The sequence below is a fragment of the Pseudomonas sp. P7779 genome (assembly GCF_013386315.1).
Classification (GTDB): domain Bacteria; phylum Pseudomonadota; class Gammaproteobacteria; order Pseudomonadales; family Pseudomonadaceae; genus Aquipseudomonas.
In genome coordinates, this window is record NZ_JACARZ010000005.1 from 1 (window position 1) to 55,519 (window position 55,519).

Genomic DNA, 55,519 nt, shown 5'->3' on the forward strand with positions numbered 1-55,519 from the left:
TGACACACCGCATTCGCGAGCAAGCCCGCTCCCACATTTGCTCAGCGCTGTTCGGGAGAACGTGCGCAGAAGTCCCCAAATGGGAACGATCAGTCCCTTTTTGGGACCGATCTCGCTTTATCACCCAAGCCGCTATTTCTGGTTAGTCACCCACTGTTCGACCTCCTTCAATAGCGCTTGAGTATGCGCAATCAGTTGCTCCAACAACCCCTCATCCTCATCCATATACCCTTCATATTCCGCCAGGTTGCGGCGCTCGTGGCATAGCGCAAACAGTCTTACCTGAACCTTGTTGGCTGCGGTGGTATGAAGCAGGCATTGGAACACCAGATAGCGCTTGTCCGAGCGATAGCCGTGCAAGCGCAAGGCTGTGAGGGCGATTGCGTGGGCCGCGTTGTAAGCCAAATCAAAACGGCTGGCGAAAGATAATTGCGGGGTTTTGGCGTCCTTCAATCGATCACGGGCAGAGCGCATCAACCCATCACATTCCGTGCGATCCGGCGGCTCAGCCTTCAAGCCACCACTACGTCGCAGGTTCTCCAGGTTTGCCTTGCTGTCCATCCTTGGACTCCACGGGGTTTTCCCCAATCAGGTTGATCTTGTCCTGCTCCGCCACCCGCTGCACAAAACTATGACCGGCATTCCATTTGCCGATCCAGTCTTCGGGGGTATAGAGCGTCGGGTTGATGGTGCGGCCCAGTTGCTCTTCCAGCGGCATGAGCTGCTCCATGACTTCACTGTAGTTGAGGCTTTCGCCGATCAGCATCAGATCTATGTCACTGGATGAGTGCGCCTCGCCCTTGGCGATGGAACCGTAGATAAATGCCCACTTCAGTTGCGTGGCAAATGGAGCCAGTGCGTTGCGCAATGGCTCATCCAGGCTCAGGGTCTTGCGCACGATGGCCAACAGCTCCGAGTAAACGGGGCACTGCGGGTTGGCCTGGTAGTGGGTTTGGTTGCCCTGGCGCGTCACCGTCAGGATGCCTGCCAACTGCAAACGCTCCAGCTCGCGGGTCAGGCTGCCCTTGCCCACCTTTGCCCAGCGGGCGATTTCATTGGTGAAGAAGCTATGGTCGGGCTTGCCAAAGAGCAAACCCAAGACTTTCTGCTGAGTCACGGTGAATAGCGCAGTGCTAAGGGGCAGGGTTTGCATGGCAGCGACCGAAGAGTCCCAAAAAGGGAACGATAGGTCCCTTTTTGGGAACGATCAAGTTTTTAGGCTGCGCAAGAAGGAGCAACCTGCTCCAGTGCCTGATCAACCAGTAACTGCCCCAGCTCACTCATCTGCTGAATGGCCAGCACCACGCCGCGCTGGGAACCTTCCAATTCAAAGGCCAGGTTGGAAGTCAGGGCGTTGAGTGAGGCAAAGGTTTCAGAAGCGTTGGCCAGCAGGGCTTCGGTGGATTGAGAGGGGGTGACGGTAAAGAGTGAAGATGAAGCCGAAGTCGGAAAGTAATGATCCATCGCACGCTCGGCGGCGGCCTGGAGTTTGCGGTGTTCGATTTCAGCGTTGTGGGGCGGATTGGGGGTAGGTTTGAACATGATGAAACTCCTAAACAGATGAGTAAGGAGCGCCACCGTTCGCTTGCACGCGAATAAGGGTGGCGACCGTGCGCAGGTGTGCAAGACCGGGCCTGTTTAGGACACCCAGCAGGTCCGAAGACCTCCTGCGCGCAGCCGCCATAAAGCAGCGAGCACAAAAAACGCCCGTTGGATGGCTGGGCGTTTGTACGCCTAAACAGTTTCGTCGGACTTGCACGTCCGTGTCACCGTTTTTTGCGATGACGCACGAAGACTAGGCGCGATCGCAGGGCACAACAAGTTCATGCACAGCGCGAGAGGTTGCAGGAAAAATCCGACCGTAAAGCGCACGCCGATTGCTCCTACAAACTTTTCGGGTTGTTGCTCGGAACCCGTCTCTCTAGCCTTTTCGGTCCGAAGCATGTCACCGATTGGGCGTTATGAATCTGATATCCAAACCTGATACAAGGCCATTGCAGAGCGTGATGTATCACATCACAATCTCGCCATGATCGTTAGCTGGAAGCATAAAGGCCTCAGGGTCTTTTTTGAGACTGGTTCTACTAAAGGTATCAACGCAGACCATGCAAAACGCTTGCGTCGTGTGTTGCTGGTTCTGAATAGAGCCACACACCGTGATGAACTGGACATGCCCGGTTGGCGGTTTCACCGATTGAAAGGCGATCTGATCGACTACTGGTCCGTCAGTATCAGCGGTAACTGGCGCATTATTTTTCGGATGTTCAACGACCAGGTAGAACTGGTCGATTATTTGGACTATCACTGAGTAAAGGCATCGATATGGACATGCATAACCCTCCCCACCCTGGCGAAATCCTGCTTGAGGACGTGATCCCGGCCTTGGGCATCACCATTACTGAAATGGCACGGCGCCTTGGCTTCGCCAGAGAAACATTCTCTAGAATCCTCCACGGACACGCGCCAATCAGCCCGGATCTTGCGGTAAGGCTAGAACGGGCAGGTATCAGCAAAGCTCGGTTGTGGCTTTCGATGCAAAGTGCCTATGACCTGTGGCAGGCAGAGCATCGAGATCAACCGAAAATCGAACGGTTTGCACGGATTGACTGACGGTTACACTCAGGCCAATCCGGCCTCCACCAGCAACGCCTCCAACCCCATCAAATCCGGCACCTTCGCCACATGCTCCCCCACCTGCACCGCCGCCAACTCCAGCGGGCACAACGGCACGTCCACATAACTCAACTGGCTATCGAGCTTGTACGAACGCGGAATCCCCTGGATCACCAACGCAATAAACTTCAACGTCGGCCGTCCTCCGAGGGTGTTCAACACCACAATCCGCGCGCGCTCTCCCACCACGCCCGACTCGCCACACGCGGCCTCAAAGCTGATCAACGGTAACTGCCGATCCCGCCAGGTAACCTGCCGCAAATACCACGGCGGCGCATCACTGGCCGGTTCGCCGCGCTGGAAGTCGATCAGCTCGGCCACGGCGACGTTGGGCAACAACAGCTGACGGTCGGCCAATGGCAGCAGCAAGCCGGTGAGTTGAGTTGCGCGGTGATCAAGCACGGGACTTGCTCCAGTAAGCGATGCTTTCCAGCAGCACCGACTCTTGATAAGGCTTGCCGAGGTAGTCGTTGACGCCAATCGCCATCGCACGATCACGGTGTTTTTGCCCGGTGCGGGAGGTGATCATGATGATGGGCATGCGCATCAGCCGCGGGTCGTCACGCACCTGGATGGCCACTTCGAAGCCGTCCATGCGCGGCATTTCGATGTCGAGCAGCATCAGGTCCGGGGTGTGCTCTTCCAGCACGGCCATGGCGTCGATGCCGTCCTTGGCGGTGAGCACGTTCATGCCGTTGCGCTCCAGCAGGCGGCTGGTGACTTTGCGCACGGTGACCGAGTCGTCCACCACCAGCACCAGCAGCGGGCGCTTTTTCAGCGGGTCGTTGAGGATCAACGGAGCGTCCGCCGCCTGGGCCGGCAACGCCGGTGGCCGGGCGCGGATATGCGCCATCAGGTCGATGATCAGCACCACGCGGCCATCGCCAAGGATGGTTGCGCCAGACACGCCCTTCACCCCGGCAAACTGCGGCCCCAGGCCCTTGACCACGATCTCCCGGGTGCCGGCCATGGCGTCCACTTGCACCGCCACGCGCCGTTCGTTGCATTGCACCAGCAGCACCGGCAGCGGCTGGTACTGGCCCAGCAGGTTCGGCCGGCCGACGGTGTGCAGCAGGTCGCCGAGGTAGAACAGTTCGTAGCGTTGGCCGGCGTATTCGTAGCGCGGCGGGTCCTGCTGATAGTGCCCTTCCAGCTCATGGGGCATGACCCGCACCAGGCCTTCGATGGTGTTCAGCGGGATCGCGTATTGATCGTCGGCACACTGCACCATCATCGCCCGGTTGACCGACACAGTGAACGGCAGGCGAATGCGAAAGTGCACGCCCTCTCCCGGCGTCGAGTCGATGACCATCGAGCCGCCCAGCTGGCGCACTTCTTCATGCACCACGTCCATGCCCACGCCACGCCCGGAAATCTGGGTGATTTTTTCGGCAGTGGAAAACCCCGGTTGCAGGATGAACTGCAACACGTCGCGGTCACTGATTTCCAGGTTGGGATCGAGCAAGCCACGCTTGATCGCCTTGCGCCGCACGGCTTCAAGCGGCACGCCGGCGCCGTCGTCGCGCATGTCGAAAACGATGTCGCCGCCTTCGTGGGTCAGGTCCAGGGTGATGCGGCCTTTCTCGGGTTTACCGGCCAGCAATCGTGCATCGCGGGATTCCAGGCCGTGGTCGACGGCGTTGCGCAACATGTGTTCCAGCGGCGCGACCATGCGCTCCAGCACGTTGCGGTCCATCTCGCCTTCGGCATTGCCGACGATAAATTCCACGTCCTTGCCCAGCTCGCCCGCCACCTGCCGCACGATGCGTTTAAGCCGTGGCAGCATGCGTTCGAAAGGCACCATGCGCGTGCGCATCAGGCCTTCCTGCAACTCGGTGTTGATGCGCGCCTGTTGCTGCAGCAGGTTGTGGGCATCCTGGTTGCGGCGGTCGAGGGTTTCCTTGAGGTCGAGCAGGTCGGAAGCCGATTCGAACAGGGCCCGGGACAGTTGTTGCAACTGGGAATGGCGGTCCATTTCCAGCGGGTCGAATTCTTCGTAGCCCAGGCGTTCGGCCTCGGCCTGCTGGCGGCTGAGGATGCGGCCCTGGGTCTCGGTGTCGAGGCGGCGTAGTTGATCGCGCATACGCTCGATGGTGGTTTCCACCTCGTTGAGGGCAACGCTCGCATCGTTGACCTGCTGCTCGATACGCCCACGGAAGATCGAAGTTTCACCCGCCAGGTTGACCAGGTCATCCAGCAAGTCGGCAGAGATCTTCACCATGTCGGCGGCCGGATCGCTGGCCGGCACCGCCTCGGTTTTGGTTGCCGTCAACGCCAGCGGTGCGTCCGTCACTTCAGCCGGACGCACCAGGCTCTTGATGCGCTCGATCAGCAGGTCCACCGAGCCCACCGGCATTCCCGCCGCCACCGCATCGATCATCTGCGCCAGGCGGTCGTGGCAGCCTTGCAGCAAGGCGAACAGCTCCGCCGAGGGCGCCAGCAAACCTGCCGACAAGCCCTCATAGAGAAACTCCAGCTCATGGGCCAGGTCGCCAATCGGGCCGATCTCGACCATGCGAGCGCCGCCCTTGAGGGTGTGCAGGTCGCGCAGCAGTGTCTCGACTTCCTGGCGATTTTTCGGCTCGGCCTGCCAGCGCAACAGCGCGGCGCCGGAGCTGTCGAGGATGTCGGCGGCCTCTTCGAGAAAGATATCCAGCAGCTCGGGATCACTGCCCGGCGTCTCGACTTCGGCGGCCGCTGCGGGCGCCGCTTGTCCGGTGCCTTGGCGCAACTCACGCAAGTGGCTGATCAGGTCGGAGGAGTCGCTCAACGGTTGCTGGTGTTGCAGTTGCTCAAGCAACAGCGCCAGCCGCTCATGACTGGCCATCAACACATTGGCCAGCTCGCTGGAATAGCTGTAGCGACGGTCCACCAAACCTTCGTAAAGGTTTTCCAGCTCAAGGGCCAGGTCGCCCACCGCGCCGATTTCAGCCATGCGCGCGCCACCCTTGAGGGTGTGCAAATCCCGCTGCAACGATGACAGCGGCGCTGCGTTATCCGGGTCCAGCAGCCAACGCTTCAAGGACTGGCCGGCGCTGTCGAGGATGTCCACCGCTTCCTCAAGGAAGATCTCGACGATCTCGTCATCCACCGCAAAACCCTGATCGAGCTTCGCCGTAGCGGCGCCCAGCTCGGAGATGCTCAGCGCGCGGCTGCCATCGGTCTTGATCAAGCCGGTGGCGGACGGGTCGAGGCCTTCATCCAGCAGCTCGCGCAGGGCGCGTACCCGGGCCGGCGCCGCGCTGATTTCCTGGCCGGCGGCCAGTTGGTCGAGCATGTTGATCAGGGCTTCGTGGGCCTGTTCGGCCTCGTGGAAGAAGCGCTCGCTGACCGCCAGGCTGCTTTCTTCCACTGCGCCGTAGAGGTCGAGCAAGGCTTCGCACAATTCGTCCATCGGGTGCAGGTCGGCGAGGTGCGCGCCTTCGCCGAGGGTGGTCAGTTCGTCCAGCAGCGCGCTCAGTTCCTGGCGTTCGCCGGGGTGCTGTTGCCAGCGGCGCAGCAGGCTTTCGGCGTCCAGCAGGATGTCCATGCCCTGGGCCAGGAAGTTGGCGATCAACTGCGGGTCGCGCTTGATCCGCAGGCCGGTGTTGGGCGCATTCAGCAAGGCTTCAAGCTGGCTGTTCAGCAGGTTTTGCGTGCGCTGGATCAGCCCTGCTGCACCATTGATGGCCGCGTGAGGGTCACTGTCCAGCTGGCGCACGCCGCGCTGGAACAACGCTTCGGCCTCCAGCAGCAATTCGATTTCATCCAGGTCCAGCGGCAGGCGGTGGGCCTTGTATTCGCGGGTCAGGTGATCCAGCGGGCGCGCCAGTTCGGCGATGGGCAACACACCGGCCATATAGGCGCTGCCTTTGAGGGTGTGCAGTGCACGTTGCAGGTCATCACTGACTTGCAGCGGCAGGTGCTCGGTGGCCTGTTGCAGGAAGCGGTTGAGGCTGTCGAGGTGGCTCTGGGCTTCGTTGCGGAAGATTTCCAGCAACTGCGGGTCCAGGGCGGCCGGGTCTGTGGCCGACGGTTCGACACGGCTGGCCAGGGCGTGCGCCCGCGCCGCCAGTTCGTCTACGTCATCGCGCTGGCGCTGGGCATCGTCGGCAAAATCGGTGATCAGTTCCGGCAGCAATTCCAACACGTCATCCAGCACTGCTTGCACATCCGGGCCCGGCGCGACGCTGCGCTCCAGCACGCGGTTGAGCAGGTTTTCCACGGCCCAGGCCAGCTCTGCCAACACCAGGGCGCGCACCATGCGGCCACTGCCTTTCAAGGTGTGGAAGGCGCGGCGCATTTCGCTCAGGGTGGCCTTGTCTTCCAGGCTGGCGGTGCCGGCGGGCACATAGCGATGCAGCACATCGAGGACTTCGGCGGTTTCTTCGAGGAAGACTTCCCGCAGTTCATCATCGATGGCTTCTTCACCGGCGGGCGGCGGCAGCAGGCTGCCGGGACGCTGGAGTGCCGGCGGGTTGAGGCGCGAGGTGGGGCTGGCCAACGCATCGGCGAGGAACGGGGTTTGCTCCGTGGGCGTGTCACCCTGCTCAAGCAGTGCCTGGCGCCAGGGTTTTTCGGCCGGCAAATAGCCCAGCGCGGCCAGGCCTTCAGCGGCGACTTCCAGCACCCGTTCGCCCGGGGCGTCGTGGTCCTGGAGCATGCGTTCCAGGTAGTACTCGAGGCTGGTGAGCACATCGGCAAAATGCTCAAGCTGCGCCTCGGAAGGCGCGGCGTCGCCGACCATCTGTTGCTCGTTGACGTAGTCATTGCAGCCACGCATCAGGCTCGCCGCACGGGGCAGCGGAATCATCGCCAGCGCGCCGCGCACCTGGGTCAGCAACTCGGGCAGCGACTCCAGGCGCTGGCGGTCCCAATGGGCCTCGATGCAGTCGATCACCAGCTCTTTGGCCTGGGTCAGGCACTGGCAGGATTCGCGGATGACGAGGTGGTGGATCTGCGTCAGGTCGGTGGTAGGCAGGCGGCTTTCTTCGCGGCGCTCCGGCTCGACAGTGCCGACCATCCCGGCCAGCGTGGCCTCGACGTAGAGCAACGCACCGGCAACGTCCATCAATACCGCATCGTTGGGTTCGCGCTGCCCCTGGGCCAGGCCGAGTACCACCGCCAGTTGGTCGATGATCACTTTGCGCGGCTGGCCGAAGCCCAATACGGCGAGGGTATCGGCGATCTGCCGCAGCGGCGCCAGCAACGCCTCAAGGTCCGAGGCGTGCTGACGGTCGCTGCGTACGAACAGGTCCAGGCGTTCCTTGACCCGCACCAGCTCCTCGCACAACGCGCCGAGCACCGAGCCCATCGCGTCGCGGTCCGGGCCGGCCAGGCGGGCGCGTTCGGCGTCCACCACGGCGCTGTCGGGCAAAGCTTCATCGAGGCCATATCGTTCTTTCAAACTTTGCATCCGTGGAGTCGGTCGGGTGACTTTGGCGACGTAGAACAACAGGCTCTTGAGCAGCTCATCCGGGGCCGGGGTGTTGATGCCGTTGATGCCCTGGATCAGCAGGCGCTTGAGTTGCTTGTCGCAGGCCTTGAGCAAACTGCGCAACGCCGGGCTGTTGGCAACCACGCCAATGAGCATGCCTTCCACCAGCGCCGAGGTGACCTGCCACAACGGTAACAGCGGCGCACCATGGCACAGGGCTTCGAGGCGGGCGAAGACCCGAGCCATGTCTTCCAGGTTGCTGGGGCCGTGGTCTTCGCGCAGCAAACCGACCAGCGCCTGTTGCAGCATCTGCCGCCACTGGCGCAGCAGCTCGGGGAAATCCTCTGGCGTGCGCTGGGCCAGGGCGTCTTCGGGCAGCGGCGGGATCACCAGCAGTTGCGGGCTGAACAGGCTGGTTTCCGAGAGCAGGCTTTCGCCGCGCACGCTGCGCAGGTCGTTGAGCAGCGGCAGCACCACCAGGGGCAGGTCGCGCCGGGCGCTGTGTACGCGGTCGAGGTACAGCGGCAGTTGGCCAAGGCCCTGTTGCAGCAGGCGAATGCCTTCGTCGCGCTGGCTGACGCGCGCGCCTTGCAGGGCGAGGGCCAGTTGTTCCATTTCTTCAGCGAACAGGGCCGCGCCGTAGAACTCGACCATCAACAGGCTGCCATGCACCTGATGGATGCATTTTAGGCACTGGCCGATGGCCTCGCTGCTGCTTTCTTCAACATAGGCGTCCAGCGCCGAGCGGGCCTGTTTCAGGGTTTCGGCAATTTCGCCCTTGACCCATTCGAGGGCCACGTAGTCGTGCCGATCAACCATAACCGCTCCCGTCTGAATTCATGAGTTGCTGGTAGTGCTGGGTCATGCGTACACCGATCTCAAAACAAAGGAGATCAACTGTGGGAGCGGGCTTGCTCGCGAATGCGGTGGGTCAGACAAAGCGTCGGCGACTGACACACCGCATTCGCGAGCAAGCCCGCTCCCACATTTGCTTTTCGGTGTTTTCGAGGGTGCATTTCACTCATCCACCCGCTTCGCCGCCGGCAAGGTGAACCCCGACACCGACCGCCGCAACTGACTGGCCATTTTTGCCAGGTTGCCGATGCTCTCGGCAGTGGCCGTAGAGCCTGACGAAGTCTGAGTGGTGATCTGCTGGATCACGTTCATCGTCAGGGAAATCTGCCCCGCCGACGACGTCTGCTGCTGCGCCGCGTTGGAGATACTCTGGATCAGCGCCGCCAGGGTTTTCGACACGCCTTCGATCTCTTCCAGCGCCACCCCGGCGTCCTGGGCCAGCCGCGCACCGCGCACCACTTCGGTGGTGGTCTGCTCCATGGAAATCACGGCTTCGTTGGTATCCGTCTGGATCGCTCGCACCAGGGTTTCGATCTGTCGGGTCGCCGCCGAAGAGCGCTCAGCCAGGCGCTGCACTTCATCGGCCACCACCGCAAAACCACGCCCGGCATCACCGGCCATGCTCGCCTGGATCGCGGCGTTGAGCGCGAGGATGTTGGTCTGCTCGGCGATGTCATCGATCAGGCTGACGATGTCGCCAATTTCCTGGGACGATTCCCCCAGGCGCTTGATGCGCTTGGCGGTGTCCTGGATCTGTTCGCGGATGTTGTCCATGCCGTGGATGGTGTTGTGCACCACCTCGTTGCCCTTGTTGGCAATCTCTACCGAACGCTCGGCCACTGCCGACGATTCAGCGGCGTTGGCCGACACCTGGTCGATGGACTGGGCCATCTGGTTGATCGCCGTGGAGGCTTCGGCAATCTGCTGTGCCTGATGCTCCGACGCTTGGGCCAGGTGCATGGCGGTGGCCTGGGTGTCCTGCACCGCACCAGCCACCTGGCCGGCAGTGAGGTTGATGGTGGCCACCAGGTCGCGCAGTTGGTCCACGGAATAGTTGATGGAGTCGGCAATGGTGCCGGTGAAGTCTTCGGTGACCGAGGCGGTGACGGTCAGGTCGCCGTCGGCCAAGTCTTCAATCTCATCCAGCAGGCGCATGATCGCGTTCTGGTTGCGCTCGTTCTTCTCGGCGGTTTCCCGCAACTGGCGGTTGGTCTCGCGGACCATCACCAGGCCGATCAGGATGATCGAGGCCAGCGCCAGCAAGCCCAGCACGTAGCCGCCGATGGTGTCGAAAGTGCGCCCGTCCGCCAGGTTTTCAAAGCCGGTGGCCAGGTGCGAGGCTTCGTCCAGCAGGGTTTGCGACAGGTTGAAGATATTGCTCGCCGAGGCGCGCACCTGGAACAGCTGCGGCGAGGTCTCGAGGATTTCGTCCACGGAACCGGAGACGAATTCGAACAGCTCGGAAATCTCCGCCAACCGGGCGCGGGCGTCGTGGTCTTCAACCTGGGTGATGCGCAGCCCGGGATTGCCGTTGAGCATGCCACTGAGCACCACGCCGAAACGGTTGGCATCGCGGCCAAAGGCATCGGCGGCCTGCACGGCAGTCTCGTCCCCCGCCAGCACGGTGTTCACCGCCCCCAGGATGCGTTCGGCCAGCAATGACTGGCGCTGGGCCAACGCTACCTGGCTGGCCGGTGCGCCGCGTTGCAGCAGAATATCGACAACCTTTTCCGACTCCATCTGCAACTGCGGAACGGTTTCCGCCAGGGTCGCGGCCACTTGATGCAGCGACAGCACCGTTTGCTCGCTGGCCAGAATCGCATCGGCGTTTTTCAGCAGCGCTTCCCAGTCGGTCTGCACGGCGCGCATTTCTGCACGCACGGCGGTGGGTGCGGCAGGCAGGCCGGTGGCCGGGTCGCCTTTTTTCAGGTAACCCCAGCGCTGGGCAAAATCGTTGCGCGCATCCCCCAGCAGCTTGAACGCCGCCGCCTTGCCGGCGGCAGCCTCGGTGGCGTTCTTGGCGATGCGCTGGGACAGCACCCGCAGCTCGCCGGCGTGGCCGATGTACTGTTTGTCGTAGGTAGACTGGGTGTTGAGGTACGCGAAGTTGGCGAACAGCAGCATGATGAACACGATCAGCGCGATAAACAGCACGATGATCTGCGAGCGGCTGCGGGAGGCTTCCTGGGGTTTGACCGGGGTGACGGTACTCATGCGGCGACATCCATGAAACCTGGGGCCTGGGCCAGGGCGAAGGGGCTGAAGACCTGCCACAGCTGGTCGCCGTCGAACTGGCCCTGGATAAACGGCGCGCCGCCTGCGGTGCTCGTCGACAACGCGTCTTGTGCGAAATGCTGCATGCCCACCACCTCGTCCACCAACAGGCCGACAAACACGTCCTGATACTCCACCACCAGCACCCGCCGTTGTTTGCGCGCCACCGACAGCTCAAGGCCAAGGAAACCGCCCAGGTCCATCACCGGCAGCAAGCGCCCGCGCAGGTTGGCCACGCCCTTGATCCACGGCTTGACCCCGGGCATCAAGGTACAGCGCGGTTCGTGCAGCACTTCCGCCACCTCGCCCATGGGCGCCACGTACCAGTGTTCGCCCAGGCGAAACCCGATCCCGCTCCAGCTGAGCAGCCGGGTTTCCTGGGACGGCAGGTCGGCAGCCAGCAAGCGGCAGCGGCGGTCGATGTCCAGCAGCAGCTCGAAGGCGGTTTGCGACTCGGTCATGGGAACGTGCCGTCAGCCGGCCAGCACCTTGTTCAGGGTGGCGATCAGGGTTTCTTCGTCTACCGGCTTGGTCAGGTAATCCTTGGCGCCCTGGCGCTCGCCCCAGATCTTGTCGGTTTCCTGATCCTTGGTGGTGATGATGATCACCGGGATGTGGCTGGTCTCGGCATCTTTGGTCAACTGACGGGTGGCCTGGAAGCCATTGAGGCCCGGCATCACGATATCCATCAGCACCGCATCCGGCTTTTCCTGACGGGCCAGCGCAACGCCATCGCCGCCGTTCTGGGCCTTGAGGACGGTGTGACCGTGCTTTTCGAGCATTTCGGTCAGTTTGTACATTTCAGTCGGCGAATCGTCGACGATCAGAACACGTGCCATGGTTTTCCCCACTTATCTAGTAGACGCAAGCCCTCGTGGGGCCCCCGTCAGTGTGCTTGTTCTACTGCGGCGAAGCCCGGTACATAGGCCTTGATCGCGCTCAGCAGTTCTTCCTTGCTGAAAGGCTTGGTCAAAAACTGATCAGAGCCGACGATGCGCCCCTTGGCCTTGTCGAACAGACCATCCTTGGAGGACAGCATGATTACCGGGATCGACTTGAACGCCGGGTTGTTCTTCACCAGCGCGCAGGTCTGATAGCCATCCAGGCGCGGCATCATGATGTCGACAAAGATAATGTGTGGATGATGGTCAACAATCTTGGCCAGGGCATCGAAACCGTCGATGGCCGTGATGACGTCGCACCCTACGTTCTTCAACAGTGTTTCGGCCGTGCGGCGAATCGTTTTCGAATCGTCGATCACCATCACTTTCAAGGCGTTGGAATGCTGTTCCATATCTGCTCTACCATCGCCACAGCGAATAGGTTTTCGGTGTGTACTGCCTGATGTTGCACAGGACGAGCGCCAAAAGCCTCGGAATTCAAGGGCTGATGTGCCATGGCAGCCTTTTTAGCACAGTCTCAGAACGCAATCTATCGGCCGACCCGCATGGTGGTTTTTCCTTGACCCACAACAGCCGCAGCGCCACTCTGACGCCACTTTTATGCGCCCTTATTTGCTAGAGGAAATCCCCCATGAGCGTTCGCGTCGGCATTGTCATGGACCCTATCGCCAGCATTTCCTATAAAAAGGACAGCTCGCTGGCCATGCTGCTGGCCGCCCAGGCCCGCGGCTGGAGCCTGTTCTATATGGAGCAGCCGGACCTTTATCAGGGCGACGGTGAAGCGCGGGCGCGGATGCGTCCCCTGCAGGTGTTTGCCAACCCCGAGAAGTGGTTCGAGCTGCAAGACGAAATCGACAGCCCCCTGAGCGACCTCGACGTGATCCTGATGCGCAAGGATCCGCCGTTCGACATGGAGTTCGTCTACTCCACCTACCTGCTGGAGCAGGCCGAGCGCGCGGGCGTGCTGATCGTCAACAAGCCCCAGAGCCTGCGCGACTGCAATGAAAAGCTGTTCGCCACGCTGTTCCCGCAGTGCACGCCGCCGACCGTGGTCAGCCGCCGCGCCGATGTGCTGCGCGAATTCGCCGCCAAGCACGGCGATGTGATCCTCAAGCCGCTGGACGGCATGGGCGGTACCTCGATCTTCCGCCACCGCGCCGGCGACCCGAACCTGTCGGTGATCCTGGAGACCCTGACTGCGCTGGGCACCCAGCAGATCATGGGCCAGGCCTACATTCCGGCGATCAAGGACGGCGACAAGCGCATCCTGATGATCGACGGCGAGCCGGTGCCTTACTGCCTGGCGCGCATTCCGGCCGCCGGCGAGACCCGCGGCAACCTGGCCGCCGGTGGCCGGGGTGAAGCCCGCCCGCTGACGGACAAGGATCGCTGGATTGCAGCCCAAGTCGGCCCGACCCTGCGCGAAAAAGGCCTGCTGTTCGTAGGCCTGGACGTAATCGGCGAGAACCTCACCGAAATCAACGTCACCAGCCCGACCTGTATTCGCGAGATCGACAACGCATTTGGCACGAACATCGGCGAAATGCTGATGGCTGCGATTGCCGCCAAGCTACAAGCCAAGTGACATAGAACAGCCGGACACAAACCAACATTGCGTTATCATGCGCCACCTGTGAAACGCGCGATGTTGGTTTTCTTGTCATGACGCTCCCGTCCGATCTGCCCCCCGAACTCTCCCACAGCGGCGTGCGCCCGGCTGATCGGCTCGGATTTACCCTGTTTCTGGCGGCGTTGATTCACCTGGCGCTGATCCTCGGCCTGGGTTTCACCTTTGCCGAACCCAAGCAGATCACCAAGACCCTGGAAATCACCCTCGCCACGTTCAAAAGCGAAAAAAAGCCCGAAAAAGCCGACTTTCTCGCCCAGGACAACCAGCAAGGCAGCGGCACCCTCGACAAGAAGGCCGTGCCCAAGACCACTGAAGTCGCGCCATTCCAGGACAACAAGGTCAATAAGGTCACGCCACCGCCGGCGCCCAAGCCGGAGGTGAAACAGGCCGCACCCAAGGCGGCGGTCACCACCGTGGCGCCCAAGCCGCAAAAAGCTCCGACCCAGCGCGAAAAGGCCAAGACCGAACCCACGCCGGCCCCGCCGGCCCCGACTTTTGACAGCTCGCAACTCTCCAGTGAGATCTCCAGCCTGGAAGCCGAACTGGCCCACGAACAACAGCTGTACGCCAAGCGCCCGCGGATCTACCGCCTCAACGCCGCCTCCACCATGCGCGACAAAGGCGCCTGGTATAAGGATGAGTGGCGCAAGAAGGTCGAGCGCATCGGCAACCTGAACTACCCGGACGAAGCCCGTCGCCAGCAGATCTACGGCAATTTGCGACTGCTGGTGTCGATCAACCGCGACGGCACCTTGTACGAGGTGCAGGTGCTGGAGTCCTCCGGCCAACCGCTGCTGGACCAGGCGGCGCAACGCATCGTGCGGCTGGCGGCGCCTTTTGCGCCGTTTACCGGAGACCTGAACGACATCGACCGCCTGGAAATCATTCGCACCTGGCGCTTTGCCAAGGGTGATCGGCTGTCGAGCAATTGATGCTGACGGTGACTTCCTGCGCATCCTCAGCTTGTCAGTTCGCCCCTCCAACGCCACACTAGCGGACATGAAAAATGTCAGCCCGACCTACCTCAAGCACCAATTCCTGATCGCCATGCCCCATATGGCCGACCCGAACTTTGCGCAGACCTTGACCTACATCGTCGAGCACACCGCCAATGGTGCGATGGGGTTGGTGGTCAACCGCCCGCAAGACCTGAACCTGGCCGATATCCTCGAGCAACTGCGCCCGGACATCGACCCACCCGCCAGCTGCCAGCACGTACCGATCTACATCGGCGGGCCGGTGCAGACGGACCGGGGTTTTGTGCTGCACCCCACCGGGCCGAAATTCCAGGCGACCGTGGACCTTGAAGGGTTGTCCCTGTCCACGTCCCAGGACGTCCTGTTCGCGATTGCCGACGGCGTAGGGCCTGATCAAAGTGTGATCACCCTCGGCTACGCCGGCTGGGAAGCCGGGCAACTGGAGGCGGAGCTGGCGAGCAATGCCTGGCTGACCTGCCCGTTCGACGCCGACATCCTGTTCAACACCCCCAGCGAACTGCGCCTGGAAGCGGCCGCCGCCAAGCTGCGGATCAACCTCAGCCTGCTGACCAGCCAGGCGGGGCACGCCTGATGGCCTTGCGTCTGATCCTCGGTTTCGACTACGGCACCAAACAGATCGGCGTCGCCGTCGGCCAGGTGATTACCGGCCAGGCCCGCGAGCTGTGCACCCTGAAGGCCCAGAACGGCGTGCCGGACTGGAACCAGGTCGAAGCCCTGATCAAGGAGTGGAAGCCCGACGCCGTGGTGGTCGGCCTGCCGCTGAACATGGACGGCACCCCGAGCGAGATGTGCCTGCGGGCCGAAAAGTTCGCCCGCCGCCTGAACGGCCGCTACAACCTGCCCTCCTATACCCACGACGAACGCCTGACCACGTTCGAAGCCAAGGGCGAGCGCCGTGACCGTGGCGGGCAGAAAGGCAGTTACCGCGACAACCCGGTGGATGCCATCGCCGCGGCCCTGCTGTTGCAGGGCTGGCTGGATGAAAACACCGCTTTATTTGAATCCTGACTGACGCGGCTTGCCGCGTCTTCTTACGTTTGAGCCCGGACCTTGCCTGCGCGAGGCCTAGAAGGAGCACCCATGAGCCTGCCCAATCCCGCCGACCTGATCAGCCAGATGGCGATCCGCCTCAAGGCGCACCTGGAACACCGTGCCATCAGCGAGCCGCGCTTTATCGGCATCCGCACCGGTGGCGTGTGGGTGGCCCAGGCGCTGCTGGAAGAACTGGGCAGCGACTCGCCCCTGGGCACCCTGGACGTGTCTTTCTATCGTGACGACTTCAGCCAGAACGGCCTGCACCCGCAAGTGCGCCCCTCGGCCCTGCCCTTCGAGATCGAAGGCCAGCACCTGGTGCTGATCGATGACGTGCTGATGAGCGGTCGCACCATACGTGCCGCGATGAACGAACTGTTCGACTACGGCCGCCCGGCCAGCGTGACCCTGGTCTGCCTGCTGGACCTGGACGCCGGCGAATTGCCGATCAGCCCGGACGTGGTCGGCGCCACCCTGTCCCTGGAAGCCCACCAGCGGGTAAAATTGTCCGGTCCCACGCCGCTCGAACTCGAACTGCAAGACCTTGCCCTTTAAACCGCCTTGTAAAGAGTCCCCGCGATGACGCCTCTAGATGCCAAGCGCCCGCTGCAGCTCAATGCTCAGGGCCAGCTGCAACACTTCCTGTCCCTCGACGGCTTGCCCCGCGAACTGCTCACCGAAATCCTCGACACGGCCGACTCGTTTCTCGAAGTCGGCGGCCGGGCGGTGAAGAAAGTCCCGTTGCTGCGCGGCAAGACCATCTGCAACGTGTTCTTCGAGAACTCGACCCGCACCCGCACCACCTTTGAACTGGCGGCCCAACGCCTGTCGGCTGACGTGATCACGCTGAACGTGTCCACCTCGTCGGCGAGCAAGGGCGAAACCCTGCTCGACACCCTGCGCAACCTGGAAGCCATGGCCGCCGACATGTTCGTGGTGCGCCACGGCGATTCCGGTGCTGCGCACTTCATCGCCGAGCACGTGTGCCCGAATGTGGCGATCATCAACGGCGGCGACGGCCGTCACGCCCACCCGACCCAGGGCATGCTCGACATGCTGACCATTCGGCGGCACAAGGGCAGCTTTGAAAACCTCTCGGTGGCCATTGTCGGCGACATCCTGCACTCGCGGGTTGCACGCTCGAACATGCTGGCCCTGAAAACCCTGGGTTGCCCGGACATCCGCGTGATCGCCCCCAAGACACTGCTGCCGATCGGTATCGAGCAGTACGGCGTGAAGGTCTACACCGACATGGCCGAAGGCCTGAAGGATGTGGACGTGGTGATCATGCTGCGCCTGCAGCGCGAGCGTATGGCGGGCGGCCTGCTGCCGAGCGAAGGCGAGTTCTATCGCCTGTTCGGCCTGACCACCGCACGCCTGGCCGGCGCCAAGCCGGACGCCATCGTGATGCACCCGGGGCCAATCAACCGTGGCGTGGAGATTGAGTCGGCGGTGGCCGATGGCGCGCAGTCGGTGATTCTCAACCAGGTCACGTACGGCATCGCCATCCGCATGGCGGTGTTGTCCATGGCCATGAGCGGGCAAACCGCGCAACGTCAATTCGAGCAGGAGAACGCCCAGTGAAGCTCAGCATTCTCGGCGCCCGAGTCATCGATCCGGCCAGCGGCCTGGATCAAGTCACCGATCTACACCTGGAAGCCGGCAAGATCATTGCCATCGGCGCCGCACCCGCAGGCTTCAGCGCCAGCGAAACTATCGACGCCAAAGGCCTGATCGCCGCGCCTGGCCTGGTTGACCTGAACGTCGCCCTGCGTGAGCCGGGCTACAGCCGCAAGGGCAACATCACCAGCGAAACCCGCGCCGCCGCTGCCGGTGGCGTGACCAGCCTGTGCTGCCCGCCCCACACCAAACCGGTGCTGGACACCTCGGCGGTGACCGAACTGATCCTCGACCGCGCCCGCGAAGCCGGCAACTGCAAAGTGTTCCCCATCGGTGCCCTGAGCAAAGGGCTGGACGGCGAACAACTGGCCGAACTGATCGCCCTGCGCGACGCCGGCTGCGTGGCCTTCGGCAACGGCCTGGAGAGCTTTCGCAGCACCCGCACCCTGTGCCGTGCGCTGGAATATGCGGCGACTTTCGACCTGACTGTGATTTTCCACTCCCAGGACCGTGACCTGGCCGAAGGCGGCCTGGCCCACGAAGGCGCCACCGCGAGCTTCCTCGGCCTGCCGGGCATCCCGGAAACCGCCGAGACCGTGGCCCTGGCCCGCGACCTGCTGCTGGTGGAACAAAGCGGCGTACGCGCGCACTTCAGCCAGCTGACCAGCGCTCGCGGCGTGGCCCTGATCGCTCAGGCCCAAGCCCGCGGATTGCCGGTGACGGCGGATGTGGCGCTGTATCAGCTGATTCTGACGGATGAGGCGCTGATCGACTTCTCCAGCCTGTATCACGTGCAGCCGCCACTGCGTACCCGCGCTGACCGTGACGGTTTGCGGGCGGCGGTGAAGTCCGGGGTGGTTTCGGTGATCTCCAGCCATCACCAGCCCCACGAGCGGGATGCCAAGCTGGCGCCGTTCGGCGCGACGGAGCCAGGCATCAGCAGCGTCGAGCTGTTGCTGCCGCTGGCAATGACGTTGGTGGAAGATGGTTTGCTGGACCTGCCGACCCTGCTGGCGCGCCTCAGTGCGGGCCCTGCCGAGGCGCTGCGCCTGCCGGCGGGCAAGCTGGCGGTGGGCTCGGCGGCGGACCTGGTGCTGTTTGATCCGGCCAGCTCCACGATTGCCGGGGAACACTGGCTGTCCAAGGGTGAAAACTGCCCATTCATCGGCCATAGCCTGCCGGCGACTGTGCGGTACACGCTGGTGGATGGGCGGATCAGCTACCAGGCTTAAATCCAATCCGGAGTGGGCACAGTAAATGTGGGAGCGGGCTTGCTCGCGAAAGCGGTGGGTCAGTCAATAGAGATGTCGACTGACACATCGCATTCGCGAGCAAGCCCGCTCCCACATTTGGATCTTCACACATCTTATCGGCCGCCGTTGCGCTCGGCATTGCGGATCGAAATCTGCGTATTCAGCGTCCAGAAGTCATACAGCACCCCGATCAGGAACAAGCCCCCGGTCAGCAGGTAAATGATCCCGCTGATCCATTTGCCCTGATACATGCGGTGCAAACCGAACACACCCAGAAACGCCAACAGAATCCAGGCCACGTTGTACTCGATCGGCCCGGCGGTAAATCGCAGGTCCGCTTCGCGGTCCATTGCCGGAATCAGGAACAAGTCGATCAACCAGCCAATCCCGAACAAACCGAAGGTGAAAAACCAGATCGTCCCGGTCACCGGCTTGCCGTAATAAAAGCGGTGAGCACCGGTAAAACCGAAAATCCAAAGCAGGTAGCCGATCACCTTGCTGTGGGTGTCTTGTTGCGAAACATCCTGTCGATAGGTGTTCATGGAGTACCTCTTTAGCCTCGATAGATAAATATTTCTGGTTTCTTTGTGACTTTTTTACGGGCGCCCGACATGCGGCAAATGGTATCTTCGCTTCCCTCAAAGCCTTATACCGCCTGACTTGTGTAGGACAATCGCGGCAATTCGTCACGGTTTTCCTGAATTTGACCCCAGGGTTCAGTCGACAAACGGCCTTAGCACGACACAAAAAGCTGTTATAAAGTTGCGCGCAAACCAAAAAGAGCCACGCCTAATGCGACCATTTTTCAAGACATGGCTAACCATTTGCCTATTAATGCCACTGGCCGCCCACGCCACCAATCGTGAGCAACGACTTCCCAACGTTAACGGTTTCACCCCTAAAGTTCACGCCACCACCAGCTCCGCCAAATCGGTAAAGCTGACCGTGAAGCGCCCGACTCAACTGAGCAAGGCCCACGGTAATGCAGCGCCAGGGCTGATGGCCGTCAACACCAAGCAAAGCAGCAACGTCCTCAGCCGTGCCGTCAACGTGCTCGGTACTCCTTATCGTTGGGGCGGCAGCAGCCCAAGTAAAGGGTTCGACTGCAGTGGTTTGGTGAAATATGCGTTTAACGACGTAAAAGCCGTGGATTTGCCGCGCACTTCCAACGCCATGGCCGCCGGCCACGGGCTGAAGGTTGAGCGCAAGGATTTGAAACCGGGTGACCTGCTGTTCTTCAAACTGAAGAGCCGCCAGGTGAACCACGTTGCCATCTACCTGGGCAACGACCGTTTCATCCACGCACCGCGTCGTGGCAAGTCCGTGAGCATCGATACGCTGAAGAAGCCGTTCTGGGACAAGAACTACGTGATTGCCAAGCGTGTCCTGCCTAAAGAACAGAACAACCTGCGGATTGTGCAGCGCTGATATCAGGCTGATGTGAGAGCAGGCTTGTGTGGGAGCGGGCTTGCTCGCGAATGCGGAGTGTCAGTCGATACATGCTTGACTGATACACCGCATTCGCGAGCAAGCCCGCTCCCACATTAGTTTTTCATCGCCCACGCGACCTTAAATATCCCCAGGCACCCTCGCCTTCTCCCGGGCATGTTCCCGGCTGATCAGCCCCTGGCTGACCAACGCCTTCAAACTCATGTCCAGCGTCGTCATCCCCAACGCCCCACCCGTCTGGATCGCCGAATACATCTGCGCCACCTTGTCCTCGCGGATCAAGTTACGAATCGCCGGCGTGCCGAGCATGATTTCGTGAGCCGCCACACGGCCGCCGCCGACTTTCTTCACCAGCACCTGGGACACCACCGCCTGCAATGACTCCGAGAGCATCGAGCGGACCATGGTCTTTTCCCCCGCCGGAAACACATCCACCACCCGGTCCACGGTTTTAGCCGCCGACGTGGTGTGCAACGTGCCAAACACCAGGTGCCCGGTTTCCGCCGCCGTCAGCGCGAGCCGAATGGTTTCCAGGTCTCGCAATTCGCCAACCAGGATCACATCCGGGTCCTCCCGCAATGCCGAACGCAGGGCCGCCGAGAAACTGTGGGTATCGCGATGCACCTGTCGCTGGTTGATCAGGGCATTTTTCGGTTGGTGGATAAACTCGATCGGGTCTTCAAGGGTGAGGATGTGCTGGCGACGATGGGTGTTGAGGTAGTCGATCATCGCTGCCAGGGTGGTGGACTTGCCGGAACCGGTCGGCCCGGTGACCAGCACCAGCCCCCGGGGCAAGTCTGCGATGCGCCGGAACACCTCGCCCAACCCCAGGTGTTCCAGGCTCTGCACGGTTGAGGGGATGGTACGAAACACCGCGCCCATGCCCCGGTGCTGCTGGAACACATTCACCCGAAACCGCGCCACCTCGGGCAACTCGAAGGCAAAATCCGTTTCAAGAGATGTTTCGAAATCCTTTTGCTGGTGATTGTTCAGCAAAGGGCTGAGCAACGCCGCCACTTGCACCGGCGCAAGTACAGGCCAATCGAGTGGCCAGACCTCGCCATCCACTCGCAGCATCGGCGCCAACCCGGCCGACAGATGCAGGTCCGAGGCCCGCAGCCGTACGCCGGCGGCCAGCAGTTCAGTGATATCCATAGGGCTTTCCATTTCCAGTAGAATGCCGCGGACTCCATATCCACGGGCGCAACTTGAATGTCGACCATAGCAGACAACATCGGCCTGGTTTCCGAGCGGATCCGGGCAGCCGCCGAGGCCGCGCAGCGCGACGCAGGCAGCGTGCACCTGCTGGCCGTGAGCAAGACCAAACCCGCACAGGCCGTGCGCGAAGCCTATGCCGCCGGGATGCGTGACTTTGGCGAGAACTATCTGCAGGAAGCCCTGGGCAAACAGGCCGAATTAACCGACCTGCCCTTGAGTTGGCACTTCATCGGCCCCATTCAATCGAACAAGACTCGTGCGATCGCCGAGAATTTCGCCTGGGTGCATTCCGTGGACCGCCTGAAAATCGCACAACGCCTGTCCGAACAACGCCCGGCTGACCTGCCGCCGCTGAATATCTGCATCCAGGTCAACGTCAGTGGCGAAGCCAGCAAGTCCGGCTGTACACCCGCCGACCTGCCCGCCCTGGCCGAAGCCATCAGCGCCCTGCCGCGCCTGAAGCTGCGCGGCCTGATGGCGATTCCCGAGCCGACCGACGACCGTGCAGAGCAAGACGCAGCCTTCGCCACCGTGCGCGACCTGCAAGCGAGCCTCGACCTGGGGCTCGACACACTTTCCATGGGCATGAGCCATGACCTTGAGTCGGCCATCGCCCAAGGGGCCACCTGGGTGCGGATCGGTACCGCCCTGTTTGGTGCCCGCGACTATGGCCAGCCTTGAAATGGCTGACTTCCATCTGAGTAAGGACCTGTCATGAGCAACACGCGTATTGCCTTTATCGGCGCCGGCAACATGGCGGCCAGCCTGATCGGCGGCCTGCGGGCCAAGGGCCTGGAAGCACAACAGATTCGCGCCAGCGACCCGGGCGCCGACACCCGCGCCCGCGTCAGCGCCGAGCACGGCATCGAAACCTTCGCCGACAACGCAGAAGCGATCGAAGGCGTTGACGTGGTGGTACTGGCGGTCAAGCCGCAGGCCATGAAAGCCGTGTGCGAAAGTTTGCGGCCTAGCCTCAAGCCCCACCAATTGGTGGTGTCCATCGCCGCCGGCATCACCTGTGCCAGCATGAACAACTGGCTCGGCGCCCAGCCGATTGTGCGCTGCATGCCCAACACCCCGGCGCTGCTGCGCAAAGGTGTGAGCGGCTTGTACGCCACGTCCGAAGTCACTGCCCAACAGCACGACCAGGCACAAGAGCTGCTGTCCGCCGTAGGTCTCGCCGTGTGGCTGGAACAAGAGCAGCAACTGGACGCCGTCACCGCCGTCTCCGGCAGTGGCCCGGCGTATTTCTTCCTGCTGATCGAGGCCATGACCGCCGCTGGCGTGAAACTCGGCCTGCCGCAGGAAGTCGCCGAGCAACTGGCCGAGCAGACCGCACTGGGCGCCGCGCAGATGGCCGTGACCAGCGATGTCGACGCGGCCGAGTTGCGCCGTCGCGTGACCTCGCCCGGCGGCACGACCCAGGCGGCAATCGAATCGTTCCAGGCCGGGGGCTTTGAAGCCCTGGTGGAAAAAGCACTGGGTGCCGCAGCACATCGTTCGGCCGAAATGGCCGAGCAGCTGGGCAAATAGTCGTCCCCCACATAGGAATCAAACATGCTCGGAATCAATGACGCTGCCATTTTCATCATCCAGACCCTGGGCAGCCTGTACCTGCTGATCGTGCTGATGCGTTTTATCCTGCAACTGGTGCGGGCGAACTTCTACAACCCGCTGTGCCAGTTCGTGGTAAAGGCCACGCAGCCGCTGCTCAAGCCTCTGCGCCGGGTGATCCCGAGCCTGTTCGGCCTGGACATGTCGTCGCTGGTATTGGCGCTGCTGCTGCAGATCCTGCTGTTCGCGGTCATCCTGCTGCTCAATGGCTATCAGGCCACCACGCTGCTGTTGCTGCCGTGGGCCTTGATCGGGATCTTCTCGCTGTTCCTGAAGATCATTTTCTGGTCGATGATCATCAGCGTGATCCTGTCCTGGGTCGCTCCGGGCAGCCGCAGCCCGGGTGCCGAGCTGGTGGCACAGATCACTGAGCCGGTGCTGGCACCGTTCCGTCGCCTGGTACCTAACCTGGGTGGGCTGGATATCTCGCCGATCTTCGCGTTTATCGCGATCCAGCTGCTGCAAAGCTGGGTGATTCCACGCTTGGCGTTCTACGCATTCATGCCCAAAGAACTGTTCGGTCTGATCTGACAACAATGTGGCGAGGGAGCTTGCTCCCGCTGGGCTGCGCAGCAGCCCCAAAACGGCCGACCGCGTTGCATCTGCGAAATCGCGGCAACCGGACCGGGACCGCTTCGCGCTCCAGCGGGAGCAAGCTTCCTCGCCACAAAAAGCCTTAAAAACACCAGCCGCAGGCCTTTGCTTGCCGCTGGGTGCAGCGGTCTTTAGACTTACGCCTCATTTAAACGAGAGCAGGGTCGATGCCAACTGCCTTCCCCCCCGATTCTGTTGGACTGGTCGTGCCCCAAGTGGCGCACTTCAGCGAACCGCTGGCCCTGGCCTGCGGCCGTTCGCTGCCCGCCTACGACCTGATCTATGAAACCTACGGCCAACTGAACGCTACGGCCAGCAACGCCGTGCTGATCTGCCACGCCCTGTCCGGCCACCACCACGCTGCGGGTTTCCACAGCATGGACGAGCGCAAGCCCGGCTGGTGGGACAGCTGCATCGGCCCCGGCAAGCCCATCGACACCAACAAGTTCTTCGTGGTCAGCCTGAACAACCTCGGCGGCTGCAACGGCTCCACCGGCCCCAGCAGCCTCAACCCGGAAACCGGCAAGCCGTTTGGCGCCGATTTCCCGGTGCTGACCGTGGAAGACTGGGTGCACAGCCAGGCGCGCCTGGCCGACGTACTGGGCATCGCCCAATGGGCCGCCGTGATCGGCGGCAGCCTGGGCGGCATGCAGGCCCTGCAATGGACCATCACCTACCCGGACCGCGTGCGCCATTGCCTGGCCATCGCCTCGGCCCCCAAGCTGTCGGCGCAGAACATCGCCTTCAACGAAGTGGCGCGCCAGGCGATCCTCACCGACCCCGAGTTCCACGGCGGTTCGTTCCAGGAAGCCGGCGTGATCCCCAAGCGCGGGCTGATGCTCGCGCGCATGGTCGGGCACATCACTTACCTGTCGGATGACTCCATGGGCGAGAAATTCGGCCGTGGCCTCAAGAGCGAAAAGCTCAACTACGACTTCCACAGCGTCGAATTCCAGGTCGAGAGCTACCTGCGTTATCAGGGCGAGGAGTTTTCCGGGCGTTTCGACGCCAACACCTACCTGCTGATGACCAAGGCCCTGGACTACTTCGACCCGGCGGCGAACTTCGACGATGACCTGGCGCGCACCTTCGAGGCGGCCACCGCCAAGTTCTGCGTGATGTCGTTCACCACCGACTGGCGCTTCTCCCCGGCCCGCTCGCGGGAATTGGTGGATGCGCTGATGGCCGCGAAGAAAGACGTCTGCTACCTGGAGATCGACGCACCGCAAGGCCACGACGCCTTCCTGATCCCGATCCCGCGTTACTTGCAGGCTTTTAGCAATTACATGAACCGAATAGCACTGTGAGAACGCTATGAGAGCCGACCTGGAAATCATCCAAGACTGGATCCCCGCCGGCAGCCGCGTGCTCGACTTGGGTTGCGGCGATGGCGAACTGCTGAGCTGGCTGCGCGACAACAAGCAAGTCACCGGCTATGGCCTGGAAAACGACCCGGACAACATCGCCCAGTGCGTGGCCAAGGGCATCAACGTGATCGAGCAGGACCTGGACAAGGGCCTCGGCAACTTTGCCAGCAACAGCTTCGACATCGTGGTCATGACCCAGGCCCTGCAAGCCGTGCACTACCCGGACCGGATCCTCGACGAAATGTTGCGCGTCGGCCGCCAGTGCATCATTACCTTCCCCAACTTCGGCCACTGGCGCTGCCGCTGGTACCTGGCCACCAAGGGCCGCATGCCGGTGTCGGATTTCCTGCCCTACACCTGGTACAACACGCCCAACATCCACTTCTGCACCTTCGAAGACTTCGAAGCGCTGTGCAGCGAGCGCGAAGCCAAAGTCATCAACCGTCTTGCCGTCGATCAACAGCACCGTCACGGCTGGGCGAGTAAGCTATGGCCCAACCTGCTGGGTGAGATCGGGATCTACCGGGTCAGCAGCCCGGGCCTGACGGACCACCAGATTGCCGTCTAACCATTTTCAAGGAGGACGAACATGAGTCGTTTGGCTACTTTTTTACTCACCGCGTGCCTGAGCGTCAGCGCTATGGCGGCGGATGTTATCGACGGTAATCGCCAGAAAGAATTCGGCGATATCACGGTGCACTACAACACCCTGACCACCAGCTTCCTGACGCCGGAAATGGCTCAGGAAGCCGGGATCGTACGCAGCAAAGAGCTGGGCATGATCAATGTGTTCGTAAACAAGGGCGTCGAATCGATAGACGCCACCGTTACCGGCACAATCAAGGATCTGGGCGGCAAGAGCGAGATGCTGACGTTCAAGAAAATCACCCAGAAAGGTTCTACGCTTTACGTCGCCCAGTACCCGGTGCCGCAGCAGGAAACCAAGATTTTCACCATCAACGTTGAAACCGGTGGCAAAGCCCACGGTTTCAGTTTCAACCAGGAACTGTTTCCGGCCGAATGATGAACCTCACACAACTCGTACTGGCCAGCCATAACGCCGGCAAGCTCAAAGAACTCCAGGCCATGCTCGGCGACTCGGTGCAACTGCGCTCGATTGGCGAGTTCAGCCAGGTAGAGCCGGAAGAGACCGGCCTGTCGTTTGTCGAGAACGCCATCCTCAAGGCCCGCAACGCCGCGCGTATTTCCGGCCTGCCGGCACTGGCTGACGATTCGGGCCTGGCCGTGGACTTCCTGGGCGGCGCGCCTGGCATCTACTCGGCACGTTACGCCGACGGTAAAGGCGACGCGGCCAACAACGCCAAGCTGCTGGACGCCCTCAAGGACGTGCCCGACGCGATGCGCGGCGCGCAGTTCGTCTGCGTGCTGGCCCTGGTGCGTCACGCCGATGATCCATTGCCGATCCTCTGCGAAGGCTTGTGGCACGGTCGCATCCTGCATGCGGCCAGCGGCGAGCACGGGTTTGGCTACGACCCGTTGTTCTGGGTGCCGGAGCGCAATGTCTCCAGCGCCGAATTGAGCCCGGCCGACAAGAACCAGATCAGCCACCGCGCCCGCGCAATGGATTTGCTGCGCCAGCGTCTGGGCCTGAAATGACCCAGAACACCTCCGCGCAGCCACTGATCCTCGGTGGCGCGCAAACACCTCGGGCGGCCCTGCCTCACCTGCCGCCCCTGGCGCTGTATATCCACATCCCGTGGTGCGTGCGCAAATGCCCCTATTGCGACTTCAACTCCCACACCGCCAGCAAGGTGCTGCCGGAGGAAGAGTACGTCGACGCGTTGCTGGCCGACCTCGATCAGGACCTGCACGCGGTGTACGGCCGTGAGCTGAGTTCGATCTTTTTCGGCGGCGGCACCCCAAGCCTGTTCAGCGCCGTTGCCCTGGGCCGGTTGCTCAAGGGCGTGGAAGCGCGCATCCCGTTTGCCGGCGATATCGAGATCACCCTGGAAGCCAACCCCGGTACCTTCGAGCAAGAGAAGTTCGTGGCGTACCGCAAGCTGGGGATCAATCGGCTGTCGATTGGCATCCAGAGTTTCCAGCAGGAAAAACTCGAAGCCCTGGGCCGCATCCACAACGGTGACGAAGCCGTGCGTGCCGCCGGCATGGCGCGCCAGGCCGGGTTCGACAACTTCAACCTGGACTTGATGCACGGTTTGCCCGATCAGTCCCTGGAGGACGCCCTGGGCGACCTGCGCCAGGCCATTGCCCTCAAGCCCACGCATCTGTCCTGGTATCAACTGACCCTGGAACCCAACACCGTGTTCTGGAACCAGCCGCCCGTGCTGCCGGAAGACGACACCCTGTGGGACATCCAGGAAGCCGGCCAGGCGCTGCTCGCCGAACACGGTTACGCCCAGTACGAAGTCTCGGCCTACGCCCAACCGGGCCGGCCGGCGCGGCATAACCTGAACTACTGGAGCTTTGGCGATTTTATCGGCATCGGCGCCGGTGCCCACGGCAAGCTCAGCCATCCGGACGGGCGCATCGTGCGCACCTGGAAAACCCGGGCGCCGAAGGACTACCTCAACCCGGCGAAAAACTACCAGGCCGGCGCGAAAGAACTGACCAACGAAGAGTTACCGTTCGAGTTCCTGATGAACGCCCTGCGCCTCACCGACGGCGTCGAAGCCAGGCTTTATGCCGAGCGCACCGGCCTTGAGCTGGCGAGTCTCGATGAGGCCCGTCGTGAGGCAGAACAAAGTGGCTTAATGCAGGTCGAACCGTCACGCCTGGCGGCCACCGACCGCGGGCAACTCTTTCTCAATGACCTGCTGCAGAAGTTTTTGAGCTGATTGCTCTTAAGGAAATCAAATGGATCTGGTACTCGACCTGCTCGCCACCGTATCCCGCTGGAGCCGTAGCAACCTGTCGGAAATCTCCCTGGCGTTGGTAGGTTGCCTGCTGGTGCTGTTTGGCGCCGACATCAAGGGCTGGGTCGAAGCACGGCTGGGCAGCATCGCGGGTGCGCTGCGCGTGCCGCTGATGGCGCTGGTGTGCATGATCGGCAGCGGCGCTGCGCTGATCTATGCCACGCCGTGGATTGTTCGCGGGTTGAGCCAGTTCAACAACTACAGCCTGGCGCCGGTGTTGTTGGTGGTGCTGGTGTTGATTGGGGTGGTGGCGGATCGCCGCTGACCTTAAGCGCGGCACAAAACAAATGTGGGAGCGGGCTTGCTCGCGAATGCGGTGTGTCAGTCAGCGTAAATGTCGACTGATCTACCGCATTCGCGAGCAAGCCCGCTCCCACATTTTTTACTGCATTTCAATCCAGGGACTTATCAGTCCACTTTCTCGAACTTCAAATCCCAAACCCCATGCCCGAGTCGCTCGCCGCGACGTTCGAACTTGGTGATCGGCCGCTCGGCCGGGCGCGGGACGCATTTGCCGTCTTCCGCCAGGTTGCGGTAGCCAGGGGCGACGTTCATTACTTCCAGCATGTACTCGGCATACGGTTCCCAGTCGGTGGCCATGTGCAGGATGCCGCCCACTTTCAGCTTGCTGCGCACCAGTTCCGCGAAGGAAGCCTGGACGATGCGGCGCTTGTGGTGGCGGCTCTTGTGCCAGGGGTCCGGGAAGAACAGCATCAGGCGGTCGAGGCTGTTGTCGGCGATGCAGCGGTTGAGCACTTCGATCGCGTCGCAGTCGTAGACCCGCAGGTTGGTCAGGCCCTGAGTCAGCACGCCGTTCAGCAGCGCGCCAACACCCGGACGGTGTACTTCAACCCCGATAAAATCCTGCTCCGGCGAAGCCGCGGCCATTTCCAGCAGGGAATGGCCCATGCCGAAGCCAATCTCCAGGGAGCGTGGTGCCGAGCGGCCAAACACCTGGTCGTAATCCACCGGCGCGTCTGCCAGCGGCAGGACGAACAGCGGCGTGCCCTGCTCCAGGCCCTTTTGCTGGCCCTCGGTCATGCGACCGGCGCGCATCACAAAACTCTTGATGCGGCGGTGCTTGGACTCGTCGCCTTCTTCCAGGGTGTTCGGCGTTTCGTTTGATTCAGTCATCAATGGCTCTTACTTGATCAGACCATCCAGCGGCGAGGAGGCGCTGGCGTAAAGTTTTTTCGGCATGCGCCCGGCGAGGTACGCCAGGCGGCCGGCGACAATTGCGTGGTTCATGGCTTCAGCCATCAGGACCGGCTGCTGCGCATGGGCGATGGCCGAGTTCATCAGCACCGCATCGCAACCCAGTTCCATGGCGATGGTGGCGTCGGAGGCAGTGCCCACGCCCGCATCCACCAGCACCGGGATCTTGGCTTCTTCAAGGATGATCTGCAGGTTGTACGGATTGCAGATACCCAGGCCGGAACCGATCAGACCGGCCAGCGGCATCACCGCGATGCAGCCGATTTCGGCCAGTTGGCGGGCGATGATCGGGTCGTCGCTGGTGTAGACCATCACGTCGAAGCCTTCCTTGACCAGGGTCTCGGCGGCCTTGAGGGTTTCGATCACGTTGGGGAACAGGGTTTTCTGGTCGGCCAGCACTTCCAGCTTCACCAGGTTGTGGCCGTCGAGCAGCTCACGGGCCAGGCGGCAGGTGCGCACGGCTTCGATGGCGTCGTAGCAACCGGCGGTGTTCGGCAGGAAGGTGTAGCGATCCGGCGACAGCACTTCGAGCAGGTTCGGCTCGCCCTCGATCTGGCCGAGGTTGGTGCGGCGCACGGCGAAAGTAACGATCTCGGCGCCCGAGGCTTCGATGGCCAGGCGGGTTTCTTCCATGTCGCGGTACTTGCCGGTGCCGACCAGCAGACGCGACTGGAAGGTACGACCGGCCAGGACGAAAGGCTTGTCGCTACGAACGATGCTCATGGGAAATCCTCGAGTTGGGGTGAGGTTCTGCAGAATGCGGGTTGGCGCCCTGGAGCGCCGGACGGCTAGCCGCCGCCGATGGCGTGGACCACTTCGACCTGGTCACCCTCGGTGAGCGCGGTCTCGACGTGCTGGCTACGCGGGACGATATCCAGATTGAGCTCCACTGCGACGCGGCGTCCGGTCAAGTCCAGACGGGTCAGCAGGGCCGCAACGGTTTCACCGTCGGGCAGTTCAAAGGGTTCGCCGTTCAACTGAATGCGCATGCCACGGGCCGCCATCGTTTTTAGGGGCCAGCATTCTAGCGTGATTGACGTTGCTGGCCCAAGCCCCTTGGTCAGGCAGCCTGTAGACGCCACGCCGCCAAACCGAGGAAGAACCAGCCCAGCAGGAACGCCAGGCCACCAAACGGGGTGATGATGCCGAGCTTGCTGATGCCGGTCATGGTCAGCACATACAGGCTGCCGGAGAACAGCAGGATGCCCACGGCAAAGGACACCCCCGCCCACGTCACCAGCCTGCCCGGGATGTGCGCCGCCAACAGTGCCACGCCGAACAGCGCCAGGGTGTGCACCAACTGGTAGGTCACGCCGGTGTGGAAAATCGCCAGGTACTCGGCGCTCAGGCGGTTTTTCAGGCCGTGGGCGGCAAACGCGCCCAGGGCGACGCCGGTGAAACCGAAAAAGGCAGCCAGCATCAGAAAGCCACGCAACATGAGGAACTCCAGTCAGACTCAGGGGGCAGGGTCTGTATAATGGCCCGCTCAACGGGTTCGGCCAAGCCATCTCTATGCTGCGTCTCCTCTTCAAGCGTTTTCTCAAAGCCCTCAAGTGGTTTGCCATCGGCAGCGTGCTGCTGGTGCTGCTGTTCCGTTTCGTGCCACCACCGGGCACTGCGCTGATGGTTGAGCGCAAGGTCGAGTCCTGGGTCGACGGCGAGCCGATTGACGTACAGCGCACGTGGGTGCCGTGGGATCAGATCTCCGACGAACTGAAAGTGGCGGTGATGGCGGGCGAAGACCAGCGCTTCCCGCAACATTGGGGTTTTGATTTCGACGCGATCCAGGCGGCGTTGCTGCATAACGAGCGCGGCGGTTCGATTCGCGGCGCCAGCACCTTGAGCCAGCAGGTGTCGAAGAATCTGTTTTTGTGGACCGGCCGCAGCTATTTCCGCAAAGGCCTGGAAGCCTGGTTTACCGGGCTGATCGAGATTCTCTGGCCCAAGCAGCGAATTCTTGAGGTGTACCTCAACAGCGTGGAGTGGGATGAAGGCGTGTTCGGCGCCGAAGCGGCGGCGCGGCATCACTTTGGGGTGAGCGCCAAGGCGCTGACCCGCCAGCAGGCCAGCTACCTGGCGGCGGTGTTGCCTAACCCGCGGGTGTGGAGTGCCAGCCATCCAACGTCGTATGTCGCGCGACGGGCGGCGTGGATTCGGCAGCAGATGAGTCAGTTGGGTGGCGACAGCTATTTGAATGAGCTGAACAACTCGCGCAAGGCGCTCTGGGCTGACTGACACCCCACAAAACAAAAGTGGGAGCGGGCTTGCTCGCGAAAGCGGTGTGCCAGTCAATACCTTAGGTGACTGATCCACCGCCTTCGCGAGCAAGCCCGCTCCCACATTTCGATCGCGCTGTCCTAGCTACCTGTGTCAGGCGGCGATCGACAGTTTCAGCTTGTTCATCGCACTCTTCTCGAGCTGACGAATCCGCTCGGCCGACACGTTGTACTTCTGCGCCAGGTCGTGCAGCGTGGCTTTTTCTTCTGCCAACCAGCGCTGGTAGAGAATGTCACGGCTGCGGTCGTCCAGCACTTCCAGCGCTTCGTGCAGGTTGTGATTGGAGTTGTCGCTCCAGTCGGCATCTTCCAGCTGACGCGCCGGGTCGTACCGGTGGTCTTCCAGGTAGTTGGCCGGCGATTGGAAGGCGCTGTCGTCGTCCGCTTCGGCGGCCGGGTCGAAGGCCATGTCATGGCCGGTCAGGCGACTTTCCATCTCGCGCACTTCACGTGGCTCTACGCCAAGGCTTTCGGCCACGCGATGCACTTCTTCGTTGTTCAGCCACGCCAGGCGTTTCTTCTGGCTGCGCAGGTTGAAGAACAGTTTGCGCTGGGCCTTGGTGGTCGCGACTTTCACGATGCGCCAGTTGCGCAGGATGAATTCGTGAATTTCCGCCTTGATCCAGTGCACAGCAAACGACACCAGGCGCACACCCATTTCCGGGTTGAAGCGCTTCACGGCTTTCATCAGGCCAACGTTGCCTTCCTGAATCAGGTCAGCCTGGGCCAGGCCGTAGCCGCTATAGCTACGGGCGATATGTACGACAAAACGCAGGTGGGCGAGCACCATCTGCCGAGCCGCCCCCAAATCCTGCTCATAGTAGAGACTCTCGGCCAGTTCACGCTCCTGCTCGGGCGTCAGCAATGGAATGCTGTTGACCGTGTGCACATAGGCCTCCAGGTTCGCACCCGGGACCAGAGCATAAGCAGGTTGCAAAGAAGTGGTCATACGAAAAAACCTCCGACTCACATAACTCGTGCAGTTCAGCACTGCGAAAATTGACCGGGAACCGTAGGACAAGTTCCCTAAACCACTGATACGGTCAATACAAACGAAACCACATTACCCTGACATTAACTACTTCGGTGCCAGCTCACGTAAATGCCGTGCGACCGCAATCCAAGCACCGATATACCCCAAGAGCACTGCCCCAAGCAACAATGACAGACCATCGGCTGCCGGCACGCCGGCCAGGGCAAAATCGCTGCCGTACAAACCGGCAAGCCCCACCACCGCATCGTTCAGCCAGTTCAGGCCAAAAGCCAGTACGCCCCAGGACAAAATTCCCGCACCGAAGCCATACAGCGCGCCCATGTACAGAAAAGGCCGACGCACATAGCTGTCCGTGCCGCCGACGAGTTTAATCACTTCTATCTCGGTGCGGCGGTTTTCAATATGAAGACGAATGGTATTGCCTATCACCAAAAGTAATGCAGACACCAGCAACACCGTCAGGCCGAACACAAACCGGTCGCCCAGCTTGAGAATCGCGGCCAACCGCTCTACCCAGACTAGATCAAGTTGTGCCTGTTGGACCTTCGGCAGCTCTGCGAGTTTTTGTCGCAGGGCTTCCAGGGTGGTCTTGTCGACCTCGTTCGGGGTGACCAGCACCACGCCCGGCAGCGGGTTCTGCGGCAACTCCTTGAGCGCCTCGCCCAGGCCGGACTGTTGCTGGAACTCTTCCAGGGCTTGATCGCGGCTGATGTACTCAGCCTCGGCCACACCCGGAATGCCCTTGATCTGGTCGCGCAGGGACTCACCGTCCTGGGCGCTGGCATCCAGGTTCAGGTACAGGGAAATCTGCGCCGCCCGCTGCCACGAACCGCCAAGGCGCTCGACATTGTTCAGCAGCAATGACAAGCCCATGGGCAGGCTCAAGGCCACGGCCATGACCAGGCAGGTAAAAAAGCTGCCGATCGGCTGCTTGCCGAGGCGGCGCAGGCTGTCTACCAGGCTGGCACGGTGGCTTTCGATCCAGGCATGCACCAGGGTGCCGAAATCCGGGCCATCGTCTTCGTCGCGTTTTTTCTTCTGTGGCTGCGGGTCGGCCGCCTTTGGCGCGACGCGCTCGGAAACCTTCGGGCTGCGTGTTGCACTCATACCCCAGCCTCCCCGTCACCGATCAGGCGGCCGCGTTGCAGGGTCAGCATGCGGTGGCGCATGCGGGCGATCAGCGCCAAGTCGTGACTGGCGATCAGCACGCTGGTGCCCAGGCGGTTGATGTCTTCGAACACGCCCATGATTTCTGCGGCCAGGCGCGGGTCGAGGTTACCGGTGGGTTCGTCCGCCAGCAGCAAGGCCGGGCGATGGACGATGGCGCGGGCGATGCCGACGCGCTGTTGCTGGCCGGTGGACAGGTCGCCTGGGTACAGGTCGGTCTTGTCCGACAGCGCCACGCGCTCCAGGGCCGAATCCACGCGCTTGACGATTTCGGCCTTGGACAGACCGAGAATCTGCAACGGCAAGGCGATGTTGTTGAACACCGTGCGATCGAACAGCAACTGGTGGTTCTGGAACACCACGCCGATCTGGCGACGCAGGAATGGAATCTGTGCGTTGCTGATGGTTGCCAGGTCCTGGCCCGCCAGCAGCAGTTTGCCGGTGGTTGGGCGCTCCATGGCCAGCAACAGGCGCAACAAGGTACTTTTACCGGCACCCGAATGGCCGGTCACAAACAAGAATTCGCCGCGACGCACCCGGAAACTCAGCTCATGCAAGCCGACATGCCCGTTGGCGTAGCGTTTACCGACCTGTTCGAAACGAATCATGAACGCTCCCGCTCGGCAAACAGTGCCTGTACAAAGGGTTCGGCTTCAAAAGTGCGCAGGTCGTCGATGCCTTCACCGACGCCGATGTAACGAATCGGCAACCCGAACTGCTTGGCCAGGGCGAAGATCACACCGCCCTTGGCCGTGCCGTCGAGCTTAGTCAATGCCAGGCCGGTCAGTTGGACCGTCTGGTGGAATTGTTTGGCCTGGCTGATGGCGTTCTGGCCGGTACCGGCGTCCAGCACCAGCAACACCTCGTGGGGCGCGTCGGCATCGAGCTTGCCGATCACGCGGCGAACTTTCTTCAGCTCTTCCATCAGGTTGTCTTTGGTGTGCAGGCGACCGGCGGTATCGGCGATCAGCACATCAATGTTGCGCGCCTTGGCGGCCTGCACCGCATCGAAGATCACCGAGGCCGAATCGGCGCCGGTGTGCTGGGCGATGACCGGGATCTTGTTGCGCTCGCCCCAGACCTGCAATTGCTCCACGGCGGCGGCACGGAAGGTGTCACCGGCGGCGAGCATGACTTTCTTGCCTTCCAGTTGCAGCTTCTTCGCCAGCTTGCCGATGGTGGTGGTCTTGCCGGCGCCGTTGACGCCAACCACCAGGATCACAAACGGCTTTTTCTGCGTATCGATGATCAGCGGCGCTTCCACCGGCTTGAGCATGTTGGCCAGCTCGGCCTGCAGCGACTTGTAGAGCGCATCGGCGTCGGTCAGTTGCTTGCGCGCGACCTTCTGGGTCAGGCTCTGGATGATCACGGCGGTGGCTTCGACGCCCACGTCGGCGGTCAGCAGGCGGGTTTCGATGTCCTCCAGCAGCTCGTCATCGATGGTCTTTTTGCCGAGGAACAGGCTGGCCATGCCTTCGCCGATGCTGGCGCTGGTCTTGCTCAGGCCTTGCTTGAGGCGGGCGAAGAAACCGGTCTTGCCGGTTTCGGCAGGAACAGCAGGCTCTTCGATGACTGCTGGCGCGGCGACGGCGACCGGAACAGGTTCGGCGACCACCGGTGCAGGCACCTCAACCACTGGCGGCGCCTGGACCACAACGGGCGCAGGCTCCACGAGGGCCGGAATCGGCGGCGCCACATGCTCGGCCAGCTCGTCTTCAACCAGTGCTACAGGCTCTTCTGCCACCGGCAACACCAGCCATGGCTTGTGCTCTGGCTCTGGCTCTGGCTCTGGCTCTGGCGCAGGTTCTGGCTCAACCACCGGCTGCAACACCGGCTCGGCCATCGGCAACACCACCGGGGCCGGTGTTTCGGCAACCGGTTCGGCTTCTACTATGGATTCGGGGATCGGTTCAGCTTGAACCTGCGGCTGTTCGACGACGGTTTCCTGCGGCTTTTTGCGCAGCCATCCGAACAGGCCTTTTTTCTCGCCAGCCGCAGCTGGGGTCTTCTTGTCGTCGTTGGAACCAAACATGGAGACGGCTATCTCAAGGTAGCGACGCGCCAGGGGGCGTGCCGGTAAATAAAATTCGATGCGTAACAGACTGTTTTTTAGCCAGCTCGTTCATGCGCAACATTTTGTAAGGCCTAAATAGAGCCTTAACAAGACAGCCATAGTGGCCGTCCCTAGGTCGGACCAGTATCCTAGCACCTCCTCGCCCGCCGACGCTAAGACCAAGCGGGCAGCCCAACAGGTTTAAAAACGAATGAATGCTCTAGCCCGCCGCGCCGCAGGCCTGCTGCTCAGCACAGTTTGTCTGCCCCTTTCAGCTTTGGCTGCCGACCCACAACCCACCCACGAATTCACCCTGGACAACGGCCTCAAGGTCGTCGTGCGCGAAGACCATCGCGCCCCGGTGGTGGTTTCGCAGGTCTGGTACAAGGTTGGCTCCAGCTACGAAACCCCGGGCCAGACCGGTTTGTCCCACGCCCTGGAACACATGATGTTCAAGGGCAGCGCCAAGGTCGGCCCCGGCGAGGCTTCGTTGATCCTGCGTGACCTGGGCGCGGAAGAAAACGCCTTCACCAGCGACGACTACACCGCCTACTACCAAGTGCTGGCCCGTGACCGCCTGGGCGTCGCCTTCGAGCTGGAAGCCGACCGCATGGCCAGCCTGCGCCTGCCGGCCGACGAGTTCAGCCGCGAGATCGAGGTGATCAAGGAAGAGCGCCGGATGCGCACCGACGACAACCCGATGTCCAAGGCCTATGAGCGCTTCAAGGCCATGGCCTACCCGGCCAGCGGCTACCACACGCCGACCATCGGCTGGATGGCCGACCTGGACCGCATGAAGGTTGAAGAGCTGCGCCACTGGTACCAATCCTGGTACGTGCCGAACAACGCCACCCTGGTAGTGGTGGGCGACGTAACCCCGGATGAAGTCAAAACCCTGGCCCAGCGCTATTTCGGCCCGATCCCCAAGCGCGACGTCCCCCCGGCGAAAATCCCGCTGGAGCTGGCCGAGCCCGGTGAACGCCTGCTGACTATGCATGTACAGACCAAACTGCCGAGCGTGATCCTGGGTTTCAACGTGCCGAGCCTGGCCACCGCTGAAGACAAACGCTCGGTCAACGCCCTGCGCCTGATCTCGGCCCTGCTGGACGGCGGCTATAGCGCGCGCATCTCGACACAACTGGAGCGCGGCGAAGAGCTGGTGTCCGGCGGCTCGTCGAGCTACGACGCCTACACCCGCGGTGACAGCCTGTTCACCCTGACTGCCACACCGAACCTGCAAAAGAAAAAGACCGTGGCCCAGGCTGAAGCCGGCCTTTGGCGCCTGCTGGATGAGCTGAAGGCCAAGCCACCGAGCGCTGAAGAACTGGAGCGTATCCGCGCCCAGGTCATCGCCGGCGTGGTTTACCAGCGCGACTCGATCACCAGCCAGGCCACTGCCATCGGCTCCCTGGAGACGGTGGGCCTGTCCTGGAAACTCATGGACACCGAGCTGGCCGAGCTGCAAAGCGTCACCGCCGAAGATATCCAGAAAGCTGCACGCACCTATTTCACCCGCGAACGTCTCAGCGTCGCCCATGTCTTGCCTGAGGAGACCGCTCATGAGTGAACGTAAAAACAACCGCCTGGTGCTGCCCGGCCTGATCGTGGTGACTTTGGCTGCTGCCTGCGCGGTGTATTTGCTGCGCCCCAGCGAATCCGTCGCCAGCCAGGCGCTGGAGCAGGCCAAGTCCGCCAACAAGCTGCAATCCCTGGCCGAGCTGGACGACAAGGCGCCGACCAACCGCAAGCTCGACGTGCAAACCTGGACCACCGCCGAAGGCGCCAAGGTGCTGTTCGTCGAAGCCCATGAACTGCCGATGTTCGACATGCGCATCCTGTTCGCCGCCGGCAGCAGTCAGGACGGCGCAACGCCAGGCCTGGCGCTGTTGACCAACGCAATGCTCAACGAAGGCGTGCCGGGCAAGGACGTCAGCCAGATTGCCGCCGGTTTCGACGGCCTGGGGGCTGATTTCAGCAATGGCGCCTACCGCGACATGGCGCTGGTTTCCCTGCGCAGCCTGAGCGCCAGCGACAAGCGTGACGCCGCCCTGTCACTGTTTGACGACGTGATCGGCAAGCCGACCTTCCCGGCAGACTCTCTGGCGCGGATCAAGAACCAGCTGCTGGCCGGCTTTGAATACCAGAAACAGAACCCCGGCAAACTGGCGAGCATCGAGCTGTTCAAGCAGCTCTATGGCGACCACCCTTACGCCCATCCGAGCGAAGGCAACGCCGAGAGCGTGCCGAAGGTGACTCTTGCGCAATTGAAGGACTTCCACGCCAAGGCCTACGCCGCCGGCAACGCAGTGATTTCTGTAGTCGGCGATCTGACCCGCGCCGAAGCCGAAGCCATGACCGCCAAGGTTTCCGCGTCCCTGCCAAAAGGCCCGGCGCTGGCGAAAATCGCCCAACCGGTCGAGCCCAAGGCTGGCACCACGCACATCGAGTTCCCGTCCAAGCAGACAACCCTGCTGCTGGCGCAACTGGGTATCGACCGTGCCGACCCGGATTACGCCGCGCTGTCACTGGGTAACCAGATTCTCGGCGGCGGTGGCTTCGGCACCCGTTTGATGAGCGAAGTGCGCGAGAAACGCGGCCTGACCTACGGCGTATACTCCGGCTTCTCGCCGATGCAGGTACGCGGTCCGTTCATGATCAACCTGCAAACCCGCGCCGAAATGAGCGCCGGCACGCTGCGATTGGTGCAGGACGTACTCGCCGACTACCTCAAGACCGGCCCGACACAGAAAGAACTCGATGACGCCAAGCGCGAACTGGCCGGCAGCTTCCCGCTGTCCACCGCGAGCAACGCCGATATCGTCGGGCAGCTGGGCGCCATGGGTTTCTACAACCTGCCGCTGAGCTACCTGGAAGATTTCATGAAACAATCCCAGGCGCTGACCGTTGACCAGGTCAAAGCTGCTTTGAACAAACATTTGAGTGCCGACAAGATGGTCATCGTGACCGCCGGCCCGACGATTGCGCAAAAGCCACTACCGCCCCCCACTGATAAACCCGCCGAGCAACCGCTCGGGGTTCCGGAGCATTAATGGCCCGTCCATCCCGTCCCAAAAAACCTGTCCACAACGTTCACAACGGTGTGGGCCAACTGCGCATCATCGGCGGAGAGTGGGGCAGCCGTAAGCTGAGCTTCCCTGATGTCGTGGGCCTGCGCCCGACGCCAGACCGCGTGCGTGAAACCCTGTTCAACTGGCTCGCGCCGTATATCGCCGGGGCCAAGGTGCTGGACCCGTTCGCGGGTAGCGGCGCGTTGTTCCTGGAGTCGCTGTCCCGTGGCGCGGCGCTGGGCCAGGCGCTGGATGCCAGCAATGTGGCGGTCGCCAGCCTCAAGGAACACCTGGGCACGCTGCGTTGCACCACCGGGCAAGTGCAGACGGCTGACGCGTTGCGCTACCTGGAAACCCAGGAAGCCCGTGAGTTTGACGTGGTGTTTCTTGATCCGCCGTTCAACCAGAACCTGCTGCCGACTGTATGTGCGCTGCTGGAAGAGCGTCAGTGGTTGGCGCCGGATGCCTGGATCTACACTGAAAGCGAAACCGCACCGTCCACACTCGGCCTGCCGGGCACGTGGCGCCTGCACCGCGAGCAGAAATCCGGGCGGGTGTATTACGCGTTGTGGCAACGCACCGTGTAGGAGCGAGCTTGCTCGCGAAGATCGTTAACGATGACGCGGGAAACCAGGGGAACGCGGTGATCTTGAGTTTTTCGCGAGCAAGCTCGCTCCTACAATGATTGGAGCAAGCCCATTCGGCACCGAGAATTTCATGACTCCGCCCCTCGACCGCTTCTCCCCCGCCTTCGGCCTCGGCAACCCGCACCTGCAAACGTTGTGGGGACCGCTGTGGCGCAAAACCACGCACATCGAACGCCAGCGCGAACGGCTGTGGCTGGCAGACGGCGATTTTCTCGACCTCGACTGGCATGGGCCCCATGACGCAACCACCCCGCTGGTGCTGGTACTGCACGGGCTGACCGGCTCGTCCAACTCCCCTTACGTCGCCGGCCTGCAAAAAGCCCTCGCAACCCAAGGCTGGGCCAGCGTCGCGCTGAACTGGCGTGGCTGCTCCGGCGAACCCAACCTGCTTGCCCGCAGCTACCATTCCGGCGCCAGTGAAGACCTGGCCGAAACCATCGTTCACCTGCGGGCCAAGCGCCCGTTGGCGCCGCTGTATGCGGTGGGGTATTCACTGGGCGGCAATGTGCTGCTCAAGTACTTGGGCGAAACCGGCGAAGCCTGCGGGCTGCAAGGCGCGGCCGCCGTGTCGGTACCGTTTCGCCTGGATCAGTGCGCCGATCGCATTGGCCTGGGCTTTTCTCGGGTTTATCAGAAGCATTTCATGCGCGAAATGCTGGCCTATATCCGCGTCAAACAAAGCCGGTTTCTCAAGGATGGCCGCGAGGCAGGCCTGAAAACCCTCGCCGACCTGGGCTCGCTGGAGAAGATGCGCACGTTCTGGGACTTTGACGGCCGCGTCACCGCGCCGCTGCACGGGTTCCTCAGTGCCGAGGACTACTACCGCCGCGCCTCCAGCCGCTATTACCTCGGGGGCATTCGCACACCAACCCTGATCATCCAGGCCGCGGACGACCCGTTCGTGTTCGCCCACAGCCTGCCCGAGGCCAGCGAACTGTCGGATTGCACCGAGTTCGAACTGCTGGCCAAGGGCGGGCATGTCGGGTTTGTGGACGGCTCACTGAAACAGCCAACTTACTACCTGGAACGGCGAATCCCAGGGTGGCTACTGACACAACGCCGATAAAAATGTGGGAGCTCCCACACTTTGGCTCAGACCGGGTCAGGCAGACCTCAGTCGCCTGTTGCAACTTCCCGCTTTGGATCAGTGATCCACTCGCTCCACGACCCCGCGTACAACTTGCCCAACGGGTAACCCGCCAGGCACAGCGCAAACAGGTTGTGGCAGGCAGTCACGCCCGAGCCGCAGTAGGCCACCAGGTCATCCGGCGAGCGGTCTTGCAGCTTGGCGGCGAAGCGTTGCTTGAGCTGGTCCGCCGGCAGGAAACGGCCGTCGCTGCCCAGGTTTTCATTGAATGCGGCACATTGCGCGCCGGGGATATGCCCGGCAACCGGGTCGATCGGCTCCACTTCACCACGAAAACGCGGCTGGGCGCGGGCGTCGATCAGGGTCAGGCCGGGCTGGCCAAGGCGTTTCTGCAGGTGTTCGGCGTCCAGTTGCAAGTGGTTGTCCGGCGTGCCGCTGAAGGTGCCGGGCTCGATCACCGGCGCATCCAGGCTCAGCGGGAAGCCCGCCGCGTGCCAGGCTTTCAGGCCGCCATCGAGGATGAACACGCCGTCGCGCTTGCCCAGCCAGGCCAGCAGCCACCAGGTACGGGCGGCATAGGCACCCGGGCCGTCGTCATACAAAACGATATCACTGTCGGCGTTAACGCCCCATGCCCGCAGTTGCCGGATAAACGCATCCGGCGCCGGCAGCGGATGGCGACCGGTCACGCCCTTGATTATCGGCCCGCTGAGGTGGCGCTCCAGGTCGGCATACTGCGCCCCTTCGATATGCCCTTCGGCGTAGCTGCACAGGCCGTAGTCCGGGTCTTCCAGGGCAAAGCGGCAATCGAGGATCACCAGCCCGCCGGACTTCTGGCGCTCGGCCAGTTGCTGGGGGCTGATCAGTTGGGCAAGCGGCATGACTGACTCCTGTGGCTAGGTTAGCGTTCGGGAAACATCCTACTTCACTTCTTCCAGCGCCTGATTCAACGGCACGTAAAACTCTTTGAACAGTGCATCCACCGCGTCCTTGGCCTTGGGGGTGATAAACCCGGCTTCCAGCACCAGCACCTGGTACACACCGCGCTTGATGGCCTCAGCGCTCAGGTGCGTGGACTTTTCATTGGTGGTGCACAGGAAACGCACCCACGAGGTGAGGATGATCCAGGCGTTGAGGGTCAGGGCTTCGGTTTGCACCGGGTCCATGTTCAGGATGCCGGCATCGACAAAACCCTGGTAGATGGCCGCGCCCTGGATCAGGCAGCGCTGGGAGAACCGCCGGTAGCCGGTGGCCAGCTCCGGGTCGCTTTCCAGCAGGTGTTCGAGGTCACGGTGCAGGAAGCGGTAGCGCCACATGCCGGCCAGCACCGCCTGCAGGTAGAAGCGCTTGTCTTCCACGGTCACCGCACGGCCCTGGGGCGGGCGCAGGAAACTGTCCACCAACGCTTCGTACTCACGAAACAGCACCGCGATAATCGCCTGCTTGTTGGGGAAGTGGTAGTACAGGTTGCCCGGGGAAATTTCCATATGGGCGGCGATATGGTTGGTGCTGACACTGCGCTCGCCCTGCTGGTTAAACAGCTCCAGGCTGGTTTGCACAATGCGCTCGCTGGTCTTTACTCGTGGTGCCATGGGAAATCAACTTCTAGACCCGTGATGGCGGCATCTTACGGACTATCCTTGTCCGGATAAATCGGCACGTTGTGCAATGTTATTTGACAATTTAGAGCAATGACTCTAAAAACTGAAGCATTCCAATAACAATCGGGAACTTCGCCATGTCTGCCAACGTTGCCTACCTGCAAGATTCCCAGGCGCTGGACCAACTCCAGGAACTGTTCGACGCCCAACGTCGGGCCTACGCTGCCAACCCGATGCCGCCGGCCGCCCAGCGCCAGCAATGGCTCAAGGCCTTGCGCGAGCTGCTGAGTGACGAGCGCCAGGCGCTGATCAACGCCATCAGCAGTGATTTCAGCCACCGCAGCGCCGACGAAACCCTGTTCGCCGAACTGATGCCCAGCCTGCATGGCATTCACTACGCCAGCAAACACCTCAAGGGTTGGATGAAGCCTTCCCGCCGCGCTGTAGGCATTGCCTTCCAGCCCGCGTCCGCCAAGGTCATCTATCAACCCCTGGGTGTGGTCGGGGTGATCGTGCCCTGGAACTACCCGTTGTACCTGGCCATCGGCCCGCTGGTGGGTGCATTGGCGGCCGGCAACCGGGTGATGCTCAAGCTCAGCGAATCCACCCCCGCCACCGGCCAGTTGCTCAAGACGCTGCTGGCGAAGATCTTCCCCGAGGACCTGGTGTGCGTGGTGCTCGGCGAGGCTGAAGTGGGCATGGCGTTTTCCAAGCTGCGCTTCGACCACCTGCTGTTCACCGGCGCCACCAGCATCGGCAAGCACGTGATGCGCGCGGCGGCCGAACACCTGACGCCGGTCACCCTGGAACTGGGCGGCAAATCACCGGCGATTGTTTCCGCCGACGTGCCGCTCAAGGACGCCGCCGAACGCATCGCCTTCGGCAAGGCGCTGAATGCCGGGCAAACCTGCGTGGCGCCGGACTACGTGCTGGTGCCGGAAGACCGTGTAGACGGCTTCGTCGAGGCCTACAGCAAGGCGGTTCGCGGGTTCTATCCGACCCTGGCCGACAACCCGGACTACACCGCCATCATCAACGAACGACAGTTGGCCCGGCTCAACGGCTACGTGAAAGACGCCACCGACAAGGGTGCCACCCTGGTCCCGCTGTACGACCAGGGCCAGGACCGCCGCATGGCCCACAGCCTGCTGCTGAATGTCAGCGACGAGATGACCGTGATGCAGGACGAAATCTTCGGCCCGGTGCTGCCGATCGTGCCGTATCGCGGCCTCGACCAGGCCTTTGCCTACATCAATCAGCGCCCTCGCCCACTGGCGCTGTATTACTTCGGCTACAACAAGGCGGAACAGAACCGCGTACTGCACGAAACCCATTCCGGCGGCGTGTGCCTGAACGACACGTTGCTGCACGTAGCCCAGGACGACATGCCCTTCGGCGGAATCGGCCCGTCGGGCATGGGCCATTATCACGGCCATGAAGGTTTCCTGACCTTCAGCAAGGCCAAGGGCGTGCTGATCAAGCAACGCCTGAACGCGGCCAAGCTGATTTACCCGCCCTATGGCAAATCCATCCAGAAGTTGATCCAGAAGCTGTTCGTCCGCTAACAAACCCATCACCGGGATAACAATAAGAATGAACCCTAGCCTGACTGAATCACCCGCGCTGTCACGGCGCGGCGTCTTGAAACTCGGCCTGTGCGCCAGCGCCTTCCTGGCCACCGCCGGGCTGGGCGCCAGCCTCAGCGGCTGCTCCAGCAGCACCCCGGCCAGCGGCTTTGCGATGTTGCGCAGCAGTGACCTGCCGTTTTTGCGGGCAGTGATTCCGGTGCTGCTGGAGGGCGTGGCCAGCGCCGAGGTAGTGGTGGCCGGCATCGACGACACCCTGAAAAAGCTCGACTTCAGCCTGCAACACCTGTCGCCCGAGATGTTCAAGCTGACCCAGCAACTGTTCGACGTATTGGGCATGGCCGTCACCCGTGGGCCGCTGACCGGGGTGTGGGGCAGCTGGGAAAACGCCAGCGGCGAACAGATCCGCAACTTCCTGCACCGTTGGGAAAACAGCTACCTGAACCTGCTGCGCATGGGCCAGGGCTCGTTGCTCAAGCTGGTGATCATGGCCTGGTATTTCCGCCCCGAGTCCTGGGCGCATTGCGGCTACCCCGGCCCACCGAAAATCTGATCTGCATCCCGATAAAAACAAGAGACGACCCTGATGCCCGTACCTGATCTGTTCCGCGATGGCATGGCCCGCGGCTGGAAGACCCACAATGGCGCCGCCCTCGACCAGGACCTGACCCTGGAAGCCGACGTCGCGATCATCGGCAGCGGCGCCGGCGGCGGCACCACCGCCGAAATCCTCAGCGCCGCCGGCTACAAGGTGCTGCTGATCGAAGAAGGCCCGCTGAAGACCAGCAACGACTTCAAGCTGCTGGAAGACGAGGCCTACGCCAGCCTCTACCAGGAAGGCATCGGCCGCATGAGCAAGGACGGCGCTATCACCATCCTGCAGGGCCGCGCGGTCGGCGGCACCACGCTGATCAACTGGACCTCAAGCTTCCGCACCCCGGACCCGACTCTCGCCCACTGGGCCAGCGAGTACGCGGTCAAGGGCCACAGCAGCGCCGAAATGGCGCCCTGGTTCGAAAAAATGGAACAACGCCTGGGCATCGCGCCTTGGGCCATGCCACCGAATGCCAACAATGACGTGATCCGCAAGGGCTGCGAAAAGCTTGGCTACAGCTGGCACGTGATCCCGCGCAATGTGCGCGGCTGTTTCAACCTGGGGTATTGCGGCATGGGTTGCCCGGTCAACGCCAAGCAATCAATGCTGGTGACCACCATTCCGTCCACCCTGGAGAAAGGCGGCGAGCTGCTGTACCTGGCCCGCGCCGAACGCCTGAAGTTCAGCGGCGACACCATCACCAGCCTCGAATGCGTGGCCATGGATCAGTATTGCGTGGCACCCACCGGCCGCAAGATCACAGTCAAAGCCAAGCATTACGTATTGGCCGGCGGCGGCATCAACAGCCCGGCGCTGCTGCTGCGCTCGGACGCGCCCGATCCCCACTCGCGCCTGGGCAAGCGAACCTTTTTACACCTGGTGAATTTTTCCGCCGGGTTGTTCGACGAGGTGATCAACCCGTTCTACGGCGCGCCGCAGTCGATTTATTCCGATCACTTCCAATGGCAGGACGGCACTACCGGCAAAATGTCCTACAAGCTCGAAGTACCGCCACTGCATCCGGGCCTGGCCAGCACCTTGCTCGGCGGCTACGGCACGCAGAACGCGCTGGATATGGGCCAACTGCCCAAGACCCACGCAATGCTTGCCCTCTTGCGCGACGGTTTCCACCCCGACAGCCCGGGCGGCACCGTCGAATTGCGCGGCGATGGCACCCCGGTGCTCGATTATCAGGTTTCGCCCTACGCCTGGGACGGCCTGCGCCGGGCATTCCACAGCATGGCGGAGATTCAGTTTGCCGGCGGCGCCAAGTCGGTGATGCCGCTGCACGGCGATGCGCGCTACGTGAACACCTTGGCTGAAGCCCGCAGCATGATCGACGGGTTGAACCTCGAATTGCACCGAACCCGGCTCGGCAGCGCTCATGTAATGGGCGGTTGCGCGATGGGGGAAGAACCGAAAAACGCCGTGGCCGACAGCCTTGGGCGCCATCATCAACTGCGCAACTTGTCGATCCACGATGGCTCGCTATTCCCCACCAGCATTGGCGCTAACCCGCAGTTATCGGTGTATGGATTGACGGCGCAACTGGCGACGGCATTGGCCGAACGTCTGAAAACGGCCTGAAAAAACCGGGTATTCGCGGTGTCTATAGTGCTTTCTTCTGAATAAGTTGACTTGGCCGACCGGGATGGCTGCGATACCATCCGGTTCCCCAACGGACTCCGCCAGGACGACGCGATGAACCGAGTGTTGTACCCAGGTACCTTCGACCCAATCACCAAGGGCCATGGCGATCTGGTCGAACGCGCCTCGCGCTTGTTCGACCATGTGATTATCGCGGTCGCTGCCAGCCCCAAGAAAAACCCGCTGTTTCCCCTGGAACAGCGCGTGGAGCTGGCCCGTGAGGTCACCAAGCATCTGCCCAACGTTGAAGTGGTCGGCTTCTCGACGCTGCTGGCGCACTTCGCCAAGGAACAGAACGCCAATGTGTTCCTGCGCGGCCTGCGGGCGGTGTCGGACTTCGAATACGAATTCCAGCTGGCCAACATGAACCGCCAACTGGCGCCGGACGTGGAAAGCCTGTTTCTTACGCCTTCGGAACGTTATTCGTTCATTTCCTCGACGTTGGTCCGGGAAATCGCGGCGTTGGGCGGGGATATCACCAAGTTCGTGCACCCGGCTGTGGCGGATGCGCTGACGCTGCGCTTCAAGAAGTAAGACCGCTCAATCGGCGCCCGCTCGCACTGCGGGCGCCAATGCGGCACAATTGCGCGCATTAGTTTTCAGATGCCTTGGCTGACAGCCCTGGCAGGAGTTTCCATGTCCCTGATCATCACCGACGATTGCATCAACTGCGACGTCTGCGAACCCGAGTGCCCGAACGCTGCCATTTCCCAGGGTGAAGAGATCTATGTGATCGACCCCAACCTGTGCACCCAGTGTGTCGGCCACTACGACGAACCCCAGTGCCAGCAGGTTTGCCCGGTGGATTGCATTCCGCTGGACGAGGCTCATCCGGAAACGGAAGAGCAACTGATGGAGAAGTACCGGTTGATTACCGGGAAGGCCTAAGTCCCTTGGCGCTTCATTAAGCCCCTTCGCGAGCAAGCCCGCTCCCACATTCGGCCGAGTTCCACCTTTGGAATGCAGTCGAATGTGGGAGCGGGCTTGCTCGTGAAGAGGCCATCAGCAGCACCACAAATTGTCAGCTCTGACACTTCGGGCAAAACACACTCGCCCGCTGCCCCAGCATCACGTTGCGCAATTCGGTCCCACAGACCTTGCACGCCTCGCCACCACGGCCATAGACGAACAATTCCTGCTGGAAATACCCCGGCTGCCCGTCGCCGCCGATAAAGTCACGCAACGTGGTGCCGCCGCGCTCGATGGCCGCCGCCAGGATGCGCTTGATCTCGATCGCCAGCTTCAGGTAACGCCCACGGGAAATGCCCTTGGCTTCCCGGCGCGGATCAATCCCGGCGGCAAACAGCGCTTCCGTCGCATAGATATTGCCTACACCCACCACCACCGCGTTGTCCATGATGAACGGCTTCACCGCCATCGAGCGTCCACGGGACAGCTGGAATAGCCGCTCGCCGTCGAACAGGTCGGTCAACGGCTCCGGCCCCAGGCGGATCAGCAGCTCGTGGTTCAGCGGGTCGAGGCTCCAGAGCATCGCGCCAAAGCGTCGCGGGTCGGTGTAGCGCAGGGCCAGGCCCGACTCCAGTTCTATATCCACATGCTCATGCTTGGCCGCCGGGCTGCCGGCTTCCACCAGGCGCAAATTGCCCGACATGCCCAAGTGGCTGATCAGCGTGCCGACCTCGGCATTGATCAACAAATACTTGGCCCGCCGCTCCACCAGCACGATGCGTTGCCCGGACAGCCGCACATCCAGGTCTTCCGGGATCGGCCAGCGCAGGCGCCGCTCACGCACCACCACACGGCTGACCCGCTGGCCTTCCAGGTGCGGCGCAATTCCGCGCCGGGTGGTTTCGACTTCCGGTAACTCGGGCATGTGTACCTCTTGGAAAAAGGGTTAGTGCGCGCCCAGCTCGCGGATCGACAACTTCAAACTCTCGAAGTCGTAGTCCGACAGGCCGATATGGTCCAGCACCAGCGGGCCGATGGCGTTCCACTCATGGTCATCCACCTGGTTGCCCAGCACGCGGTACGACGCACAAATGTGCTCGGCCATTTTCAGGATCGCCAGCAGGTTTTTCAGCTGCGGCTTATGGTTGGACTCGTCGCTGAAAATCGCCAGGGCATTGTGGTGATTGGCGATGGCATCGGTCACATGTTCCGGCAGGCGCCAGGATTTGGCGGTGTAGTAACCCACCACGGCATGGTTGGTGTTGAACGCCTGGTTCTCGGTGTCGACCACACGGCACTCCGGGCCGGCGTTGGCATAGGCCTCTTCCAGCACACTCATGTAGTTCGGGAAACGCTTGAGCATCAACGGCACGCCGCAATCGTGGAACAGCCCCAATGCGTAGGCTTCATCGACCGCCTGGCTGCCGGTGCGCTTGGCCAGGGCCAGGCAGGTCATGGCCACGTCCTGGGCGGTGTCCCAGAAACGGTTGAGGGTGACGATGGTGTCGTCGCTCATCTCGCCCTTGATCGACTGCGCGTTGATCAGGTTGACGATGGAGCGGCTGCCCAGCAGGTTCACCGCGCGCTGTATCGAGACGATCTTGTTGCTCAGACCGTAATACGGCGAATTGACGATCTTCAGCAGCGAGCCGGAGAGGCCCGGGTCCTGGGCGATCAACCGGGCGATCACTTCCAGGTCCGGATCGGGCATGTACTGCTCCATCTGCAAATCCACCATGATTTGCGGTTGAGGCGGCACACTGATGCCTTGGAGGCTCTGTTGGATCTGTTCGGCGGATAGCTCTTGGGACATAGGGGGCACACTCTGGACTAGGCGGCGATTCTAACCTTTATGGCAACCAGGCTGACACCTCAAAAACCCGAACTGAAACCGGACCGAATGTGGGAGCGGGCTTGCTCGCGAAAGCGGTGTGTCAGCCACCGAATGGGTTTACTGATCCTCCGCTTTCGCGAGCAAGCCCGCTCCCACATGTCCGGCGGCGCCGCCAAGTACTGCACAACACGGTATACTCCCGCTCTTTTTTCCGGAGCGACGTCATGTCCCTGCCAAGCCTGCGTCTCAAAGCCAACGCCGATCGTCGTTTGCGCAACGGCCACCTGTGGGTCTACAGCAACGAAATCGATGTGGCCGCCACACCTCTTCACGGCTTCCAGGCAGGCGACCAGGCGATCCTGGAAGCAGCCGGCGGCAAGACCCTCGGCATCGTGGCCGTGAGCCCGAACAACCTGATCTGCGCCCGCCTGCTGTCCCGCGACATCAAGTTGCCGCTGGACAAGTCGCTGCTGGTGCACCGCATCAACGTCGCCCTGTCCCTGCGTGACCGCCTGTTCGACAAGCCGTTCTACCGCCTGGTGTACGGCGATTCCGACTTGTTGCCAGGCCTGGTGGTCGACCGTTTCGGCGACATCCTGGTGGTGCAGATCGCTTCGGCGACCATGGAAGCCCACAAGGAAGACGTGATTGCCGCACTGACCCAAGTGCTCAAGCCAAGCGGCATCCTGTTCAAGAACGACTCCGCTGCGCGTGATGCCGAAGGCCTCAACCGCTACGTCGAAACCGTGTTCGGCCTGGTGCCGGAGTGGGTTGCCCTCGAAGAAAACGGCGTGAAGTTCGAAGCGCCGGTGATCCAGGGCCAGAAGACCGGCTGGTTCTACGACCACCGCATGAACCGCGCCCGCCTGGCTCCGTATGCCAAAGGCAAACGCGTACTCGACCTGTACAGCTACATCGGCGGCTGGGGCGTGCAAGCGGCCGCCTTCGGTGCCAGTGAAGTGTTCTGCGTCGACGCCTCCGCCTTCGCCCTCGACGGCGTGGAGCGCAACGCGGCACTGAACGGCGTTGCCGAGAAAATGACCTGCATCGAAGGCGACGTGTTCGAAGCCCTCAAAGAGCTGAAAGCCAGCGAAGAGCGTTTCGACGTGATCGTGGCCGACCCGCCTGCCTTCATCAAGCGCAAGAAAGACATGAAAAACGGCGAAGGCGCCTACCGCCGCCTGAACGAGCAAGCCATGCGCCTGCTCAGCAAGGACGGCATCCTGGTCAGCGCTTCGTGCTCGATGCACTTGCCGGAAGACGACCTGCAAAACATCCTGCTGACCAGCGCCCGTCACCTGGATCGCAACATCCAGATGCTGGAACGCGGCGGCCAGGGCCCGGACCACCCGGTGCACCCGGCGATTGCCGAGACCCGGTATATCAAGAGCATTACTTGCCGGTTGTTGCCGAATAGCTAAGTTATTCCCGCGATGCTGCCCGACTGGCTCCGGGCAGCATCAATTCACAAAGCCGCGCCTTCAAATAAAAGCAAACTTTTTAATTTCTTGTACAACGTCAAAAACCACATATAGCTTCATCGTTACAGCAAAAACATACTACAACGCCAGCAGAATCCTCCTACGCCTCCTGACTAGATAAATCTAAAACCAGCGCCTAGCCTAGTTTCTGTCACAATCATTTTGTGTGACAGCCATTTAACTTAATGAAATGGAGAGCTGATATGAAGGCAATCGTTCTTGAGTCAAAAGCACTGGCAGCATTCGCATTGATTGGAATGCCTAAATAAGTCGTTGATGACAAGCTGGGTTGTACGCCAACCCAGCCCTAAGAACGGGAAGAAAACAATGCGCATAAATCCCAACTTATTTTTCTTAACCAAATCACAACATCTGATCATCTGGAACTACAAAACTCATGAGCAATTTGAATTAGATCGCGCGCACTCGCAGCGACTGCTAGAACTAATATACGACCTTTCGCTTTACAACCCTGAGTTTGAGATCGACTCGACGTTCACTCACCATGCAATTATTCAACAAGGTGCGCCAACGTTAGATAACCAGTGGGGGTGGGATGACTTGTCGAGGATATTCCACATCGGTACAAAAGACTTATCAGACGCTGATCAACCTACAGACAGCGTCAGTTGGGCAGCTCATTATTTGGCCCACTGCCAGGGCGTAATGCGCAAGAGTCCTCCTGACTCGAATCGGTTCGCCCATCTCCAATCAGAAGACTTTATCAGTCTGCCGCAACCCTCACCAAACGAATCTCTCAGAACATACCCGTTACTGCAACACACGTTAATTAAGCGAAAAACCTGCCGCACCTATTTAAACAAAAGCATTTCTTTAGAAGACCTGAGTACGCTGCTCTACCTGTCTCTAGGGCACTTAAAAGAACGCCTGCAAGACACCTCACATTTAACGCCCCCCTCTTTCCGCGCTAGACGAAGCAGCCCGTCAGGTGGTGGATTAAGCTCCAGCGAAGGTTATGTGTATGCGTACAACATAAGAGGCGTAAATCCCGGACTTTATTATTACCACCCGGAGTTACACGCACTCAGGCTGATTCGTCGAATACAAGAGCCTCTTGGAAACTACCTTAACGGCCAGCACTTCATCGACAATCTTCCGTTTGGTATTTTCATTACATCACGATTCGACAAACTGTGGTGGAAGTACCCACACTCCAGAGCCTACCGAGTTGCCCTGATAGAGGCCGGACACATCTCACAAACAGCTCAGCTCATTTCAACCGCCATGGGGCTTAATACTTGGATTTCCTCCGCTCTCAACGATACCAAGATCGAGAAAGCCCTTGGCATACAGGACCTTAAAGAGCAGTTGGTACTTTTCGTAGGCGCCGGTTACAGCGACGGTCAGGTTTTCAGCGATGAATTCGAAAAGCTTTTGAGGACTGATTGAGGCCTTGGCGATGCAGCCTTTTACAGCATGCCTTTGGAAGAGAATGGCTCCACCTTTATTGATTGAATTCTCGCCACCCAAGGCTAATATCGGTTTTTGGCACCCCACCGGAAATAAAAACAATGTCTGAGTCTTCCTGCTCGCCCTTACTCGGCAGCGAGATAAAACGCCACCAATTCTCACGCTTCATCCTCATCACTTGCATCTCACTTATCAGCTTCTTCCCGATCAACATCCTGCTGCCCTCCTTCCCCGCCTTGGCTGAAAGGTTCGATACACCCACCGCCGATGTGGCGCTGTCCATCAGCCTGTTCACCCTGGTTTTTTCGATTTCCCAACTGGTCGCCGGACCGCTGTCGGATAAATGGGGCCGCAAGGAAGTCCTGCTCGGTTGCATCACGCTGTCGATCCTGGGTGCGATAGGTTGCGCATTATCGACGGACTACCTGAGCTTCCTGCTGTTTCGCTCGATCCAGGCCACGGGTTGCGGCTTCTTCGTACTGGGCCATGCGTTAGTGGAGGACCTGTTCGAAGAACAGGATCGCGCCCGTGTGCGCCTCTACTACATGACCCTGAGCGGCTCGTTCGTCGCCTTGTCACCGCTGATCGGCTCCTGGTTGCAAACCACCTTCGACTGGCAAGGTAGTTTCTATGGGTTCGCACTGATGGCGTCGGGCATGTTGATCCATGCGTTCTGCATACTGCCCTCCAAGTCCGCCAGCCCGCACCGCACGCAGGTGTCGATCATCGGCACGCTGAAAGATGTCGCAACCAATCGCGACTTCCTGCGTTACTGGTGGATCGCCGCGTTGGTGTTCGCCTGCTACTTCGCCTTGATCAGCGTGACACCGTTGATTTTCATGGACTCGCTGAAACTCTCCGAATACCAGTACGCACTGGTACTCATGGTGTATGGCGTGGCCTATCTGCTCGGTGGCTTGGCGGCGTCGTATCTTCAAAAACGCATCTCGCTGTCCCGGCAAATCAACATCGGCCTTGGATTGCTGCTTGTCGCAGGCGTGCTTCTGATGCTGATCGTCGGTCTTGGAGCTATCACCACCATCACCCTGCTGATCCCGATGCTGATCAGCGCCCTGGCCGTGACCCTGGTACGCCCCGCCGCGATTTCCGCGGCCATGTTGCTGTTCTCCAGCAGCGCCGGCACCGCCGCGTCGGCCGGCAACAGCATCATGTTCATCACCGCCGCCGTCAGCAGCGCCGCCCTCGCCCAAGCCGGGGCAAACCTGCTGATGACCATCGCCATCAGCTTCATCGTGTTCAGCGTTTGGGGCGTGGTGACGAACGCCCGGGTCGGTCGCTGACCATGAAACTTGCACACCCACACGTCTCGTAAGCGCTATCTACACGCTGGCGGCCATTCCCTCCGGCCGCCAGCGGTGTAGAATCGGACCTATTCATCGCCAGTCATCCCCCGGCGGGTTTATGAGCTCGAGGCCCAAGCAAGCGGCGATCCCGCGACGCGAGTGGCAACTTCCGGACACACGGCCATTTATCGGGTGTTCCAGTCGTCAATTAGAAGCTCACTCCCCTTTAGTACTTGATTAGCCGCCCGGAGTGCTCCAATGCCTGATTACCGCTCGAAAACATCCACCCACGGCCGCAACATGGCCGGCGCCCGCGCACTGTGGCGCGCCACGGGGATGAAAGATGACGACTTCAAGAAGCCGATCATCGCGATTGCCAACTCGTTCACCCAGTTCGTACCCGGCCACGTCCACCTCAAGGACCTGGGCCAACTGGTCGCCCGCGAGATCGAACGCGCCGGCGGTGTAGCGAAAGAATTCAACACCATCGCCGTGGATGACGGCATCGCCATGGGCCATGACGGCATGCTGTATTCCCTGCCGAGCCGCGAGATCATCGCCGACTCCGTGGAATACATGGTCAACGCCCACTGCGCCGACGCCATCGTGTGCATCTCCAACTGCGACAAGATCACCCCCGGCATGCTGATGGCCGCCCTGCGCCTGAACATCCCGGTGATCTTCGTCTCCGGCGGCCCGATGGAAGCCGGCAAGACCAAGCTCGCCTCCCACGGCCTCGACCTGGTGGACGCCATGGTCATCGCCGCCGATTCCAGCGCTTCTGACGAGAAGGTCGCGGAATACGAGCGCAGCGCCTGCCCTACCTGCGGTTCGTGCTCCGGCATGTTCACCGCCAACTCGATGAACTGCCTGGTGGAAGCCTTAGGGCTCGCCTTGCCGGGCAACGGCTCGACACTGGCCACCCACAGCGACCGCGAGCAACTGTTCCTGCAGGCCGGCCGCACCATCGTCGAGCTGTGCAAGCGCTACTACACCGAGAACGATGAGTCGGTGTTGCCGCGCAACATCGCCAACTTCAAGGCGTTCGAAAACGCCATGACCCTGGACATCGCCATGGGCGGTTCCACCAACACCATCCTGCACTTGCTGGCCGCCGCGCAAGAAGCCGAGATCGACTTCGACCTGCGGGACATCGACCGCCTGTCCCGCCACGTGCCGCAACTGTGCAAAGTCGCGCCGAACATCCAGAAGTACCACATGGAAGACGTGCACCGCGCCGGCGGGATCTTCTCGATCCTCGGCTCCCTGGCCCGTGGCGGCCTGTTGCACACCGACCTGCCGACCGTGCACAGCAAATCCCTGGCCGAAGGCATCGCCAAGTGGGACATCACCCAGACCACTGACGAAGCCGTGCATCACTTCTTCAAGGCCGGCCCGGCCGGCATCCCGACGCAGACCGCGTTCAGCCAGTCGACCCGTTGGGAAACCCTCGACGACGACCGTGAAAACGGCTGCATCCGCAGTGTCGAGCATGCCTATTCGAAAGAGGGCGGCCTGGCCGTGCTGTACGGCAACATCGCCCTCGATGGCTGCGTGGTGAAAACCGCCGGTGTCGACGAGTCGATCCACGTGTTCGAAGGCCGCGCCAAGATCTACGAAAGCCAGGACAGCTCGGTACGCGGCATCCTCGCTGACGAAGTGAAGGAAGGCGACATCGTCATCATCCGTTACGAAGGCCCGAAAGGCGGCCCGGGCATGCAAGAGATGCTGTACCCGACGTCGTATCTGAAATCCAAGGGCCTGGGCAAAGCCTGCGCCTTGCTGACCGACGGCCGTTTTTCCGGCGGGACCTCGGGCCTGTCCATCGGCCACGCTTCGCCGGAAGCTGCTGCGGGCGGCGCCATCGGCCTGGTGCAGGATGGCGACAAGGTGCTGATTGACATTCCGAACCGCTCGATCAACCTGTTGATCAGCGATGAAGAACTGGCGGCACGCCGGGTCGAGCAGGACAAGAAAGGCTGGAAGCCGGTGGAGAAGCGTCCGCGCAAAGTCACCACCGCCTTGAAGGCTTACGCCCTGCTGGCCACCAGTGCCGACAAGGGTGCTGTGCGTAACAAGGCGATGCTTGACGGTCTGTAAACCTCGCCCATAAAAATGCCCCGCCATGTGCGGGGCATTTTTTTGTCTGGAGATAATTCCCCAAACAAAGAAGATCAACTGTGGGAGCGGGCTTGCTCGCGAATTGCGGTGTGCCAGTTACTGAATAAGCTGGCTGATCCACCGCCTTCGCGAGCAAGCCCGCTCCCACATTTTTGACCGAGTCCAGCCGTACTTACTGAATCTCGTCCGGCTTGACGATCACCCAGTTTTTATCCGCCGTCACCGGCAACCCTTCCTTGGCCTGGGCCGCAGCGTGCTTGGCCATCATGCCGTTGAGCTGGGTCATGTATTTGTCTTTACGGTTGATCCACAGGTGGATGCCGCCCTTGGCCACGTCCACGTCATGGAACAGCATGTAGCCGTCACTGGTCGGCGTGTCGCCACCGACGATCACCGGTTTTTTCCACTCGTCGATATAGGTCAGGATCGCTGCGTGCTTGCCGGCCATCCAGGTGGCCGGGGTCCACAGGTACGGGGTCAGCTCCAGGCCGAGGTTGGCCTTCTCGTCATACTTGCCGGCGGCAATCTGCTTGCGGGCAGTGGTCAGCTCGCCGGTCTTGCGGTCCTTGAGCAAGGTGCTCACGCCGATGACGTTCTCGGGTTTGACGTTGTAGCCGTACTTCGGATCGGCCGCGACCATGCGCACCAGTTCTTCGGACGCGGCGGTCATCACGTAGACCTCGATGCCGTTTTCCATCAGCTTGTTGAACAGCT

Annotated in this window: 57 protein-coding genes (1 of these 57 cut by a window edge); 33 read left to right on the forward strand and 24 right to left on the reverse strand. The window is 61.6% G+C overall.

Translation table 11 applies throughout. The features are described from left to right. Positions 1-132 precede the first annotated feature (132 nt). The 3 genes from HX869_RS01590 to HX869_RS01600 all read right to left on the reverse strand — a co-directional run bounded on the left by HX869_RS01590 (position 133) and on the right by HX869_RS01600 (position 1,542). Entirely contained in the window at positions 133-561 is a 429-nt protein-coding gene (locus HX869_RS01590) for a hypothetical protein (protein ID WP_178902666.1), read from the reverse strand. Continuing rightward, positions 524-1,153, reverse strand: a complete 630-nt coding sequence (locus HX869_RS01595; RefSeq protein ID WP_003216798.1) for a nucleotidyltransferase domain-containing protein — start codon at positions 1,151-1,153, stop codon at positions 524-526. The genes HX869_RS01590 and HX869_RS01595 overlap by 38 nt, the downstream gene beginning before the upstream one ends. Positions 1,154-1,215: 62 nt before the next feature. Next, positions 1,216-1,542, reverse strand: a complete 327-nt coding sequence (locus tag HX869_RS01600; protein ID WP_023659313.1) for a DUF6124 family protein — start codon at positions 1,540-1,542, stop codon at positions 1,216-1,218. A 487-nt stretch (positions 1,543-2,029) separates the two neighbouring features. Here HX869_RS01600 and HX869_RS01605 point away from each other — a divergent pair, with 487 nt between their 5' ends. Together HX869_RS01605 and HX869_RS01610 are read left to right on the forward strand one after the other, a co-directional pair. Next, a complete protein-coding gene (locus tag HX869_RS01605; protein WP_087693244.1) occupies positions 2,030-2,308 on the forward strand; it encodes a type II toxin-antitoxin system RelE/ParE family toxin in 279 nt (92 codons plus the stop codon). A gap of 14 nt (positions 2,309-2,322) precedes the next feature. Beyond that, the gene (locus HX869_RS01610; RefSeq protein ID WP_087693245.1) at positions 2,323-2,610 is read left to right on the forward strand and encodes a HigA family addiction module antitoxin; all 288 of its coding nucleotides are present in this window, start codon (positions 2,323-2,325) and stop codon (positions 2,608-2,610) included. A gap of 9 nt (positions 2,611-2,619) precedes the next feature. On the opposite strand, the gene HX869_RS01615 is transcribed toward HX869_RS01610, so the two are convergent. The 6 genes from HX869_RS01615 to pilG form a co-directional block, all read right to left on the reverse strand. Beyond that, positions 2,620-3,075: a chemotaxis protein CheW gene (locus tag HX869_RS01615; protein WP_177041202.1), complete on the reverse strand. Its 456-nt coding sequence runs from the start codon at positions 3,073-3,075 to the stop codon at positions 2,620-2,622. Next, positions 3,068-8,908, reverse strand: coding sequence for an Hpt domain-containing protein (locus tag HX869_RS01620; RefSeq protein ID WP_178902667.1), 5,841 nt, complete (start codon positions 8,906-8,908; stop codon positions 3,068-3,070). The genes HX869_RS01615 and HX869_RS01620 overlap by 8 nt, the downstream gene beginning before the upstream one ends. Before the next feature lie 198 nt (positions 8,909-9,106). Then, on the reverse strand, positions 9,107-11,158 hold the full coding sequence (locus HX869_RS01625) for a methyl-accepting chemotaxis protein (RefSeq protein ID WP_008434142.1): 2,052 nt from the start codon (positions 11,156-11,158) through the stop codon (positions 9,107-9,109). Further along, complete coding sequence (locus tag HX869_RS01630; protein WP_003213731.1) at positions 11,155-11,679, reverse strand: chemotaxis protein CheW; 525 nt, start codon at positions 11,677-11,679, stop codon at positions 11,155-11,157. Before HX869_RS01630 ends, HX869_RS01625 begins: the two co-directional genes overlap by 4 nt. A gap of 12 nt (positions 11,680-11,691) precedes the next feature. Further along, on the reverse strand, positions 11,692-12,057 hold the full coding sequence (gene pilH / locus HX869_RS01635) for a twitching motility response regulator PilH (protein ID WP_003213734.1): 366 nt from the start codon (positions 12,055-12,057) through the stop codon (positions 11,692-11,694). Positions 12,058-12,104: 47 nt separating this feature from the next. After that, on the reverse strand, positions 12,105-12,512 hold the full coding sequence (pilG, locus tag HX869_RS01640) for a twitching motility response regulator PilG (protein ID WP_003213736.1): 408 nt from the start codon (positions 12,510-12,512) through the stop codon (positions 12,105-12,107). Positions 12,513-12,751: 239 nt separating this feature from the next. On the opposite strand from pilG, the gene gshB reads away from it, so the two are divergent. From gshB to HX869_RS01675, 7 genes are all read left to right on the forward strand, one after another. Then, the gene (gene gshB, locus HX869_RS01645) at positions 12,752-13,705 is read left to right on the forward strand and encodes a glutathione synthase (RefSeq protein WP_003213738.1); all 954 of its coding nucleotides are present in this window, start codon (positions 12,752-12,754) and stop codon (positions 13,703-13,705) included. 77 nt (positions 13,706-13,782) lie between these two features. Next, positions 13,783-14,682, forward strand: a complete 900-nt coding sequence (locus HX869_RS01650) for an energy transducer TonB (protein WP_003213740.1) — start codon at positions 13,783-13,785, stop codon at positions 14,680-14,682. A gap of 67 nt (positions 14,683-14,749) precedes the next feature. Next, on the forward strand, positions 14,750-15,319 hold the full coding sequence (locus HX869_RS01655; protein WP_003213742.1) for a YqgE/AlgH family protein: 570 nt from the start codon (positions 14,750-14,752) through the stop codon (positions 15,317-15,319). After that, a complete protein-coding gene (ruvX, locus tag HX869_RS01660) occupies positions 15,319-15,756 on the forward strand; it encodes a Holliday junction resolvase RuvX (RefSeq protein ID WP_178902668.1) in 438 nt (145 codons plus the stop codon). Before HX869_RS01655 ends, ruvX begins: the two co-directional genes overlap by 1 nt. 72 nt (positions 15,757-15,828) lie before the next feature. Next, complete coding sequence (gene pyrR, locus HX869_RS01665; RefSeq protein WP_003213746.1) at positions 15,829-16,335, forward strand: bifunctional pyr operon transcriptional regulator/uracil phosphoribosyltransferase PyrR; 507 nt, start codon at positions 15,829-15,831, stop codon at positions 16,333-16,335. Between the two features lie 24 nt (positions 16,336-16,359). After that, complete coding sequence (locus HX869_RS01670; protein WP_003213748.1) at positions 16,360-17,364, forward strand: aspartate carbamoyltransferase catalytic subunit; 1,005 nt, start codon at positions 16,360-16,362, stop codon at positions 17,362-17,364. Further along, entirely contained in the window at positions 17,361-18,632 is a 1,272-nt protein-coding gene (locus HX869_RS01675; RefSeq protein ID WP_178902669.1) for a dihydroorotase, read from the forward strand. Before HX869_RS01670 ends, HX869_RS01675 begins: the two co-directional genes overlap by 4 nt. Positions 18,633-18,766: 134 nt before the next feature. On the opposite strand, the gene HX869_RS01680 is transcribed toward HX869_RS01675, so the two are convergent. After that, complete coding sequence (locus HX869_RS01680) at positions 18,767-19,195, reverse strand: TM2 domain-containing protein (RefSeq protein WP_003213752.1); 429 nt, start codon at positions 19,193-19,195, stop codon at positions 18,767-18,769. A 250-nt stretch (positions 19,196-19,445) separates the two neighbouring features. Between HX869_RS01680 and HX869_RS01685 the strand changes: the two genes are divergently transcribed. Beyond that, a complete protein-coding gene (locus HX869_RS01685) occupies positions 19,446-20,081 on the forward strand; it encodes a C40 family peptidase (protein WP_023659314.1) in 636 nt (211 codons plus the stop codon). A 141-nt stretch (positions 20,082-20,222) separates the two neighbouring features. Here HX869_RS01685 and HX869_RS01690 read toward each other — a convergent pair whose 3' ends face one another. Then, positions 20,223-21,257: a type IV pilus twitching motility protein PilT gene (locus HX869_RS01690; protein ID WP_008434153.1), complete on the reverse strand. Its 1,035-nt coding sequence runs from the start codon at positions 21,255-21,257 to the stop codon at positions 20,223-20,225. Positions 21,258-21,314: 57 nt separating this feature from the next. Here HX869_RS01690 and HX869_RS01695 point away from each other — a divergent pair, with 57 nt between their 5' ends. The 9 genes from HX869_RS01695 to HX869_RS01735 all read left to right on the forward strand — a co-directional run bounded on the left by HX869_RS01695 (position 21,315) and on the right by HX869_RS01735 (position 28,054). After that, on the forward strand, positions 21,315-22,001 hold the full coding sequence (locus tag HX869_RS01695; protein ID WP_008434154.1) for a YggS family pyridoxal phosphate-dependent enzyme: 687 nt from the start codon (positions 21,315-21,317) through the stop codon (positions 21,999-22,001). A 33-nt stretch (positions 22,002-22,034) separates the two neighbouring features. Then, positions 22,035-22,853, forward strand: a complete 819-nt coding sequence (proC, locus tag HX869_RS01700; RefSeq protein ID WP_178902670.1) for a pyrroline-5-carboxylate reductase — start codon at positions 22,035-22,037, stop codon at positions 22,851-22,853. Positions 22,854-22,877: 24 nt separating this feature from the next. After that, entirely contained in the window at positions 22,878-23,465 is a 588-nt protein-coding gene (locus HX869_RS01705) for a YggT family protein (RefSeq protein ID WP_003213764.1), read from the forward strand. A 230-nt stretch (positions 23,466-23,695) separates the two neighbouring features. Then, the gene (locus tag HX869_RS01710) at positions 23,696-24,835 is read left to right on the forward strand and encodes a homoserine O-acetyltransferase (protein WP_008434158.1); all 1,140 of its coding nucleotides are present in this window, start codon (positions 23,696-23,698) and stop codon (positions 24,833-24,835) included. A 7-nt stretch (positions 24,836-24,842) separates the two neighbouring features. Further along, the gene (gene metW / locus HX869_RS01715) at positions 24,843-25,463 is read left to right on the forward strand and encodes a methionine biosynthesis protein MetW (protein ID WP_076012994.1); all 621 of its coding nucleotides are present in this window, start codon (positions 24,843-24,845) and stop codon (positions 25,461-25,463) included. Positions 25,464-25,484: 21 nt separating this feature from the next. After that, positions 25,485-25,919: a DUF4426 domain-containing protein gene (locus tag HX869_RS01720; protein WP_076012995.1), complete on the forward strand. Its 435-nt coding sequence runs from the start codon at positions 25,485-25,487 to the stop codon at positions 25,917-25,919. Beyond that, positions 25,916-26,512, forward strand: a complete 597-nt coding sequence (rdgB, locus tag HX869_RS01725; protein WP_008434161.1) for an RdgB/HAM1 family non-canonical purine NTP pyrophosphatase — start codon at positions 25,916-25,918, stop codon at positions 26,510-26,512. The genes HX869_RS01720 and rdgB overlap by 4 nt, the downstream gene beginning before the upstream one ends. Then, positions 26,509-27,711, forward strand: a complete 1,203-nt coding sequence (gene hemW, locus HX869_RS01730) for a radical SAM family heme chaperone HemW (protein ID WP_256343980.1) — start codon at positions 26,509-26,511, stop codon at positions 27,709-27,711. Before rdgB ends, hemW begins: the two co-directional genes overlap by 4 nt. A gap of 19 nt (positions 27,712-27,730) precedes the next feature. Further along, positions 27,731-28,054, forward strand: a complete 324-nt coding sequence (locus HX869_RS01735) for a DUF3392 domain-containing protein (protein WP_003213776.1) — start codon at positions 27,731-27,733, stop codon at positions 28,052-28,054. A gap of 143 nt (positions 28,055-28,197) precedes the next feature. Here HX869_RS01735 and trmB read toward each other — a convergent pair whose 3' ends face one another. The 4 genes from trmB to HX869_RS01755 all read right to left on the reverse strand — a co-directional run bounded on the left by trmB (position 28,198) and on the right by HX869_RS01755 (position 30,442). Then, entirely contained in the window at positions 28,198-28,923 is a 726-nt protein-coding gene (trmB, locus tag HX869_RS01740; protein ID WP_003213778.1) for a tRNA (guanosine(46)-N7)-methyltransferase TrmB, read from the reverse strand. A gap of 9 nt (positions 28,924-28,932) precedes the next feature. Continuing rightward, positions 28,933-29,727, reverse strand: a complete 795-nt coding sequence (locus tag HX869_RS01745; RefSeq protein ID WP_102370101.1) for a thiazole synthase — start codon at positions 29,725-29,727, stop codon at positions 28,933-28,935. A gap of 65 nt (positions 29,728-29,792) precedes the next feature. Further along, complete coding sequence (gene thiS, locus HX869_RS01750; RefSeq protein WP_177022332.1) at positions 29,793-29,993, reverse strand: sulfur carrier protein ThiS; 201 nt, start codon at positions 29,991-29,993, stop codon at positions 29,793-29,795. Between the two features lie 71 nt (positions 29,994-30,064). Further along, a complete protein-coding gene (locus tag HX869_RS01755; RefSeq protein WP_003213781.1) occupies positions 30,065-30,442 on the reverse strand; it encodes a DUF423 domain-containing protein in 378 nt (125 codons plus the stop codon). 74 nt (positions 30,443-30,516) lie between these two features. Here HX869_RS01755 and mtgA point away from each other — a divergent pair, with 74 nt between their 5' ends. Then, positions 30,517-31,239, forward strand: coding sequence for a monofunctional biosynthetic peptidoglycan transglycosylase (mtgA, locus tag HX869_RS01760; protein WP_178902671.1), 723 nt, complete (start codon positions 30,517-30,519; stop codon positions 31,237-31,239). Positions 31,240-31,374: 135 nt separating this feature from the next. Here mtgA and rpoH read toward each other — a convergent pair whose 3' ends face one another. The 4 genes from rpoH to ftsY all read right to left on the reverse strand — a co-directional run bounded on the left by rpoH (position 31,375) and on the right by ftsY (position 35,473). Continuing rightward, on the reverse strand, positions 31,375-32,229 hold the full coding sequence (rpoH, locus tag HX869_RS01765) for an RNA polymerase sigma factor RpoH (protein WP_003176698.1): 855 nt from the start codon (positions 32,227-32,229) through the stop codon (positions 31,375-31,377). Between the two features lie 129 nt (positions 32,230-32,358). Beyond that, a complete protein-coding gene (ftsX, locus tag HX869_RS01770; RefSeq protein ID WP_003213783.1) occupies positions 32,359-33,381 on the reverse strand; it encodes a permease-like cell division protein FtsX in 1,023 nt (340 codons plus the stop codon). Then, a complete protein-coding gene (ftsE, locus tag HX869_RS01775; protein ID WP_003213784.1) occupies positions 33,378-34,049 on the reverse strand; it encodes a cell division ATP-binding protein FtsE in 672 nt (223 codons plus the stop codon). Before ftsE ends, ftsX begins: the two co-directional genes overlap by 4 nt. Next, on the reverse strand, positions 34,046-35,473 hold the full coding sequence (gene ftsY, locus HX869_RS01780) for a signal recognition particle-docking protein FtsY (RefSeq protein ID WP_178902672.1): 1,428 nt from the start codon (positions 35,471-35,473) through the stop codon (positions 34,046-34,048). Before ftsY ends, ftsE begins: the two co-directional genes overlap by 4 nt. Before the next feature lie 232 nt (positions 35,474-35,705). On the opposite strand from ftsY, the gene HX869_RS01785 reads away from it, so the two are divergent. From HX869_RS01785 to HX869_RS01800, 4 genes are all read left to right on the forward strand, one after another. Further along, positions 35,706-37,061: a pitrilysin family protein gene (locus tag HX869_RS01785; RefSeq protein WP_003213786.1), complete on the forward strand. Its 1,356-nt coding sequence runs from the start codon at positions 35,706-35,708 to the stop codon at positions 37,059-37,061. Then, a complete protein-coding gene (locus tag HX869_RS01790; RefSeq protein WP_003213787.1) occupies positions 37,054-38,544 on the forward strand; it encodes a pitrilysin family protein in 1,491 nt (496 codons plus the stop codon). Before HX869_RS01785 ends, HX869_RS01790 begins: the two co-directional genes overlap by 8 nt. Further along, entirely contained in the window at positions 38,544-39,149 is a 606-nt protein-coding gene (gene rsmD / locus HX869_RS01795) for a 16S rRNA (guanine(966)-N(2))-methyltransferase RsmD (protein WP_003213788.1), read from the forward strand. The genes HX869_RS01790 and rsmD overlap by 1 nt, the downstream gene beginning before the upstream one ends. A 130-nt stretch (positions 39,150-39,279) precedes the next feature. Beyond that, positions 39,280-40,275, forward strand: coding sequence for a hydrolase (locus tag HX869_RS01800; protein WP_178902673.1), 996 nt, complete (start codon positions 39,280-39,282; stop codon positions 40,273-40,275). A 47-nt stretch (positions 40,276-40,322) separates the two neighbouring features. Here HX869_RS01800 and HX869_RS01805 read toward each other — a convergent pair whose 3' ends face one another. Both HX869_RS01805 and HX869_RS01810 read right to left on the reverse strand, forming a co-directional pair. After that, a complete protein-coding gene (locus HX869_RS01805; protein WP_178902674.1) occupies positions 40,323-41,177 on the reverse strand; it encodes a sulfurtransferase in 855 nt (284 codons plus the stop codon). 39 nt (positions 41,178-41,216) lie between these two features. Next, positions 41,217-41,888 carry a TetR/AcrR family transcriptional regulator gene (locus HX869_RS01810; protein ID WP_003213791.1) on the reverse strand — a complete coding sequence of 224 codons (672 nt, stop codon included), beginning with the start codon at positions 41,886-41,888 and terminating at the stop codon, positions 41,217-41,219. 146 nt (positions 41,889-42,034) lie between these two features. On the opposite strand from HX869_RS01810, the gene HX869_RS01815 reads away from it, so the two are divergent. From HX869_RS01815 to HX869_RS01835, 5 genes are all read left to right on the forward strand, one after another. Then, positions 42,035-43,462 carry a coniferyl aldehyde dehydrogenase gene (locus HX869_RS01815; protein ID WP_177035301.1) on the forward strand — a complete coding sequence of 476 codons (1,428 nt, stop codon included), beginning with the start codon at positions 42,035-42,037 and terminating at the stop codon, positions 43,460-43,462. Between the two features lie 28 nt (positions 43,463-43,490). Beyond that, positions 43,491-44,036, forward strand: coding sequence for a twin-arginine translocation pathway signal protein (locus tag HX869_RS01820; protein ID WP_087693254.1), 546 nt, complete (start codon positions 43,491-43,493; stop codon positions 44,034-44,036). Positions 44,037-44,069: 33 nt separating this feature from the next. After that, on the forward strand, positions 44,070-45,665 hold the full coding sequence (locus tag HX869_RS01825) for a GMC family oxidoreductase (RefSeq protein ID WP_003213795.1): 1,596 nt from the start codon (positions 44,070-44,072) through the stop codon (positions 45,663-45,665). A gap of 114 nt (positions 45,666-45,779) precedes the next feature. Beyond that, positions 45,780-46,259 carry a pantetheine-phosphate adenylyltransferase gene (gene coaD / locus HX869_RS01830; protein WP_003176711.1) on the forward strand — a complete coding sequence of 160 codons (480 nt, stop codon included), beginning with the start codon at positions 45,780-45,782 and terminating at the stop codon, positions 46,257-46,259. Positions 46,260-46,361: 102 nt separating this feature from the next. Further along, positions 46,362-46,613 carry a YfhL family 4Fe-4S dicluster ferredoxin gene (locus HX869_RS01835; RefSeq protein WP_003213796.1) on the forward strand — a complete coding sequence of 84 codons (252 nt, stop codon included), beginning with the start codon at positions 46,362-46,364 and terminating at the stop codon, positions 46,611-46,613. A gap of 133 nt (positions 46,614-46,746) precedes the next feature. Here HX869_RS01835 and mutM read toward each other — a convergent pair whose 3' ends face one another. Together mutM and HX869_RS01845 are read right to left on the reverse strand one after the other, a co-directional pair. Beyond that, the gene (gene mutM, locus HX869_RS01840; protein ID WP_008438968.1) at positions 46,747-47,559 is read right to left on the reverse strand and encodes a bifunctional DNA-formamidopyrimidine glycosylase/DNA-(apurinic or apyrimidinic site) lyase; all 813 of its coding nucleotides are present in this window, start codon (positions 47,557-47,559) and stop codon (positions 46,747-46,749) included. A gap of 21 nt (positions 47,560-47,580) precedes the next feature. After that, positions 47,581-48,393, reverse strand: coding sequence for an HDOD domain-containing protein (locus tag HX869_RS01845; RefSeq protein ID WP_173882995.1), 813 nt, complete (start codon positions 48,391-48,393; stop codon positions 47,581-47,583). Between the two features lie 299 nt (positions 48,394-48,692). Here HX869_RS01845 and HX869_RS01850 point away from each other — a divergent pair, with 299 nt between their 5' ends. From HX869_RS01850 to ilvD, 4 genes are all read left to right on the forward strand, one after another. Beyond that, on the forward strand, positions 48,693-49,889 hold the full coding sequence (locus HX869_RS01850; protein WP_178902675.1) for a class I SAM-dependent rRNA methyltransferase: 1,197 nt from the start codon (positions 48,693-48,695) through the stop codon (positions 49,887-49,889). A gap of 387 nt (positions 49,890-50,276) precedes the next feature. Beyond that, positions 50,277-51,359, forward strand: a complete 1,083-nt coding sequence (locus HX869_RS01855; protein ID WP_178902676.1) for a SagB/ThcOx family dehydrogenase — start codon at positions 50,277-50,279, stop codon at positions 51,357-51,359. Between the two features lie 122 nt (positions 51,360-51,481). Then, positions 51,482-52,681, forward strand: a complete 1,200-nt coding sequence (locus HX869_RS01860; RefSeq protein ID WP_178902677.1) for an MFS transporter — start codon at positions 51,482-51,484, stop codon at positions 52,679-52,681. A gap of 261 nt (positions 52,682-52,942) precedes the next feature. Next, a complete protein-coding gene (gene ilvD, locus HX869_RS01865) occupies positions 52,943-54,784 on the forward strand; it encodes a dihydroxy-acid dehydratase (protein ID WP_017476546.1) in 1,842 nt (613 codons plus the stop codon). A 193-nt stretch (positions 54,785-54,977) separates the two neighbouring features. On the opposite strand, the gene HX869_RS01870 is transcribed toward ilvD, so the two are convergent. Further along, positions 54,978-55,519 carry the 3' portion of a phosphorylcholine phosphatase gene (locus tag HX869_RS01870; protein ID WP_003213803.1) on the reverse strand. 517 nt of this gene lie beyond the right edge of the window, so 542 of the gene's 1,059 nt are visible here — the last part of the coding sequence; its start codon lies off the right edge, out of view; the stop codon is at positions 54,978-54,980.

Excerpts from the sequence above, each read along its gene's own strand:
- proC (WP_178902670.1), top strand. The coding sequence starts at position 22,035 with ATGAGCAACACGCGTATTGCCTTTATCGGCGCCGGCAACATGGCGGCC.
- HX869_RS01655 (WP_003213742.1), top strand. The coding sequence starts at position 14,750 with ATGAAAAATGTCAGCCCGACCTACCTCAAGCACCAATTCCTGATCGCC.
- pyrR (WP_003213746.1), top strand. The coding sequence starts at position 15,829 with ATGAGCCTGCCCAATCCCGCCGACCTGATCAGCCAGATGGCGATCCGC.
- ftsY (WP_178902672.1), bottom strand. The coding sequence starts at position 35,473 with ATGTTTGGTTCCAACGACGACAAGAAGACCCCAGCTGCGGCTGGCGAG.
- HX869_RS01690 (WP_008434153.1), bottom strand. The coding sequence starts at position 21,257 with ATGGATATCACTGAACTGCTGGCCGCCGGCGTACGGCTGCGGGCCTCG.
- HX869_RS01825 (WP_003213795.1), top strand. The coding sequence starts at position 44,070 with ATGCCCGTACCTGATCTGTTCCGCGATGGCATGGCCCGCGGCTGGAAG.
- HX869_RS01790 (WP_003213787.1), top strand. The coding sequence starts at position 37,054 with ATGAGTGAACGTAAAAACAACCGCCTGGTGCTGCCCGGCCTGATCGTG.
- mutM (WP_008438968.1), bottom strand. The coding sequence starts at position 47,559 with ATGCCCGAGTTACCGGAAGTCGAAACCACCCGGCGCGGAATTGCGCCG.
- HX869_RS01620 (WP_178902667.1), bottom strand. The coding sequence starts at position 8,908 with ATGGTTGATCGGCACGACTACGTGGCCCTCGAATGGGTCAAGGGCGAA.
- HX869_RS01815 (WP_177035301.1), top strand. The coding sequence starts at position 42,035 with ATGTCTGCCAACGTTGCCTACCTGCAAGATTCCCAGGCGCTGGACCAA.
- HX869_RS01745 (WP_102370101.1), bottom strand. The coding sequence starts at position 29,727 with ATGAGCATCGTTCGTAGCGACAAGCCTTTCGTCCTGGCCGGTCGTACC.
- hemW (WP_256343980.1), top strand. The coding sequence starts at position 26,509 with ATGACCCAGAACACCTCCGCGCAGCCACTGATCCTCGGTGGCGCGCAA.
- ruvX (WP_178902668.1), top strand. The coding sequence starts at position 15,319 with ATGGCCTTGCGTCTGATCCTCGGTTTCGACTACGGCACCAAACAGATC.
- HX869_RS01785 (WP_003213786.1), top strand. The coding sequence starts at position 35,706 with ATGAATGCTCTAGCCCGCCGCGCCGCAGGCCTGCTGCTCAGCACAGTT.
- HX869_RS01705 (WP_003213764.1), top strand. The coding sequence starts at position 22,878 with ATGCTCGGAATCAATGACGCTGCCATTTTCATCATCCAGACCCTGGGC.
- HX869_RS01695 (WP_008434154.1), top strand. The coding sequence starts at position 21,315 with ATGTCGACCATAGCAGACAACATCGGCCTGGTTTCCGAGCGGATCCGG.
- trmB (WP_003213778.1), bottom strand. The coding sequence starts at position 28,923 with ATGACTGAATCAAACGAAACGCCGAACACCCTGGAAGAAGGCGACGAG.
- ftsX (WP_003213783.1), bottom strand. The coding sequence starts at position 33,381 with ATGAGTGCAACACGCAGCCCGAAGGTTTCCGAGCGCGTCGCGCCAAAG.
- HX869_RS01810 (WP_003213791.1), bottom strand. The coding sequence starts at position 41,888 with ATGGCACCACGAGTAAAGACCAGCGAGCGCATTGTGCAAACCAGCCTG.
- HX869_RS01590 (WP_178902666.1), bottom strand. The coding sequence starts at position 561 with ATGGACAGCAAGGCAAACCTGGAGAACCTGCGACGTAGTGGTGGCTTG.
- rdgB (WP_008434161.1), top strand. The coding sequence starts at position 25,916 with ATGATGAACCTCACACAACTCGTACTGGCCAGCCATAACGCCGGCAAG.
- ftsE (WP_003213784.1), bottom strand. The coding sequence starts at position 34,049 with ATGATTCGTTTCGAACAGGTCGGTAAACGCTACGCCAACGGGCATGTC.
- gshB (WP_003213738.1), top strand. The coding sequence starts at position 12,752 with ATGAGCGTTCGCGTCGGCATTGTCATGGACCCTATCGCCAGCATTTCC.
- HX869_RS01610 (WP_087693245.1), top strand. The coding sequence starts at position 2,323 with ATGGACATGCATAACCCTCCCCACCCTGGCGAAATCCTGCTTGAGGAC.
- HX869_RS01650 (WP_003213740.1), top strand. The coding sequence starts at position 13,783 with ATGACGCTCCCGTCCGATCTGCCCCCCGAACTCTCCCACAGCGGCGTG.
- ilvD (WP_017476546.1), top strand. The coding sequence starts at position 52,943 with ATGCCTGATTACCGCTCGAAAACATCCACCCACGGCCGCAACATGGCC.
- rsmD (WP_003213788.1), top strand. The coding sequence starts at position 38,544 with ATGGCCCGTCCATCCCGTCCCAAAAAACCTGTCCACAACGTTCACAAC.
- metW (WP_076012994.1), top strand. The coding sequence starts at position 24,843 with ATGAGAGCCGACCTGGAAATCATCCAAGACTGGATCCCCGCCGGCAGC.
- HX869_RS01670 (WP_003213748.1), top strand. The coding sequence starts at position 16,360 with ATGACGCCTCTAGATGCCAAGCGCCCGCTGCAGCTCAATGCTCAGGGC.
- rpoH (WP_003176698.1), bottom strand. The coding sequence starts at position 32,229 with ATGACCACTTCTTTGCAACCTGCTTATGCTCTGGTCCCGGGTGCGAAC.
- HX869_RS01835 (WP_003213796.1), top strand. The coding sequence starts at position 46,362 with ATGTCCCTGATCATCACCGACGATTGCATCAACTGCGACGTCTGCGAA.
- HX869_RS01855 (WP_178902676.1), top strand. The coding sequence starts at position 50,277 with ATGCGCATAAATCCCAACTTATTTTTCTTAACCAAATCACAACATCTG.
- HX869_RS01860 (WP_178902677.1), top strand. The coding sequence starts at position 51,482 with ATGTCTGAGTCTTCCTGCTCGCCCTTACTCGGCAGCGAGATAAAACGC.
- thiS (WP_177022332.1), bottom strand. The coding sequence starts at position 29,993 with ATGCGCATTCAGTTGAACGGCGAACCCTTTGAACTGCCCGACGGTGAA.
- HX869_RS01595 (WP_003216798.1), bottom strand. The coding sequence starts at position 1,153 with ATGCAAACCCTGCCCCTTAGCACTGCGCTATTCACCGTGACTCAGCAG.
- HX869_RS01710 (WP_008434158.1), top strand. The coding sequence starts at position 23,696 with ATGCCAACTGCCTTCCCCCCCGATTCTGTTGGACTGGTCGTGCCCCAA.
- HX869_RS01735 (WP_003213776.1), top strand. The coding sequence starts at position 27,731 with ATGGATCTGGTACTCGACCTGCTCGCCACCGTATCCCGCTGGAGCCGT.
- HX869_RS01625 (WP_008434142.1), bottom strand. The coding sequence starts at position 11,158 with ATGAGTACCGTCACCCCGGTCAAACCCCAGGAAGCCTCCCGCAGCCGC.
- HX869_RS01755 (WP_003213781.1), bottom strand. The coding sequence starts at position 30,442 with ATGTTGCGTGGCTTTCTGATGCTGGCTGCCTTTTTCGGTTTCACCGGC.
- HX869_RS01805 (WP_178902674.1), bottom strand. The coding sequence starts at position 41,177 with ATGCCGCTTGCCCAACTGATCAGCCCCCAGCAACTGGCCGAGCGCCAG.
- HX869_RS01600 (WP_023659313.1), bottom strand. The coding sequence starts at position 1,542 with ATGTTCAAACCTACCCCCAATCCGCCCCACAACGCTGAAATCGAACAC.
- HX869_RS01685 (WP_023659314.1), top strand. The coding sequence starts at position 19,446 with ATGCGACCATTTTTCAAGACATGGCTAACCATTTGCCTATTAATGCCA.
- pilG (WP_003213736.1), bottom strand. The coding sequence starts at position 12,512 with ATGGAACAGCATTCCAACGCCTTGAAAGTGATGGTGATCGACGATTCG.
- HX869_RS01605 (WP_087693244.1), top strand. The coding sequence starts at position 2,030 with ATGATCGTTAGCTGGAAGCATAAAGGCCTCAGGGTCTTTTTTGAGACT.
- HX869_RS01720 (WP_076012995.1), top strand. The coding sequence starts at position 25,485 with ATGAGTCGTTTGGCTACTTTTTTACTCACCGCGTGCCTGAGCGTCAGC.
- HX869_RS01680 (WP_003213752.1), bottom strand. The coding sequence starts at position 19,195 with ATGAACACCTATCGACAGGATGTTTCGCAACAAGACACCCACAGCAAG.
- HX869_RS01630 (WP_003213731.1), bottom strand. The coding sequence starts at position 11,679 with ATGACCGAGTCGCAAACCGCCTTCGAGCTGCTGCTGGACATCGACCGC.
- mtgA (WP_178902671.1), top strand. The coding sequence starts at position 30,517 with ATGCTGCGTCTCCTCTTCAAGCGTTTTCTCAAAGCCCTCAAGTGGTTT.
- HX869_RS01800 (WP_178902673.1), top strand. The coding sequence starts at position 39,280 with ATGACTCCGCCCCTCGACCGCTTCTCCCCCGCCTTCGGCCTCGGCAAC.
- HX869_RS01850 (WP_178902675.1), top strand. The coding sequence starts at position 48,693 with ATGTCCCTGCCAAGCCTGCGTCTCAAAGCCAACGCCGATCGTCGTTTG.
- HX869_RS01820 (WP_087693254.1), top strand. The coding sequence starts at position 43,491 with ATGAACCCTAGCCTGACTGAATCACCCGCGCTGTCACGGCGCGGCGTC.
- pilH (WP_003213734.1), bottom strand. The coding sequence starts at position 12,057 with ATGGCACGTGTTCTGATCGTCGACGATTCGCCGACTGAAATGTACAAA.
- coaD (WP_003176711.1), top strand. The coding sequence starts at position 45,780 with ATGAACCGAGTGTTGTACCCAGGTACCTTCGACCCAATCACCAAGGGC.